We start from the raw sequence: 45,026 nt of genomic DNA, 5'->3' as shown, positions 1-45,026 counted from the left end.
ATTGAGCTAACCAGTACTAATGACCCGAGAGGCTTAACCTTACAACACCAAAGGTGTTTTTAGTCTGAGAGACTATRAAGTTTGATTTTCAGCGATGTTCCGAGATTGGTTCGTATGGCGTAATGGAGTGAGCGATCATGAAGTTGTGCGGTATGGATGAAACAGAATTTGCCTGGCGGCACTAGCGCGGTGGTCCCACCTGACCCCATGCCGAACTCAGAAGTGAAACGCCGTAGCGCCGATGGTAGTGTGGGGTCTCCCCATGCGAGAGTAGGGAACTGCCAGGCATCAAATAAGTAAAGCTTGCTTCTAATAGCAGGCAATTAGAAGAATAAGCGTGCTGATATGGCTCAGTTGGTAGAGCGCACCCTTGGTAAGGGTGAGGTCCCCAGTTCGACTCTGGGTATCAGCACCAGTAATAAGCGTAGAGTTCGGTAAATTAACAGAATTTGCCTGGCGGCACTAGCGCGGTGGTCCCACCTGACCCCATGCCGAACTCAGAAGTGAAACGCCGTAGCGCCGATGGTAGTGTGGGGTCTCCCCATGCGAGAGTAGGGAACTGCCAGGCATCAAATAAGTGAGAAACCTCAGTCGAAAGACTGGGGTTTTTTGCTATGGGGGTTTTGGTGATTTCTGCTCTGCTATCCGTTATCGCTAGAACAAAAGCTTCTAAATATATTCCTTAAAGCTGAAGATTTTTCACCTTGCTCATACTGTCTCGACTTTCGGTATGAAAAACGTTATCTTCAGGCATCTAGAAGTCTAAACGTATAAATGGATGCAGTGGGGAAGTTGCTATGCCTATTCGGGTTCCTGATGAGTTACCGGCCGTAAATTTTTTACGTAATGAGAATGTGTTTGTTATGACCTCATCACGTGCAAAAACGCAGGAAATTCGTCCTTTAAAGGTATTGGTACTGAACCTGATGCCAAAGAAGATCGAGACTGAAAATCAATTTTTGCGTCTTCTATCCAACTCTCCCCTGCAAATCGACGTGCAGCTATTACGTATAGACAGCCGTGAATCAAAGAATACGCCAACCGAACATCTGAATAACTTCTACTGCGATTTTGAAGACATACAGAATGATAATTTCGATGGACTGATAGTCACTGGCGCTCCACTCGGACTGGTTGATTTCTGTGATGTTGCCTACTGGCCGCAAATTGAACGTGTGGTCAATTGGGCGAAAGAACACGTCACCTCAACTTTATTTGTCTGTTGGGCAGTGCAGGCCGCTTTGAAGGTGCTTTACGGCACAGCAAAAATGACGCGAGAAATCAAACTATCCGGTGTTTATCAGCACCAGACATTGCAGCCATTAGCTCTATTGACCCGTGGGTTCGACGAAAGCTTTTTAGCGCCCCATTCTCGCTACGCCGATTTCCCAATAGAAGAACTGCGTAAATACCCCGATCTCGATATCTTTGCGGAGTCGGAAGAAGCCGGCGCCTACCTGTTTGCTACTAAAGACAAACGTATGGCTTTCGTCACTGGTCATCCTGAATATGATGCGGACACACTGGCGGGCGAATATCTGCGTGATCGCGACGCCGGGCTGTTACCGGACATGCCATTTAACTATTTTCCACAGGACAACCCACAGTTGTCACCGAAGGCGACCTGGCGCAGTCATGGGCATCTGTTGTTCACTAACTGGCTGAATTACTATGTTTATCAGATAACACCATTCGACTTACGTCAGATGAATCCAACCCTCGAGTAACGTCTGGGCCGAACCGGTGATCTTAGGGATCGCCGGTCACCGTATTCTCAGCAACCCCCTCCAAATATAACCTGCCAAATCGTTCTTCCTGTTTTTGAAAATGAAATCGCCTCTCGTTTTAATAAAAAAAATTACTCTTGTATCTCTATGTTTAGTATCGATAAAAAAATTATTTTTAAATAAAATGGAAATCGTTTTTGATTTTATCATTTTATTGATTACGCTTAGATCTTACGGAGCTTATAGTTAGGTTGAAGATCATTCGAGTAAAGCGGTCTTCAACCCCAGTCATCAGCTTCTTGAAATGGGCCAGCCGGAAGTTCACCATCTTGGCTGAAAAGAGAGAGATGTCAGGAGAAAGTACCGATGAATCAGCAGACAACACGCTCCGCGCTGGACTTTACGCGCCGCTTTACTGAGAAAGAGTCCCAGATATTAACTGATGAGGCCGTCGATTTTCTGGCTGAATTGATAAGTCACTTCACCGGTACTCGTAACAAGCTATTGCAAGAACGGACTGTCGCTCAGCAGCGAATTGATGATGGATGTTTGCCTGATTTTATTTCGGAAACGAATTCCATTAGATGTTCCTCGTGGAGTGTTCGCGGCATCCCCGTCGATCTTCAAGATCGCCGGGTTGAAATCACCGGGCCAGTAGAAAGGAAAATGGTGATCAATGCGCTCAATGCAAACGTAAAAGTATTCATGGCTGACTTTGAGGATTCACTCTCACCAGATTGGGACAAAGTCATCGAGGGCCAGCTCAATCTGCGTGATGCAGTCAATGGAACCATCAGTTACACCAACGATTCGGGCAAGATTTATCAGTTAAAACCGGATCCTGCGGTGTTGGTGTGCCGGGTTCGTGGTCTCCATTTGCCGGAAAAACATGTGCAATGGAAAGGGGAGGCCATACCCGGTGGCCTGTTTGATTTCGCGCTCTACTTTTTCCACAACTACCGTGCACTGCTGGAAAAGGGGAGTGGCCCTTATTTTTATCTACCTAAAACCCAGTCATATCAGGAAGCTGCCTGGTGGAGTCAGGTATTCAGCTTTGCGGAAGATTATGTCGAACTTCCCCGCGGAACCATCAAAGCTACAGTGCTGATTGAAACCCTGCCTGCAGTATTTCAAATGGATGAAATTCTCTACCATTTGCGCGATCACATCGTCGGTTTGAACTGCGGACGCTGGGATTACATCTTTAGCTATATCAAAACATTGAAAAATCACGCCGACCGCGTATTGCCTGACCGTCAGGCAGTTACGATGACGCAGCCATTCCTCAGCGCCTACTCCCGATTACTGATTAAAACCTGTCACCGTCGTGGGGCGCTGGCAATGGGCGGCATGGCGGCATTTATTCCCAGTAAAGAGACTGAGCGTAATCAATGGGTGCTCAATAAAGTTAAAGCCGACAAAGAGCTTGAGGCGACTAACGGTCACGACGGAACCTGGATCGCCCATCCTGGTCTGGCTGATACCGTCATGGCAGTGTTCGATAAGGCCCTGGGTGAACGTAAAAACCAGCTTGATGTATCCCGTCATGAAGATGCGCCCATTTCAGCGAGACAACTGCTCGAACCCTGCACAGGTGAGCGAACTGAAGAAGGAATGCGCGCCAATATTCGCGTGGCGGTGCAATACATTGAGGCATGGATCTCCGGTAATGGCTGCGTACCGATTTATGGCCTGATGGAGGATGCCGCCACCGCAGAGATCTCACGCACTTCAATCTGGCAGTGGATCCATCATGGCAAAACCCTCAGCGACGGTCAGCCTGTAACCAAGGCCCTTTTCCGCCAGATGTTGTGCGAAGAGATGCAGGTCATTCAACAGGAGTTGGGAGATCAGCGCTTTAGCGCAGGGCGCTTCGATGAAGCTGCCGGCCTGATGGAGCGCATCACTACGCAGGAAGAACTGATCGATTTTCTTACACTGCCAGGCTACGCCTTACTGGCCTGACCCCGTCCGACCCTACACAACTAACCCATAAAATTAAGAACAGGAAAACGCGCCATGAAAAACTCCCGTACACAACAAATTCAGCAGCTTGAAGAGACCTGGGCACAACTACGCTGGCAGGGTATCACCCGCCCGTACAGCGCCGCAGAAGTGGTAAGCTTGCGAGGTTCGGTCAATCCTGAATGCACTCTGGCTCAGAATGGTGCTAAGCGTCTGTGGAATTTATTGCACGGGTCATCGCGCAAAGGCTATGTGAACTGCCTTGGTGCCCTGACTGGCGGGCAGGCGTTGCAGCAGGCAAAAGCAGGTATTGAAGCTATTTATCTTTCGGGCTGGCAGGTGGCTGCAGATGCCAACACGGCGTCCAGCATGTACCCGGATCAATCCCTCTATCCGGTGAACTCGGTCCCGGAAGTCGTGGCCCGCATCAATAACACGTTCCGTCGTGCAGATCAGATCCAGTGGTCGAACAATATTGAGCCGGGTCAGGCCGGCTATACCGATTACTTTTTACCTATTGTCGCTGATGCTGAAGCGGGATTCGGCGGCGTTCTTAATGCATTTGAACTGATGAAAGCGATGATTGAAGCCGGTGCGGCGGCAGTACATTTCGAAGACCAGCTCGCTGCAGTTAAAAAATGCGGGCACATGGGCGGAAAAGTTCTGGTGCCGACCCAGGAAGCTGTCCATAAACTGGTTTCAGCCCGTCTGGCGGCGGATGTCCTTGGTGTTCCTACTTTGCTGGTCGCCCGTACAGATGCTGATGCAGCTGACTTACTGACTTCAGACTGTGACCCTTACGACAGCGCATTTATCACTGGCGAACGTACGCACGAAGGCTTTTATCGAACTCATGCAGGGATTGAACAAGCGATCAGTCGCGGGCTGGCGTATGCGCCTTATGCTGACATTGTATGGTGCGAAACCTCCACCCCGGATCTGGCATTAGCTCAACGTTTTGCAGACGCCATTCATGCCAAATTCCCGGGCAAACTGCTGGCTTATAACTGTTCACCGTCCTTTAACTGGAAAAAGAATCTGGATGATAAAACTATTGCCAGTTTCCAGGATCAATTGGCTGCAATGGGATATCAGTACCAGTTTATTACCCTGGCAGGCATTCACAGTATGTGGTTCAACATGTTCGACCTGGCGCATGCTTATGCTCAGGGCGAAGGCATGAAGCACTACGTAGAAAAAGTGCAGGAACCCGAATTTGCTGCCATCGGACGGGGATATACCTTCGCCTCACATCAGCAAGAAGTCGGTACCGGATATTTCGATAAAGTCACCAATATCATCCAGGGTGGCCGCTCATCAGTAACGGCGTTGACGGGGTCAACGGAAGAGCAGCAATTCGGCGTTTGATGCCTGCAGACCCGGTGTGCCCGGGTCTATTTTCTGATGTGGAGTGCCCCCCTATGCGTATTGAACTGTTAATTGCTCAGACAATTTTGCAAGGGTTTGATGCTCAGTATGGGCGCTTTCTGGAGGTCACTTCAGGCGCTCAGCATCGCTTTGAGCAGGCTGATTGGGTTGCCGTGCAGGCAGCAATGAAACAGCGGATCCACCTGTACGATCACCATGTTGGGTTGGTTGCCGCCCAGCTCAAATGTATCACTGGCCCCCATTTCTATGACGCGGCTTTTCTGGTGAGAGTGAAACAGTCTTACAGTGAGCTGCTACCTGATTACCCCCGGGCAGAAATTGCCGAGAGCTTCTTCAATTCAGTCTATTGCCGCATCTTTAAACACCGGGATTTAACGGCCGAAAAACTGTTTATTTTCAGCGAACAGCCGGATTGTCCACACTGCGCATTTCCCCGCCCATTGTTTCGTCGGTATGAAAATCGGGGTGATCTCTCAGGACTTATTAACACATTATTGGCAGACCTGCCGCTGCGGTTGGAATGGGAAGACAGTGACCGTGACGTTAGTTATATCACTCACGTCCTGCGCGCCGTCGTTACGTCTGAGCTGCTTACTACGGCTATTTTCGATGTTGCCACCGAACTGTTTTATCGCAATAAAGCAGCCTGGCTGGTGGGTAAAATTCGTATTGCCGGGCGAGTTTTTCCCTTCCTTTTGCCTATTCACCGCAGCCTTAAAGGTCAGCTATTTGTTGACGCTTGTCTGACTGACCGGGATGACGCCAGTATCGTATTCGGTTTTGCACGTTCCTACTTTATGGTTTATGCCCCTCAGCCTGGCGCATTGGTGGAGTGGTTGCGAGAGATCTTGCCCGGAAAAACTACGGCAGAACTTTACAGTGCCATCGGCTGCCAGAAGCACGCAAAAACTGAGTGCTACCGTGAACATCTGCATTTTATGGCACAAACTGACGAGTCATTTATTATCGCGCCGGGTGTGAAAGGAATGGTGATGCTGGTTTTCACCTTACCTGGCAGCGACCGTGTTTTCAAAGTCATTAAAGACCATTTCGCTCCGCAGAAAGAGGTCACGGAAGCACAAGTTATGGCCTGTTATCAGTTGGTTAAAGAGCATGACCGGGTGGGCCGTATGGCCGATACCCAAGAGTTTGAGCACTTTATTTTGCCGAAGAAGAATATTAGTGCAGAACTGATGGCAGAACTACTGCGCGAAGTTCCCAACAAAATAGAGCAGACTGGTGACAACATTATCCTGCGTCACTTATATATCGAGCGCCGTATGACTCCGCTTAATCTATTTATCGAGCAGGCCAGTGAAAATCAAATACGTGATGTTATTGAAGACTATGGCAATGCGATAAAGCAACTGGCTGCCGCCAATATATTCCCCGGTGACATGCTCTTTAAAAACTTCGGTGTCACCCGTCACGGGCGGGTGGTGTTTTATGACTATGACGAAATTTGCTATATGACCGAAGTGAATTTTCGTCATATTCCGGCGCCGCGTTATCCAGAAGACGAGCTTGCAAGTGAACCTTGGTACAGCATTTCCCCGCAAGATGTTTTTCCTGAGGAGTTTCGTCATTTTTTATGCGCCGACCCACGAATCCGCAGGGTGTTTGAAGAGATTCACAATGAGCTATTTAGCGCCGACTACTGGCTTGGGTTGCAACAGCGCATCCTGGCTGGGCATATTGAAGATGTGTATGCTTATCGACAAAGTCAGCGTCAATGTAATACAACGGGATGTATAAACATCCTGTCTAAAATATGTCATAAGCACTGAGATATACAGAACTACGAATCACCGAACTCATTAATACTTGGATCTCTGCTATTGTTGAAGCCGAACGAAGAGAAACTTGAAAAGTTCGAGCTGCTACATGAACTGTTGAAACGCCCAGAACCTGAAGGTGCAGAGCCAACGCTTAGGCGCTCAAAATCATATTCCTGAAAAAGGTTTTCAGGAAGAAGACGCTTAATATTAGGGTATAAATTTGTATGACGTAGTGCTGGCATGGGCTGATAGTGCCCGCTGGCATTTGTCCATGAGAGTAAAACCCCACAGCGAAAAAGCAGATCTCCGGCAAAAAGCACATCCTGGCATTTTGTTAGAGAAGTGTGTCCTTCAACCTCGAACCGACCATTTGACGAAAATACATTCCCCATGTTTATAGAATGACTTTCTGGTCGTTTAGCCCCAGAACTATCTCCTGAAATAAATCGATTGATAGGAGCATAAGCTTTGCCGCAATAAATACGTGCAGGATCGCTAAATAATATGACAAATAAGAAACGCCCATTGACTTCGGGCGTCGAATTCGCGTTACCATTAATTGATGATATCAAGTAATGGCCCGTCGCTGTGCGCTGTATAGTAAATATTTTATTTTGTGAGGCTGGAGTCTGCGGCGCTTCCAGTTTCAGCCCTAATGGAGTTAATGCCTGCTTCATCGAATTATGGTGTTTTAATATCTCCAGTTTTTCTCGAGTTAGCCCAGATGAAAAATAAGTTTCTAATAATTTTAACTCTTTCTGGTTTAGCAAGTTATATCCTTATAAAATAATGTATATAGCTGTAAAAGCATACCAGTATAGATTCATTCGTTTGCACATTTAATGCGAGAATCAACGATAAATAACTTAATTAATCATGATTCATCACTGTAATAATAAAATTTATATTTATGCCACAAATATTATCGCGTACCACCATACGCTTGAGTGATTTCTTTTGCTGCATGGATCACCAGTGCGCCCAATTCAGTGACGCGGTCATCGGTAATGCGTGAAACCGGGCCGGAAATTGAAATTGCCGCATAGGCATCGTTATGCTCGTCGTAGATGCAGGTCGCGACACAGCGCAGTCCCAGCGCATGTTCTTCATCATCAAAGGCATAACCCCGTTTACGGGTTTCGGCCAGTTCCTGCTTCAGGTTTACCGGCGAAGTTCGTGTCAGCGGCGTATAGCTGTGCAAACCAATTTTATGCAGCAATTTGACCAATCTCTCTTCCGGCAACGTGGAAAGAAACGCTTTACCAGCACCCGAAGCATGCATTGGTAACTTGCCCCCAATCGGGGCCGACATGCGCATCAACGCATTGCATTGTACCTGATCGATGATGATCGCTTGATAATCGCTGTGATCCAGCACCGCCAGATTAACTGTTTCACCTGACTCCTCCATTAAACGTCGCAGCATCGGGTGCACCATGGCCAGCAAGTTGCGGCTTTGTAGGAAGCTGCTGCCTACGACAAACGCGTGGGAACCGATAGTCCATAACCCCAAATCCCCCACCTGACGCACAAACCCCTGCTGCTGCATGGTGCTCAGTAAGCGATGTGTCGTCGAATTGGGCAGGCCCGCCTGCTGTGCCAGGTCCGTCAGTGCGACGCTACCCTGTGCTTCAGCGATGTACTCCAATAATTTCAGGCCACGGGTCAGGGATTGCACCTGCCCGGTGGCAGCACCGCCAGACGTGGCAGCGATTTTAGTTTTCTTAACGCGTTTGGCCGGGGTCGAAGCGGACGTTGCCATGGGCCTTTTCCTTATGAGATGCGCAAATTAGCGCCGAATAAACATTTTTTTGGAATTCATTTTCGTTTTTACAGTATGGATCGCAACTGGCCTTTTCGCTCATCCGATGTGTTGCATTCAGATTGCGGGATGTATTCCCGAATTGAAAAAGTCTCACGTTAGCCTGAGCTTTCGGCGAACCAAGGTATGCTAGGATGTTGACCATGATTTCCGGCTTGTGCTTTGGGTTTGCCGGTGGTGAGAGACAGGTGAAGAGGTGAGAGTGACGAATCAAGTTGAGGCGCTACGTAAGCAGTTAGCACAGCGCATTTTGGTACTGGACGGCGGCATGGGCACAATGATCCAAAGTTACCGTCTGGAAGAGGAAGACTACCGCGGCGAGCGTTTTGCCGATTGGGAAAGCGATCTCAAAGGTAACAACGATCTCCTGGTCCTGACCAAGCCTGAAGTGATCACCGAGATCCACAATGGCTATCTGGAAGCTGGCGCTGATATCCTTGAGACCAACACCTTTAACTCCACCACTATTGCCATGGCGGATTACCACATGGAGTCGCTGTCGGCCGAAATTAACTACGAAGCCGCGCGGCTGGCACGTATTTGTGCTGATGAATGGACCGCCCGTACGCCCGAAAAACCGCGCTATGTTGCTGGCGTACTTGGCCCGACTAACCGCACGGCTTCGATCTCCCCTGATGTCAACGATCCTGCCTTTCGTAATGTGTCTTTTGATCAACTTGTTGAAGCCTACCGTGAATCTACTCGTGCACTGATCGAAGGTGGCGCGGATCTCATCATGATCGAAACCGTTTTCGATACGCTCAACGCCAAAGCCGCGACATTTGCCGTGGAAACTGAATTCGAGGCCATGGGCATAGTCCTGCCTGTTATGGTCTCCGGGACGATCACCGATGCTTCAGGCCGTACACTTTCCGGGCAAACCACCGAAGCGTTCTATAACTCTCTGCGCCACGTTAAACCGCTTTCTTTCGGCCTGAACTGTGCGCTGGGGCCAGATGAACTTCGTCAATACGTGGCCGAGCTTTCACGTATCGCTGAGTGCTATGTCACGGCCCACCCGAATGCGGGCTTGCCGAATGCCTTTGGCGAATACGATCTTGGAGCCAAAGAGATGGCTGAACACATCGGCGAATGGGCGCGTTCCGGTTTTCTGAACATTGTGGGTGGCTGTTGTGGCACGACGCCTGCGCACATTGCTGCAATAGTCAAAGTGGTCGAGGGCGTGGCCCCGCGTGCGCTGCCGGACATTCCTGTTGCCTGCCGTCTGGCCGGGCTTGAGCCATTAACCATTGATGCCAAAACCCTGTTTGTAAACGTGGGTGAACGTACCAATGTCACCGGCTCGGCCCGTTTTAAACGCCTGATAAAAGAAGAAAAATATATAGAAGCCCTGGCTGTTGCACGTCAGCAGGTGGAAAGTGGCGCGCAAATCATCGATATCAACATGGATGAAGGCATGCTCGACGCTGAGGCAGCCATGGTGCGCTTCCTTCATCTGGTTGCTGGCGAGCCTGATATTGCCCGTGTGCCTATCATGATCGATTCCTCCAAATGGGACGTGATCGAAAAGGGCCTGAAGTGCATTCAGGGCAAAGGCATCGTTAACTCGATTTCAATGAAAGAGGGAGAGGAGGCTTTCCTCCGGCAGGCCCGAAAAGTTCGGCGCTATGGTGCCGCAATGGTCGTTATGGCTTTTGACGAACAGGGTCAGGCTGATACCCGGACGCGTAAAATTGAAATCTGTCGCCGTGCCTACAAATTGCTGACGGAAGAGGTGGGTTTCCCGCCTGAAGATATTATTTTTGACCCCAATATTTTCGCCGTGGCGACCGGTATTGAAGAACACAACAACTATGCTGTGGATTTCATTGAAGCCTGCGCTGATATTAAGTCCGAATTGCCGCATGCGTTGATTTCCGGTGGTGTCTCCAACGTGTCGTTCTCTTTCCGGGGTAACGATCCGGTACGTGAAGCTATCCACGCGGTATTCCTGTACCACGCAATTCGCAGCGGCATGGACATGGGTATCGTCAACGCGGGTCAGTTGGCTATCTACGATGACCTTTCGGCAGAACTCCGTGACGCCGTTGAAGACGTGATCCTCAACCGTCGGGATGACGGCACCGAACGTCTATTGGATATCGCGGAAAAATACCGCGGTAGCAAAGATGACGGCGAAGCCAATAAACAGCAGGCAGAATGGCGTGGCTGGGAAGTACGAAAGCGCCTGCAATATTCCCTGGTGAAAGGGATCACTGAATTTATTGAACTGGATACCGAAGAGGTTCGCCAGCTCTGCGCACGGCCTATAGAAGTGATTGAGGGCCCACTGATGGACGGCATGAACGTTGTCGGCGACCTGTTTGGCGAGGGTAAAATGTTCCTGCCGCAGGTGGTGAAATCGGCCCGTGTGATGAAACAGGCAGTGGCCTACCTGGAACCTTACATCGAAGCCAGCAAAGAGAAAGGAAAAACCAACGGTAAAATTCTGCTGGCGACCGTGAAGGGCGATGTGCATGACATCGGTAAAAATATTGTGGGCGTAGTGTTGCAGTGTAATAACTACGAAATTATCGATCTGGGTGTCATGGTACCCACTGATAAAATTCTTAAAACGGCGATTGAAGAAAAGGTCGATATTATCGGGCTTTCTGGGTTGATCACCCCGTCTCTCGACGAAATGGTTAACGTTGCCAAAGAGATGCAGCGCCGTGGGTTCACTATTCCGTTGCTGATTGGCGGAGCCACTACCTCCAAGGCGCATACGGCGGTGAAGATAGAGCAGAACTATAGCGGCTCCACCACCTATGTACAGAACGCCTCGCGGTCCGTGGGCGTGGTGTCCGCGTTGCTGTCGGATACCCAGCGGGATGCCTTCATCGAGCGTACCCGGAAAGAGTACGAAACTGTTCGCATTCAACATGCCCGTAAGAAACCCCGCACGCCGCCGGTCAGTCTGGAAGTCGCTCGTGACAATGCCACCAGCATCGACTGGGAGAGTTACACACCGCCTGTTGCCCATCGATTGGGCGTACAAAAGGTGGAAGCCAGTATCGAAACCCTGCGCAACTACATCGACTGGACGCCGTTCTTTATGACCTGGTCACTGGCCGGGAAATATCCGCGTATTTTGGAGGATGAAGTGGTCGGCGAAGAGGCCAAGCGTGTCTTCCAGGATGCCAATGAATTGCTCGACAAACTTTCAGATGAGAAATTACTGAACCCGCGTGGTGTGGTCGGTTTGTTCCCGGCGAACCGCGTGGGTGATGATATCGAAATCTATAGCGATGAGCGACGTGATGAGGTGCTGGTGGTCAGTCATCATCTGCGTCAGCAAACGGAAAAAACCGATTTTGCCAACTATTGTCTGGCTGATTTCGTGGCACCGAAATCCAGTGGTAAAAAGGATTACATGGGCGCGTTTGCGGTTACCGGAGGTCTGGAAGAGGACGCTTTGGCCGAGGCCTACGACAAGCAGCATGATGACTACAACAAAATCATGATTAAAGCCCTGTCGGATCGTCTCGCAGAAGCTTTTGCGGAATATCTGCATGAGCGTGTGCGCAAGGTGTACTGGGGTTTTGCTGCCAATGAGAATCTGAGTAATGATGAGCTGATCCGCGAAAATTATCAGGGTATCCGCCCTGCACCAGGCTACCCAGCCTGCCCGGAACACACGGAAAAAGGCGAGATCTGGAAACTACTGGATGTGGAAACCAACACCGGTATGCAACTGACTGAATCGTTCGCGATGTGGCCGGGTGCAGCCGTTTCAGGTTGGTACTTCAGTCACCCTGACAGCAAATACTTCGCTGTAGCGCAAATACAACGCGATCAGGTGGAAGACTATGCGGCACGTAAAAATATGCCGATCTCTGAAGTGGAACGCTGGCTGGCACCTAACCTTGGGTATGACGCCGACTAAAAATAACCATCATCCTTCGAACTGACTCGATGTGAGTTTTCACTTTAAGGCCTCTGCAAACAGAGGCCTTTTTAATCTTATTTACAGCATCTCCCCGCCATCAACTCACTTCCACATCAATATGTAACGCGTCATAGCGCCAATATTCCAGATCACAATCAATCACCCGGTCGTGCTGATCACGGTTAGTTCGGGTGATGAACAGCGCCGGGCTGCCTGGTGCGACTTTTAATGCACTGGAGGCTTGCTCAGGCAGGCGCGTCGGCAGCATATCGAAACGTACTCGTCCATAACTCACGCCGTACTGAGAGGAATAGAGGTCAGTCAGCGATTGCGTCAGGTCGGCACTGAGGATGTTCGGGAAGAAGTGTGGGTTGAGGTAGTGCTCAACATATAACACCGGTCGGCCGTCGATGTAACGTAAACGGCGGATGCGATAGACCTCACTTTTTGGCGGTAGCGCCAGCTTGCAGCATATGGCATCGCTGGCGGTCAGCGCCGAAGCATCAATCACTTGTGTTTGGGCACTGCGCCCCTGTTCCCGCGCCATGGCATGAAAGTGGCTGCGTTGCAGCGGGTTATAGACAATTCGGGGTGGCGACACAAACCAGCCGCGCCGCACTTCGCGATAAATCAAACCTTGTCCTTCAAGCTGACTCAGCGCTTCACGCAGCGTAATGCGCGTGGTGGAAAATTGCTCACTCAACTGACGTTCAGACGGTAGACGACCCTCGTTAGAGAAAGCGCCAGCGGCAATTTTTTCACTCAGTGTCAGGCAAATCACGGCCACGGTAGTCAGGGCTTCGCTCATAGGTCACAGGCCTCATTGCAGTGCGTTTTTGCACCACTACGGTGATCTTGTGCTGAATTAGTGTGCGCTTGTTAACAGCCTGATACTTAAAAATGCTGGTTTTTCGCACTGTAATATAATTATCACAATTGATCGTTAGATTGGCTTGGTTCTTGCTGGACTAGACCAGCACTCTCACACCCTACCATCTGGAGCATCCGTTATGAAACAGTTGTTCGCTTCTGTGTTAACCAGCGCGCTCGTTCTTTCAACCTCTGCGGCTTTTGCTGCTGAGCCTCCTGCTGAACTCATTAAGGCTGCACAAGCCGAAGGAACGGTTAACAGTGTGGGTATGCCTGATGACTGGGCGAACTGGAAAGGGACCTGGAGTGATCTGAGCACCAAATACGGCTTGAAACACAGCGATACCGATATGAGTTCGGCGCAGGAAATCGCTAAATTTTTGGCTGAAAAAGACAATGCCAGTGCGGATATCGGGGATGTCGGTGCTGCTTTCGGGCCGGTTGCTGTCCAGAAAGGCGTGACCCAGCCCTATAAACCAACGACCTGGGATCAGGTACCAGACTGGGCAAAAGACAAAGATGGTATGTGGGCGCTTGCTTACACGGGAACCATTGCGTTCATTATCGACAAGTCTCAGGTTAAAGATGAGCCGCACAGCTGGGCTGAATTGCTGAAAGGCAACTACAAAGTGACCATCGGTGACGTCAGCACCGCAGCGCAGGCGGCCAACGGCGTGCTGGCCGCGACGTATGCGATGGGCGGCAATGAAACCAACCTAAAACCGGGTCTGGAATATTTCGGTAAACTGGCGAAAGCCGGGCGTCTGAGTCTGACTAACCCAGTTATCGCCTCTCTTGAGAAAGGTGAAGTGCAGGTCGGTGTGGTCTGGGACTTCAACGGTCTGAGCTATCGCGACAAAATCGACAAAACACGTTTCGACGTCGTGATCCCTTCTGATGGCACCATCACGTCTGGCTATACCACCATCATCAATAAATTTGGTAAAAACCCGAACGCCGCCAAACTGGCGCGTGAATATATCTTCTCTGATGCGGGGCAGATCAACCTGGCGCGCGGCTATGCCCGCCCAATCCGTGCCGATCACATCACCTTACCTGATGACGTAAAAGCCAAACTGCTGCCATCGAGCGAGTATAAAAATGCCCATCCGATTGCCGACCCGGCCGCGTGGGATAAGAGCGCCAAAACGCTGCCGCGTCTGTGGCAGGAAAACGTCATGATCAACATGCAGCAATAACCGCTGAAATTAAGTCATAAAGGCAAAGCGTTGATGAAAAGCATTCTGGTGGTACTGGACGGCCTGAATTATCAGGTCGCCCGCGATGCAATGGGGTATTTACAGGCACAGTGCGCTGCTGGACGCGGCCGCTTGTATCAACTGGAATGCGAATTGCCTTCGCTGTCGCGACCTTTGTACGAATGCATTCTCACCGGCGTCACGCCGGTCGAGAGTGGCATTGTGCATAACAATGTTGACCGGCTGTCAACGCAGCGCAGCATCTTTCATTATGCCCGCGCTGCCGGGCTGACCACCGCTGCTGCGGCGTATCATTGGGTCAGCGAACTGTATAACCGCACGCCGTTTGACCCACCACGTGATCGACACACCAGCGATGAAACGCTGCCGATTCAGCACGGTCACTTCTATTACGACGACAGCTACCCCGACTCACACCTGTTTGATGACGCCGAAAGCCTGCGCCGTCGCCACGATCCGGATTTTCTGCTCATCCATCCGATGAACATCGACGATGCCGGCCACAAGTTTGGCCTCTCTACCTCGCAGTACCGCAACAAAGCCCGGGTGGCCGACGGTATTCTGTCGCACTTTTTGGGCGACTGGTTAGCGGCAGGTTATCAGGTGATTGTTACCGCCGATCACGGCATGAATGATGACCGCAGCCACGGCGGTATTTTGCCGGAAGAGCGGCAGGTGCCGCTGTTTGTGTTTGGTTCCGCGTTCAGCCTGCAACAGGCTGAACCGTTGCAAACTGAGCTGTGTGGCACAGTGTGCCAGTTGTTGAATATTGCCCACGATAAACCGCACTGCGCGGAATTGCTGGCCTGACCACGCCACTTTTTGAGGAGTGCCGATGAAAGCCAAGTGGATCGCCGCGCTATTCATGCTGCCGTTTGCGCTGTTTTTTATCGCTTTTCAGCTGGCCCCGCTGGTTTGGGTGGCGGTCAGCAGTTTTTACAGCGATACCTACGAAGCCTGGGGATGGGGAAATTACAGCGATATCCTCACTTCACCGTTCTATTTACAAGCCATGCGTTTCTCGCTCGATATCTCAGTCTGGTCGAGTTTATTCGGTTTATTGATTGCGTTAGTGAGCAGTTACTCACTACGCCAGCTAGGTCCAACTAAGCTGCATGATTTCGTCATGTCTTTCACCAATATGACCAGCAATTTCGCGGGGGTTCCACTGGCGTTTGCTTTTGTGATTTTACTCGGGCTCAACGGCTGCCTGACCTTACTGCTGAAGAAATATGGTCTGATGGAGAGTTTCAATCTCTATTCGAAGGACGGGCTGATTGTTCTCTACACCTATTTCCAGATCCCACTCGGCGTGTTGCTGCTCTACCCGGCCTTTGATGCACTGCGTGAAGATTGGCGCGAATCTGCCGCATTGCTGGGCGCAGGGCGCTGGCGTTACTGGCGACATATTGGTTTGCCGGTGTTGTTCCCTGCGCTGATGGGAACGTTTGTGATACTGCTCGCCAACGCGCTGGGGGCTTACGCCACCGTATATGCCCTGACGACGGGTAACTTTAACGTGGTGCCGGTACGTATTGCCGCGCTGGTGTCGGGGGATATCTCTCTTGACCCGAATATGGGCAGTGCGCTGGCAATGTTGCTGGTAGTACTGATGGCTTTTATTACCCTGATCCATCAGTGGTTTTTACGCAGGAGCTACCTCAATGTGCGCTGAAAATTGGGCCGACAGCCGGGAGAACCGCCATGTCACGCGCTGAAGAGGTTTATCACCGCCTGATCGTCTGGGTCTTAATGATTATCCTGTTATTACCACTGGCCGCGACGCTGGTTTATGCCCTGGTGAACGAGTGGGGCGCGACGATTTTACCCAGCGGATTCACTTTCAAATGGATGACGGCACTGTGGAGTGACCCGCGTTTTCTGGTCGCACTTGGGCACTCGCTACTGATCTGTTTTGGGACACTGTTGCTGTCTTTGGTACTGATCCTGCCGCTGATGTTTGTGATTGCTTACTACTTCCCTAAGCTCGATGTATTAATGAATGTGCTGATCCTGCTGCCGTTTGCTGTGCCTCCGGTGGTCTCCTCCGTGGGCCTGATGTCGCTCTATTCATCGGGGCCGCTGGTACTGACCGGTACGCCGTGGATCCTCATTGGCTGTTATTTCACCATCGCACTGCCGTTTATTTACCGGGCTATTTCCAACAACATGCAGGCCATTAACCTGCGCGACCTGATGGACGCTGCGCATCTGCTGGGGGCGAGTACCTGGCAAGCCGCACTGCTGGTGGTGTTGCCAAATTTGCGCAAGGGCGGAATGATCGCTGTGCTGCTGTCGTTCTCATTTTTAATCGGCGAGTTTGTGTTCGCTAACCTGCTGGTTGGCAGTCGCTACGAAACCTTGCAGGTTTACCTCTATAACATGCGCAACGGCAGCGGCCATTTCACCAGCGCCCTGGTTATCTCCTATTTCGTGGTTGTCCTGGCCTTTACCTGGGTGGCTAACGTACTGAGCAAAGGAAAGAGCTGATATGTCCTATTTACAGGTCACCCAACTCAACAAACATTACGGGCAGACACAGATTTTCAACAATATCGATTTCAGTGCCAGAGAGGGCGAGTTCGTCACCCTGCTGGGTCCGAGCGGCTGCGGTAAATCAACCCTTTTGCGCTGCCTGGCCGGGCTGACGTCGGTAGACAGCGGGCAGATCATTTTGCAGGGGCAGGATATCGTTCCGCTCAGCCCGCAGCAGCGCGGCATCGGCATGGTTTTTCAGAGCTACGCGCTGTTCCCCAATATGACCGTGGAAGGTAACGTGGCGTTCGGCCTGAAAATGCAGAAAGCCTCCTCCAGTGAGGTGCATCGTCGGGTTGGTGACGTGCTGGCAATGGTCGAAATGAATGATTACGCCAAACGTTACCCGCATCAGCTTTCCGGTGGTCAATGCCAGCGCGTGGCGCTGGCGCGATCGCTGGTCACCGAGCCACGCCTGTTGCTGCTGGATGAACCGCTGTCTGCGCTGGACGCGCGTATCCGCAAACATCTGCGTGAACAAATCCGCCGAATTCAGCGTGAAATGAATCTGACAGCGATTTTTGTCACTCATGATCAGGAAGAAGCCCTGACCATGTCGGATCGCATCGTGCTGATGAATAAAGGGAAAATCGTACAAAATGCTGATGCCGAAACCTTGTATACTCAACCGGTTGATGCGTTCGCTGCGGGGTTCATCGGCAGTTACAACCTGCTGAGTGCCGAAGATGCTCAGGCGCTGACGGGGCAGCAATACGGTGGTCAGGTGGCAATCCGCCCTGAATCGATTGTAATATGTCCGCCTGAACAGGGTATTTCCGCCCGAATCCTGCATCACAGCCTGCTCGGTAACGTCGTGCGCTATCGCGTATTGGCGAACAATGTTGAGCTGTCAGTGGATGTATTAAACCGGTCTGTAGCCTCCCTTCTCGCCGATGGTATTGAAATTGGTCTACAGTTAGATCTTGTTACGTTACGGGAAGTTGCATGAGTCTGGCGCTGTTTGATCTCGATGAAACCCTGATTAGTGGGGACTGCTCCAGCCTGTGGTCAGCCTATATGGTGGCGCAGGGTTGGGTAGCGGATGAGCAGGATTTTCTGCAACGCGATACCCAACTGATGCAGCAATATGCCGTGGGTCAGATGGATATGCAGGAGTACATGACCTGCACGCTGGCCCCGCTGAAAGGCCGCTGTGAATTTGACGTTGCGGCGATGGTCGGGCGTTATATTCAGGAAGTGATTGCCCCACGTGTCTATAATGATGCACGTGAATGTTTGGCAATGCACCGCGCCCGCGGAGATCGCACGGTAGTGATTTCCGCTTCCGGTGTGCATCTGGTTGCACCGATTGCGCATTTTCTCGGTGTGAACGAAACGTTGGCGATTGGTGTCGGCATTGAAAAGGGGATTTTCACCGGCACGACGCAAGGCGTGATGACCTACCGTGAGGGTAAAGTCACGCGGCTGATGGAACTGATTAATCAGGATATTTCACAGCTGCAGCACGCCAGTTTTTATTCGGATTCTCATAATGATCTGCCCTTGTTGACTCAGGTCGGCAAGCCGTATGCGGTCAATCCGGACGCTATCCTGCACCAACACGCCCGGCAGGCAGGATGGCCTGTTTATGCCTGGCGTTAACGGAGCTGTTCTTTAGTGTTAACTCTTCTTCATTTGCTGTCCGCCGTTTCACTTCTTGTCTGGGGTACGCACATCGTGCGTACCGGCATCATGCGTGTTTTCGGCGCTAATCTGCGCCGTGTGCTGAGCAGTAGCGTCGAGAAAAAACCGCTGGCGTTTGTCGCCGGTATTGGTGTCACCGCACTGGTGCAAAGCAGTAACGCTACCGCACTGCTGGTCACTTCATTCGTCTCTCAGGGGTTGGTCGCGCTGGCACCTGCGCTGGTCATTATTCTGGGTGCCGACGTCGGGACCGCGCTGATGGCGCGCGTGCTGACCTTTGATCTCTCGTGGCTTTCGCCGTTATTGATCTTCGTCGGCGTCTCCTTCTTCCTTAGCCGTAAACAGACCCGCGCAGGCCAGATGGGCCGCGTCGGTATTGGCCTCGGGCTGATTCTGCTGGCGCTGGAACTGATTGTCGCTGCCGCCACGCCAATCACTCAGGCCTCCGGTGTTAAAGTCCTTTTCTCCTCTCTGACCGGTGATGTCATTCTCGATGCGCTGACCGGTGCAGTGTTCGCTATCGTCAGCTACTCCAGCCTGGCCGCCGTATTGCTGACCGCCACGCTGGCGGCCACCGGGGTTATCTCCCTGAAAGTGTCGCTGTGTCTGGTGATCGGTGCCAACCTCGGCAGCGGTCTGTTGGCGATGATCAATGCCAGCAAACAGAATGCGGCGGGGCGGCGTGTCGCGCTCGGCAGTGTGCTGTTCAAACTGATTGGCTGTGTGATCGTGCTGCCGTTTATCGGGCCGCTGTCGGTCCAGCTGGCGCGGCTCGGCATCCCGGATGAAGAGTTGGTGATCTATTTCCACATGTTCTACAACCTGCTCCGCTGCCTGGCGATGATACCGCTGTCTGGCCCGATGGCCCGGGTGTGTGAACTGATGATTGTTGATGTGCCGGAAGAAGATCCCCGCCTGCGCCCACGTCATCTGGATGTCAGTGCCATTGACACGCCTACCCTGGCGCTGGCCAATGCTGCCCGTGAAACTCTGCGCATGGGAGACGTGGTTGAGCATATGTTGATCCTCAACCATGAAGTGATGCACGGCAAACTGACGCAGGACCGCGAAGTACGCCGTCTCGATGACGATGTGGATGTGCTTTATACCGCGATTAAACTGTATCTGGCGCAAATCAACAAAGAAGGGCTGGGTGAAGATGATTCCCGCCGCTGGGCTGAAATTATCGAAATGGCGCTGAACCTGGAACAGGCCGGCGATATCATTGAGCGTATGAGTGCCGATATTACCGCGAAATCCCATGCCGCACGCCGTGCGTTCTCGCCGGAAGGGCTGATGGAACTCGATTCGCTGCATGAAAAACTGGTGGATAACTTGCGCCTGAGCCTGTCAGTCTTCCTGTCAAATGACCTGACCAGCGCGCGGCGTCTGCGTCGTTCGAAACATCGTTTCCGTCTGCTTGACCGCCGCTATGCGCATGCGCATGTTGACCGTCTGCATCTGCATAACGTGCAGAGTATCGAAACCAGTTCACTGCATTTAGGTCTGTTGGGCGACATGAAACGTCTGAACTCGCTGTTCTGTGCCGTGGCCTACAACGTGCTGGATAAAGACGCGCAGGAAGACGATGAGCGTGATGACGATGACATAGTTAAACCGGTCTGATTGGCATAAAAGGCGCCGTGACGGCGCCTTCCTCTTTTTATCTGGCTGAATTACTTCTCTTTCTTCTGGACCGGCTTGCCAGACCAGTAACCGGCCAACAGCGAACCCGACAGGTTGTGCCACACCGAGAAGAGTGCGCCCGGCAGAGCCGCCAGCGGGCTGAAGTACATTTTACCCAATGTGGCCGCCAGGCCTGAGTTTTGCATTCCGACTTCCATCGCCAGCGTGCGGCAGGTGGTTTCGTCGAAGCCAAACAGTTTCCCGCCCCAGTACCCGCTCAGTAAGCCAATGCCGTTGTGCAGGATCACCGCCACAATGACCACCAGACCCACAGAACCGATAAAGCCCTGGCTGCCTGCGACAACGGCACTGATGATGGCCAAAATGCAGATCATTGAGAATGCCGGCAGCAGCGGTTCTAACCGTTTTACGGTTTTGGTAAACAGATGATGAATGACCAAACCGGCAAAAATAGGGATCACCACGATTTGCAGAATGCTTAACAGCATGCCAACGACGTCGACCTTAATGTGGGTGTCGACATAAAAACGGGTCAGCAGCGGGGTGGCGAAAACGCCCACCAGTGTGGAGACGGCCGAAATGGTCACCGACAGTGCGACATCACCTTTGGCAAGATAAATCATCACGTTAGATGCAGTGCCTGAGGCCACGCTGCCCACCAGAATCATCCCTGCCGACAAATCCGCCGGCATATGGAATAGCTTCGCAAGCACCCATGCTGCCAGTGGCATAATCAAATAATGCAGGAAGGTGGCGGCCGCCACGGGTGCAGGGCGAGACAGCACGCGCTTAAAATCACCGAACTCCAATGTAACGCCCATCGCGAACATGATCAGCATCAGTAGAGTAGCAACGTGTGGGGCAATAGGCGTAAACGTGCCCGGCGTGTAGTAAGCGGCCACTGACAGCAGCACGGCCCACAGCGGGAACAGGCGGGTTATTTTGGCTAGCATTGAGGATGATCCTTGTCTTTGTTGTTTTGCAGAAATACAGACAAAAAAAGACCGGGCACCAGGCCCGGTCTTCTCTGACACCGCGCCCGTTATTATTCGAATAGGTTGCGGTGTAGCGTTTTAATCACCTGATCGGCATCGCTGCCTGGTACCAGGAAACACAGATTGTAGCTGCTTGCGCCGTAACAAATCATGCGGATATTGAATGGGTCGAGCACGCCGAAGACTTCCTTGCCGACGCCACAGGCTTGCGACAATTTATTGCCAATCAGGGCAATCAGCGCCAGATTTTCTTCCACTTCCACGCGGCACAGCGACGAAAGCTCAGTCAGCAGCGATGTCGTTAACAGGCTGTCGCTGGAGGAGGTCGATCCGGTGGTATCGAGCGTCAGCGCGATGCTGACTTCGGAGGTAGTGATCAAATCCACTGAAATATTGTGGCGCGCCAAAATGCCAAACACCTCGGCGAGGAAACCGCGTGAATGCAACATACTCAGACTATGCAGTGTGACCAGCGTTTGTTTGCGGCGCAGCGCCAGCGCACGGAACAGTGGTGGGTTATCGGTGGTGCTGCACACCAGCGTCCCCCCCGCCGACGGGTCTTTACTCGAACCAACAAACACTGGAATACCGCGACGCACGGCCGGTAACAGAGTGGCCGGGTGTAAGACTTTCGCGCCAAAAGTGGCCATTTCAGCCGCTTCTTCAAAGGCGATGCGGTCGATGCGTTTAGCGCCAGGCACCAGGCGTGGGTCAGTGGTATAGATGCCAGGAACATCGGTCCAGATATCCACACGCGCGGCGCTCAGCGCTTCGGCCAGCAGGGCGGCGGTATAGTCGCTACCACCACGACCGAGTGTCGTGGTGCGGCCTTTACCTTCGCAGCCAATGAAACCCTGGGTTATCACCAGCGCCTCCTGAAGGCGGGGTTGTAACTGTTGGATTACCTGCTCAGACAGCAGATCGGTGTCCGGCTCGGCACGTCCAAAACGATCGTTGGTACGCATGACTTTACGCACGTCAAACCATTCCACGGGCACATTGCGCTGGCGGATAATTTCAACAAACAACAGGGTGGACATCAGCTCGCCGTGGCTCACCAATTCGTCAGTCAGTGCCGTGGACGTCGCGAGGCTTGCCGCGTCTGAGAGCATGCCAATATTTTCCAGCATGCGGTCAATTTCATCGCGGATCACATCCGGTTTGTTGAGTCTGTCGATAATGGCCGTCTGGATGCGGCGGATTTCGTCGAGCAGGTAGACGCGGCGTTCTGCGTCCTGACCTTCAGCCAGTTCAACCAACAAATTGGTAATGCCCGCCGAGGCAGAAAGGACCACCAGGCGTACATCGGAATTGGAGAGAACAATGTCGGCGCTGCGGTTCATAGCGTCGAAATCCGCAACGCTGGTGCCGCCAAATTTGGCAACAACGGGAGTGCCCAAAGGCATAAGATTGGCGTTGCGGGATACAGCGTAATTCATGGTAAACCTCGTGTCAGTGGCGCCGTGAAGCGACGACCATCCATTCCATAAGAATTAGCACAAGGGAAGAGCGGGAAACGGGAGCAGGCGTAGAGATGCTACGATACACCCAGAAGCGCCCCACCTTGCCAATACCCTCACGGGTATATTGGTGACAACCCAGGGGATTCAGCCCCTGTGGTCGATCGTCCGCCTGCCGTAAGCGTCTGACCTCGGCGCCGCTCCCCCTGATGTACTTTCGTAGGATTTCGGCTCCTCCGGTACACTGCCTGGGCGACGCGCCTCTTCTGGCTCACACAACAACATCAAGCGCGCATGAGTTTAGGTGCTTAGGAATAACGGGTTATCGCCCCCCTGTCAACGGTCTGTCTGCCTGCAACGATACTTTTTGACCAATTGTCATCTAATATTGTTTTCTGTCATTGCGATTTCACAGATCTAACCTATCGCAAGAAAAGGCATCTCATCTCCGGTATAACGGGATACAATCAAGTCAGTTACGTCACATTTATTCTCAGCCTAAGAGCATTGCTATGAAAAATATCAATCCAACTCAAACCGCTGCCTGGCAAGCCCTGCAGCAGCATTTCGATACGATGAAAGATGTGCAGATTAGTCATCTGTTTGCTGAAGATGGCGATCGTTTCTCCAAGTTCTCTGCGACCTTTGAAGACCAGATGCTGGTGGATTTCTCCAAAAACCGCATCACCAGCGAGACGCTGGACAAACTGCAGGCACTGGCGAAAGAAACCGAGCTTCAGAGCGCCATTAAATCGATGTTCTCTGGTGAGAAGATCAACCGCACTGAAGATCGCGCCGTTTTGCACGTTGCCCTGCGTAACCGTAGCAATACGCCAATCGTGGTAGACGGTAAAGATGTGATGCCGGAAGTGAACGCGGTACTGGCGAAGATTAAAGGCTTCACCGAGCGCGTGATCGGCGGCGACTGGAAAGGTTACACCGGTAAGCCAATCACCGACGTAGTGAACATCGGTATCGGCGGTTCAGACCTCGGCCCGTTCATGGTGACTGAGGCCTTGCGTCCGTATAAAAACCACCTGAATATGCATTTTGTCTCTAACGTGGATGGCACTCATATTGCCGAAACGCTAAAAGACCTGTCGCCGGAAACTACGCTGTTCCTGGTGGCTTCAAAAACCTTCACCACGCAAGAAACCATGACCAACGCTCACAGTGCGCGTGACTGGTTCCTGGAAACGGCGGGCGAAGATAAGCACGTTGCCAAACACTTCGCTGCGCTCTCTACCAACGGTAAAGCGGTCAGCGAATTTGGTATCGACACCGACAATATGTTCGAGTTCTGGGACTGGGTCGGCGGGCGTTACTCTCTGTGGTCTGCAATCGGTCTTTCTATCGCACTGTCCGTGGGCTTCGAACATTTCGAACAACTGCTGAGCGGCGCTCACGCGATGGACAAACACTTCGCTGAAACTCCGGCGGAGAAAAACCTGCCTATCCTGTTGGCGCTGATTGGTATCTGGTACAACGATTTCTACGGCACTGAAACCGAAGCTATCCTGCCATATGACCAGTACATGCATCGTTTTGCTGCTTACTTCCAGCAAGGGAACATGGAATCCAACGGTAAATTCGTTGACCGTAACGGGAATCCAGTGGATTACCAGACTGGCCCGATCATCTGGGGCGAACCTGGCACCAACGGCCAGCATGCGTTCTATCAACTGATCCACCAGGGTACCAAAATCATTCCTTGTGACTTCATCGCCCCGGCGGTCAGCCACAACCCCCTGAGCGATCATCACGCGAAACTGCTGTCGAACTTCTTCGCACAGACTGAAGCGTTGGCATTTGGTAAATCTCTGGAAGTGGTCGAAAAAGAATTCGCCGACCAGGGCAAAAAACCAGAAGACGTTAAACACGTTGCGCCGTTCAAAGTGTTTGAAGGTAACCGACCAACCAACTCCATCCTGCTGCGCGAAATCACTCCGTACAGCCTGGGTGCGTTGATCGCCATGTACGAGCACAAAATCTTCACGCAGGGCGTCATCCTCAATATCTTCACCTTTGACCAATGGGGCGTTGAGTTGGGTAAACAGCTCGCCAACCGCATTCTGCCGGAACTTGCTGGCAGCGAAGACGTGAAAGGCCACGATAGTTCGACAAATGGTCTGATTAATCGCTTCAAAAACTGGCGTGCCTGATAACGTAGTCATACGTTAAAGATTGCCAAAAATAAAAGGGCCAGCCGTCAGACGCTGGCCCTTTTTAATGCCGCTTTTCCTGTGCGGACTCTGTGGTATTCTGCGGGTATTAATAACAAAAATGGGACGTGGATCACATGGCTGGATCTAAACGCGCAACGATGATTTCCGTCGTCATGCAGCGAATTTTGAATGTATTTTTATTGGGGCTGGCGGCGATCCTAATGCTGTTTTTAGGCCGGGAAACCTACCATTTGGCTTTGGTGTTATTCGTCAATAATGACCAATCATCGTCCTACTTATTGATTGAAGGTATCGTGATTTACTTTTTATACTTTGAGTTTATCGCGCTGATTGTTAAATACTTTTCATCGGGTTATCACTTTCCGTTGCGCTACTTTATTTATATCGGTATCACGGCGATCATTCGCCTGATTATTGTCGACCACAAAAGCCCTTATGACACACTGGTTTACGCTTGTGCAATCCTGGTGCTGGTGGTCACGCTGTTTCTGGCAAACAGTGAACGCCTGCGCCGCGAGTAAATGCCTTCTGCAAGCCGGTTGCTGCTGGCGTATTCTGCGTTAGAATGCGAGGCTGATGATTAATAGGGGAGATCAATATCTCCCCGTCACGGAGTTCGTAATGTCTGAGTCTCATTCCCCCGCACAGCCACCGATTCACTGGTTTGACGATCCGCAAGATGTTCCTGCCGACGTTGCTGACTGGCTGATGGAAATGGGCTCTATGACCCGCCGTTTTGAAAAGCAGGGTGTGACCGTTACGGTTCAGCCCAAACGCGAATGCTTTGTCAGCCGTGAGGAGCTGGGCGAGAGCGAAGCCCAGCAACTACCAGAAAGCGCGCGCTACTGGGTGCGCGAAGTGGTGTTGTTTGGCGATGACGCGGCATGGTTGCTGGGCCGCACGGTGATCCCGGAAGAGACATTAACCGGGCCGGATCTGGCGCTGGTGGATCTCGGCACCGTGCCACTTGGCCGCTACCTTTTCAGCGGTAATACGCTGACCCGCGATTATATTCACCTCGGTCAGCTACAACATGAACAAGGTGATCTGTGGGCTCGGCGTTCGCGGCTGCGCCTTTCCGACAAGCCGCTGCTGCTGACCGAAATTTTCCTGCCTGAATCTCCGATCCACCGCCCCGAAAATAAGGTGCAGAACAGATGAGTCAGGCAAAGCAACAAGGGAAGCAAAAGGTGTCTGTGAGCTTTTCTCAGGGCCATTGGCGGGATTACTGTCGTCTGATGCGCATTGATAAACCCATTGGGTCTCTGCTGCTGCTGTGGCCCACGCTGTGGGCGTTATGGTTGTCCGGTGGCGGTATGCCATCGCTGAAAATTATGCTGGTCTTCGTGCTGGGCGTGTTCTTTATGCGTGCAGCTGGCTGCGTCGTTAACGATTACGCTGACCGTAAGTTCGATGGTCATGTGAAGCGCACGGCCAACCGCCCTCTGCCTAGCGGTGCTATCAGCAGTAAACAGGCCAAAATTCTGTTTGTCGGGCTGGTGCTGGCCTCTTTCCTGCTGGTATTGACCCTCAACCGCATGACTATTCTGCTGTCGCTGGCGGCGCTAGCACTGGCGTGGGTTTACCCCTTCGTTAAGCGCGTCAGCAATTTGCCACAGGTCGTGCTGGGTGCCGCTTTTGGCTGGGCAATCCCGATGGCCTACGCGGCAGTAAGTGAAGCGGTACCGCTCAGTTGCTGGCTGTTATTTGCTGCCAATATCTGCTGGACTGTGGCCTACGACACGCAATACGCCATGGTCGATCGAGACGATGATTTGAAAATAGGCATCAAGTCGACGGCGATCCTGTTTGGGCGTTTTGATAATCTGATCAACGGTATTCTGCAATTAATTATGCTGATGCTGATGGCTGCGGTTGGGTATTTGTCACATCTCGGCGCCCCGTTTTACTGGTCGTTGCTGTTGGCGGCTGCACTGTTTGCGCATCAACATAAGCTTACCGCCAAACGCGATCGGGATGCGTGTTTCCTCGCCTTCCGGCAGAATAATTATGTCGGGCTGGTACTGTTCCTTGGCATCTTGATGAGCCTGTCAAACTTCAGTTTCTGACATTCTTATCATTCCTCAATATCTAAAAAAACGCCCGGATCTCTGTAAAAGATCCGGGCGTTTTTATTCGTGTCATTAACGTATTCAGTTAACCCGCAGATGAGGACAATTAATGATCGGTATCCCGTACATCCACTTTGGGTTCTGCAGGCGGTACGGAAGGCTGTGGAAGTTCAGACGGCATGCCTGCGCTTTCGATCGTCAGCTTGATTTCCGGGGTCATTAAATCACTGAGGATGGTGTAGATTTCCCGGGTATGTTCAGGGATTGCATCACCGATGTCATTGATATAGCCCTCTGCGCGCAACGTGCCGACCAGCGTGGTAAACACCGCTTTGTCGAAGAACTCTGGCGCATTAATTCCGTGTAACACCGACAGACGCTGAGCCATGATGCGGCTCTCTTTCTCCAGCGCACCGCGGCTGATGCTTGGGTTATTGCTAAGTAAAGAGAGGGTGATGGCATAGCGTTGCAGGGTTTCACGCACACCGGCTGCCAGCAGTTGCAACGGACGGATACGCGCAGGATTAAGCGACAGCATTTCACCATCAAGCTTGATAAGTCCCTGACGCGCCAGCTCTGTACAAAGTACCTCAAGCACTGTCGGCAGCTCTTCTTTGCTGTAGTGCATGAACAGCTCGGCTTTCATCATCGGGAAGATCAGTGCGACCTGACGCAGTAATTCTGCGCTGGTCACTGAGCGGTGGTGCATGATGATGCTGCAAATCAGCGACGGCAACACCAGTAGATGATGAATATTGTTACGGTAATACGTCATCAATACAGCCTGTTCACGTGGCAGAATGATAATGTCACCAATATTGTCTTTCTCTACTTCGAACTTATTCATGTTCAGCGCGTGGTCGAGAAGCTGATCAGACGTCAGGCCCGGCACGGTGGAATCAGCGGTATAAGGCACATTGCGCAGTAACTGCAGATAGCAGTCGAGCTGTTCGGTCAGCTGTTCGCGGGTTAGTGACCGCTGACGCGAGGCTAAAAGCGCCGTGCAGCACAGGTTCATCGCATTGGCAGCAGCAGAATTATTGATGCGTACCATGATCTTGTCCGCCAGATCCTGCACTGTTGGTGTTAGCCAGCTTGGACGGTGCGCTTCGATAGGGTCGATAGCCTCACGCCATGTAGGCACATTCTGGTTGAGGTAAGTGGTCAGATGCAGCGGCTCACCAAAGTTAACATAGCCCTGACCAAGGTTGCGCAGCTTACGCAATCCGTTGATCATCTGCATAAAGCTCTCTTTCTCTTTTGTCGCGCCGCGTAGCTCTTTTGCGTAAGTACCGACTTCCATCACGTGCTCATAACCGATGTAAATCGGCACCAGCGTGATCGGTCGTGAACCGCCGCGCAGCATGGCCTGGATGGTCATCGCCAGCGTGCCTGTTTTTGGTTCAAGTAAACGTCCGGTACGTGAGCGGCCGCCTTCAACAAAGTATTCAACCGAATAGCCACGGGTAAACAGCTCGCCGAGATATTCACGAAATACCGTCGAATACAGCTTATTGCCCTTGAACGTTCGACGAATAAAGAACGCACCCAGGCGGCGGAAAATCGGACCGGCTGGCCAGAAATTCAGATTGATCCCGGCGGCGATATGCGGCGGCACCAGACCCTGGTGGTAAAGCACGTAAGAGAGCAGTAAATAGTCCATGTGGCTGCGGTGGCAGGGTACATAGACAATTTCCTGGCCATCCAGCGCGAGCTGACGCACGCGTTCGGCGTTATTGACGTTGATGCCTTTATACAGACGGTTCCACGTCCAGCTTAATACACGATCGGACAGGCGCACGGCCTCATAGGAGAAATCAGCAGCGATCTCTTCCATCAATGCAATGGCGTTTTGCTGGGCTTTTTCGTGGGAAATCTTCTTGCTACGCGCTTCGTCTTCAATGGCTTTCTCAATGGCTTTGGACGCCAGCAATTTATTGAACAGGTCCTGACGCACCGGCAGGCGTGGGCCAACCGCCGCTAAACGCTGGCGCGAGAAGTGCATACGCGCAACCCGTGCCAGTTTTTGAGCGATGGTCTTATCCGTGCCGTGTTCGGTAGCCATATAGCGCAGCGACACGGTATTGGAGAAGCGCACGAAACTGTCGCGGCCCAGCCACAAAACGGCAAAGAATTTTTGCACTCCGTTTAGTACACGCAGATGCGGTGTTTCTTGCCCTTCGCGGCCTGGCGCACGGCCAAACATTACCGAGACAGGTAACATTTGAATGTCCAGTTGCGGGTTGTTGCGATGTAAATCCAGATAGTCATGGAACAGCTTTATCGACTCAAGTTTCGGCGTGTAATACGTAAATACACGTGGTCCTTCAGCGATGAAAACGTGACTCGGCAGTTGAACGCCGTCAATTTCCAATGGAATAAGGGGATCAGGCAGATTCTGCGCCAGGCACTGGGTGCGAAGCGTCAGTAAATCTGTCTTCGAATGATAAGGCAAAACGTACAGGATCGGCCGCGTTGGATCTAAGCGCAACTCGGTAACCGGATCTGTCGGAATGACCTTGCTCTTTACCAGCAATTTCAGCGGTAAATTCAATAAGGTATAATAAAGTCTACGCCAACCTGACATAAAAACGTGAAGCCTCTTTGTTAGCAATTCGCCGCAAGGATACCAGAAAGTGGGTACGCGGTCTGTGGTGATACTCTGCGTCCTTGAGACTGCCGCTGTGCTTGCTGCAACCTGAGGGCTTTTAAGTATAAAATGCCGCAACTTTTCCGTTAAGACGAATAGCATATGAAAAATGAATCTACCGGGTTGATCCGCATCGTGAAGGCTGCAGGTTTTTCACTAAAAGGCCTGAGCGCAGCATGGAAAAACGAAGCCGCTTTTCGCCAGGAAGTGATCGGCGTGATTCCTTTCATTATATTGTCATTTTTTCTGGATGTGACCAGCATTGAACGCATTCTGCTCGTCGGTGTTCTGGTGCTGGTGATCATCGTCGAATTATTAAACAGCGCAGTGGAATGTGCTATCGATCGTATCGGGCCAGAATTCCACGTGCTGTCTGGACGCGCCAAAGACATCGGTTCTGCGGCGGTTCTGCTGACGATTATACTGGCGGTTTTCACTTGGGTCAGCGTGTTTTGGCCACGTTGGTTCTAAAGCGGAATACAGATTCCATAATTTACTTTAGCTTCTGTTTTTATTCACTCTTAGGTTTTCATTCCGGGGTTACCTGTATATACTCACAGCAATACTGTATAAACAATCAGGGGGCGGGATGAAAGCTTTAACAGTCAGACAACAAGAGGTTTATGACCTCATTCGCGATCACATCGCCACCACCGGTATGCCACCCACTCGTGCTGAAATCGCTACGCGGCTGGGTTTCCGCTCACCTAATGCGGCGGAAGAGCACCTTAAAGCACTGCAACGCAAAGGCGTCATAGAGATTGTTTCTGGTGCTTCTCGCGGCATTCGCTTGTTGATGGAAGAAGAAGAAGGTTTGCCACTGATTGGTCGCGTCGCGGCGGGTGAACCTCTGCTGGCTCAGCAGCACATTGAGGGGCATTACCAGGTCGATCCTGCGATGTTCAAACCAAGCGCTGACTTCCTGCTTCGCGTTAGTGGTATGTCAATGCGTGACATTGGTATTCTCGACGGTGATTTGCTGGCCGTGCATAAAACGCAGGATGTACGGAACGGTCAGGTGGTTGTTGCCCGTATTGATGATGAAGTGACGGTCAAGCGCCTGAAAAAACAGGGTAGCATTGTTCAGCTTTTGCCAGAGAACAGCGATTTCGAACCGATCGTTGTTGATCTGCGTGAACATAACTTCAGTATTGAAGGTCTGGCGGTTGGCGTTATCCGCAACGGTGACTGGATATAATTTTAACCGGCGGTGAAACTGCTTTTTGTTTTTGCCGCAGGTGAAACCTTTCGCTGTTAACGCTATTTACCACTCTAGATTAATCCTAATAATGGCGATCACACCTGTTATTTGAGGTGAAAACCAAATTCTCAACTACTCTTATTCATGTGGTAAGCACTTAGCGTGTTGCAAAAAACACGACAACCTAACCCAAGGTAATAGGAGAATTTGTTATGAATAAGGACCAAACCGAAGGTAACTGGAAGCAGTTTAAAGGTAAAGTGAAAGAAAAATGGGGCAAGCTGACTGACGATGACCTGACGGTGGTGGAAGGGAAACGTGATCAGCTGGTGGGTAAGATCCAGGAGCGTTACGGCTATAAGAAAGAAGAAGCCGAAAAAGAACTCAAGTCCTGGGAAACGGATAACAAATATCACTGGTAAGTCGCATCTCCCCCTTTGCGCATCAGTGATGCATCCTGAAATATGTGCGGCTCCTACCCGGGAATGCATTCGGGATGTACGGTACAAGGACGTACCGACCTTAATTCTACCTCGCCTGTCTTGTACTATGCTTTCACTTCAGTTCGAACTTTCTCATCAATATTTCGCAAAACCAAACACAACCCATCTCGGTTCCTAGCGCTTCTTAGTGACAATACTGTGGTCATGTTCGCAATGTTCGTGGCTGTCACACAGTTCAACCACTTTACATTCCCCACATAAACCATGGGCTTCAACCACGGAGTGCCGCAGTTCAAAACCAGAATCAAACGCCAGTTTTGCCAGTATCTCTTCGATACCGTTGGTGGTTTTCTCTGTCACCAGTCCGCATCGATCACAGATAAACAGGGCAGAAGTATGACTCGGTTCTTCAAAATGATGGCATAAGACGTAGCTGTTTGCTGACTCGACACGATGGATAAAACCCTGTTCAAGCAGGAAATCCAGTGCCCGGTAAACGGTCGGTGGCTTGGCCTGCGGCTCGCTGACTCGCAGTAAATCCAGCAGATCGTAGGCACTGATAGCACCGGGCTGTTGCGTCATCAGTCGCAGCACTTCAAGACGCTGCGGTGTCAGGCGCACATTGCGCTGCAGGCAGAGTTTTTCAGCCTGTACGAGTAATTGATCCGGGTTAGTCAGGGTCATAAAAAGGTTCTCTGAGTACACTGCTGGGTTAACGCGTTGAACAAGGCGATGACGGATTTTATCATGCTTCGGTTGAATCGACGAATTATGCGCCGACTCATTGACCACCGTTTGGCAAGCGCCTGTGATCCGTTGTTTCACCGGGCTCCAGGGAAGGCGGGATGCCGAATCTTTGTTCTGTGATATAATCAGCGATTACCTTCCTTGCGGTCAAAAGACTGGAAGGAGCGTCCCGCACACCTTCAGCGAATTTCAGGTCGATGTCAGAAACTCAAAACGCCAAAACTCATGCTACGCCATTTTCCGCCCAACGTTTTTCCGTTGCACCGATGTTGGACTGGACCGATCGTCATTGCCGCTATTTCCACCGGCTGATGACCGGTCAGACACTGCTGTATACCGAAATGGTTACTACGGGGGCGATCATCCATGGTAAAGGCGACTATCTGGGCTTTGGAGATGCCGAGCATCCGGTGGCATTACAGCTCGGCGGCAGTAATCCGGCCGATCTCGCGCAGTGTGCCAAACTGGCCGAAGCACGCGGTTATGATGAGATCAATCTCAATGTCGGCTGCCCGTCGGATCGCGTACAAAATGGGATGTTTGGCGCTTGCCTGATGGCGCAGGCTTCACTGGTAGGCGACTGCATTAAAGCCATGCGCGACGTAGTGTCGATTCCGGTCACTGTCAAAACCCGGATCGGCATTGACGAGCAGGACAGCTACGAATTCCTCTGTGATTTCGTCCGCCAGGTTTCTGAGCATGGTGGCTGCGATACCTTCATCATCCATGCACGTAAAGCCTGGCTGTCGGGCCTCAGCCCGAAAGAGAACCGTGAGATCCCGCCGCTGGATTACCCGCGTGTTTATCAGCTGAAAAAAGATTTCCCGCACCTCACCATGGCCATCAACGGCGGCATTAAAACGCTGGAAGAGGCCAAAACCCATCTGCAACATATGGATGGCGTGATGGTTGGGCGTGAAGCCTATCAGAATCCTGGCATGTTGCTGAATGTTGACCGTGAACTGTTTGGTATCGATGTGCCACAGCGCAGCGCACCGGACATTATTCGCGCCATGTATCCGTACATTGAAGCGGAACTGGCGAAAGGCACGTACCTTGGGCACATGACCCGCCACATTCTGGGCATTTTCCAGAGCGTGCAGGGTGCGCGTCAGTGGCGTCGTCATCTTAGCGAGAACGCCCATAAGCCTGGGGCCGGTGTTGATGTGGTTGAGCAGGCGCTGCAACGGGTGACTCAGCCGCAAAGGGCCATGAGCCAGGCTTGAAGTAGTGAATATCACCAATAGTTAGTCTGCATTACTATGTTGCCATCTGATAATTTTGCGGGTGGCAATAATTTTCTTTGTTTTTCATCGCATTACCTTTCCTGCCACTCTGGCACATTTCTTGTAATAGCTATGTATCTCAGATGGCATTCGTCAGGCTGATTCCGTTTTCTCGCTGTTTGTAAGGAGCACGCGATGTTGGAAATTCTCTTTGTGCTTGGTTTTTTCTTTATGCTAATGCTGACCGGAATTTCGTTGCTGGGGATGATCGCTGCACTGATGGTAGCGTTCGCTCTGATGATGTTCGGTGGATTTTTGGTGATTGTTATAAAAATGTTGCCATGGCTGATTTTAGCGGTGATCGCCGTCTGGATTTACCGGACATTTGTTAAACCTGATGAGCCGAAATACCGCCGCCGCCGTCTGCCATAATTATTGACTCAAATAACTCTTTTTCATAACTTGATGAAATCACGGCGATTACTAATGTACTTTTGAGCACATAAAAATGTAATTGTTACATCTATAACTTTTACTTATGTGCTAACGATCACATGCTGGCTCAGAATGTGCGGTGAAACCACATTAATCATATTTTTTAACATGGGTGACTGTTAGGATGAATTCAATACGTGGCCAACGAACCACACGCTGAATTCATCAAGTCCGATGAGGCATACAATAGTCGCTGAAGTGACACCGCCCTTCGGATGTACCTTGCAGTACCCTACAGCAGTACCCGTCTGAGATCAGAGGTCGTCTGAAACAGACAGCATAAAAGGGCTTCCATATAAATGGAGGCCCTTTTTGCATCTGTTACTTACCCGGGATCAGCAGACTTGAACCTTGGGTTGAGCGACTTTCAAGCATTTCATGCGCGCGTCTGGCTTCGGATAGCGGGAATTTCTGCGCTTCGCTGACGTCCACTTTGATAGCGCCACTGGCGATCATGGAGAACAGTTCATCACTGGCAGTCTTCAGCTCTTCGCGGGTGGTGACGTAACCGTTCAGCGACGGGCGGGTCACAAACAGAGAACCTTTCTTGTTGAGAATGGCCAGATCCACATCTTTCACCGGCCCCGACGCATTGCCGAAACTGACCAGTAAACCGCGTGGTTTTAAACTGTCCAGCGAGCGCTCAAAGGTATCTTTGCCGACGGAATCGTACACCAGCCCGACTTTCTCGCCACCGGTCAATTCTTTAAGGCGTGTGACGATATCCTCTTTCTGATAATTAATGGTGGCCCAGGCACCGGCCTGTTTGGCGCGTTCGGCTTTTTCATCCGAACCGACGGTACCGATGAGATTCGCACCCAGCGCTTTGGCCCACTGGCAGGCAATCAGCCCGACGCCACCGGCGGCGGCATGGAATAAGAAGGTTTCTCCCGCCTTCACTTTATGTGTCAAACGCAGCAGATAATAGACCGTAAGGCCCTTCAGGAAGGAGGCCGCAGCTTGTTCAAAACTGATGGCGTTGGGCAGCAGGGCGATCTTCTCCTGCGGCACGTTGTGAATTTCGCTGTATGCCCCGAGTGCTGATTGCGCATATACCACGCGATCCCCGACCTTAATCCCCGTCACCGTACTGCCTATTTTGCTCACTACACCTGCCGCCTCAGTCCCTAAACCTGACGGTAACGAAGCCGTTGGGTATAAACCGCTGCGCATATAGGTATCGATATAGTTGATCCCTATGGCTTTGTTTTCGACCTGTACTTCGCCTGCGGCAGGGTCTTGTGGCTGGAAATCGACATATTGCAAAACTTCAGGTCCGCCGGTGGCGGAAAATTGAATGCGCTTAGCCATGTTGCTTCCTCGTTATCGGGTCTGTTGGTAACCCTAGGCTATTTGATTGAGACAATCCAGCGCAGGTGGTGAACTGCTAAGACCAATTGGAAATGAGGCATCACAACGAAATATAATTGCGTATACTGACGCATCATTATGCTTCCTATTTTGACAACACATTTCCAAATCCTGTTTTGAAAACAGGCTCTTAGATCAGGAATTCAGCAACACATGGCCAAAAAACCGACCAATCAACAGAACGAACACCGCGATCGCCAGATGGAAGGCTTGAAGCTTCCCCCGCACTCGCTGGAAGCTGAGCAATCCGTTCTGGGCGGGCTGATGCTGGACAACGAACGCTGGGATAACGTCGCGGAACGCGTGGTCAGCAATGACTTCTTCAGTCGCCCGCATCGCCTGATTTTCACTGAAATGCAGCGCCTGCTGGAAATGAGCAAGCCTATCGACCTGATCACCTTGTCTGAATCCCTGGAGCAGAAGGGTGATTTAGACTCAGTGGGTGGGTTTGCCTATCTGGCTGAGTTGTCGAAAAATACCCCCAGTGCAGCGAACATCGGTGCTTATGCGGATATTGTGCGCGAACGTGCCGTCGTGCGCGAAATGATTTCGGTCGCCAATGAAATCGCCGATGCCGGTTATGACCCGCAGGGCCGCAGCAGCGAAGATCTGCTGGATTTGGCCGAATCACGCGTTTTCCAGATTGCCGAAAGCCGTGCCAGTAAAGACGAGGGCCCGAAAAGCATCGACCGCATTTTGGAAAGTACTGTTTCCCGCATCGAGGAGCTGTTCCAGCGTCCGCATGATGGTGTGACGGGTGTGGATACCGGCTACGCCGATCTCAACAAGAAGACTGCAGGCCTGCAAAAATCCGATTTAATCATTGTGGCAGCGCGTCCGTCGATGGGTAAAACCACCTTCGCAATGAACTTGTGTGAACACGCCGCGATGATGCAGGAAAAGCCGGTACTGATTTTCAGCCTCGAAATGCCCGGCGACCAGATCATGATGCGTATGCTGGCATCAATGTCGCGTGTGGATCAGACCAAAATCCGAACCGGCCAGCTCGATGATGAGGATTGGGCGCGTATCTCCAGCACCATGGGCATTTTGCTGGAAAAACGGAATATGTATATTGATGACTCCTCTGGCCTGACGCCAACGGAAGTGCGTTCACGCGCACGGCGTATTTTCCGCGAGCACGGTGGCCTGAGCCTGATTATGATCGACTATCTCCAACTGATGCGCGTGCCGGCGTTGTCCGACAACCGTACGTTGGAAATTGCCGAAATTTCTCGCTCGCTCAAAGCGCTGGCAAAAGAGTTGCAGGTGCCGGTTGTCGCGCTGTCGCAGCTCAACCGAAGCCTGGAGCAACGTGCAGACAAACGCCCGGTAAACTCCGACTTGCGTGAATCCGGCTCCATCGAGCAGGATGCTGATTTGATCATGTTCATCTATCGTGACGAGGTGTATCACGATAACAGTGAAGAGAAAGGTATTGCACAGATCATTCTGGGCAAACAGCGTAACGGCCCAATCGGCACGGTGCGGTTGACCTTCAACGGCCAATTTTCCCGCTTCGATAACTATGGCGGTCCGCAATATGATGAAGACTAAGGAATAAAAATGAAAGCGGCTACGGCGGTGATTGATTGCCGCGCTCTGCGACATAATCTGCAACGGGTGCGGCATTTGGCGCCGCAAAGTCGTGTGGTGGCGGTGGTGAAAGCCAATGCCTACGGACATGGCCTGCTTGATGCGGCGCACAGTTTGCAGGATGCGGATTGTTATGGTGTGGCCCGTCTGAGTGAAGCGTTGGCGCTGCGAGCAGGCGGCGTGGTGAAGCCAATTATATTGCTCGAAGGTTTCTTCAGTCCTGAGGATTTACCACAGGTCGTGGCACACGGGCTGGATACGGCTGTGCACAGCGTCGAACAGCTCATTGCCCTTGAGCAGGCAACGCTCTGCAAACCGCTGAACGTGTGGATGAAACTGGATACCGGCATGCACCGGTTAGGCGTGCATCCCGCTGAGGCCGAAGCGTTTTATCAGCGTCTGTGTGCTTGTCCTAATGTGCAGCAGCCGGTAAATATTATGAGTCACTTTGCCCGTGCAGATGAACCGGATTGCGAAGCGACGCCAAACCAGCTGCGGGCATTCCTGCAATTTTCGCAGGGAAAACCAGGACTGAAATCCATTGCGGCTTCAGGTGGCGTGCTTTTATGGCCCGACGCGCATCTGGATCTTGTCCGTCCCGGCATCGTCTTGTATGGCGTCTCGCCGCTGGACGTGGAAGACGCCGCGCATTTCGGGCTAAAACCTGCCATGACCCTGACCTCCAGCCTGATCGCCGTGCGTAGCCATGCTGCCGGAGAACCGGTCGGCTATGGGGGGACATGGCGCAGCGAACGTGAAACCCGGCTGGGTGTGATCGCGATGGGTTATGGCGACGGCTATCCGCGTAGCGCCCCCAGTGGTACGCCGGTTCTGATCAATGGCCGTATCGTGCCGATTGTTGGACGCGTATCGATGGACATGATCTCAGTTGATTTAGGCCCCGGCGCACACGACGTCGTGGGCGACGAGGTGATTTTCTGGGGGGAAGGGTTACCGGTTGAACAGGTTTCTGCCGCGACCGGCATCAGCCAGTATGAGCTGATCACCCAACTGACCTCACGGGTAGCCCGCGTATATGTCGGTGAATAGGCGCAGCATGCTGCGCCCGGTCGTCATTAAACACCATGGATACAACGACTATCTCTTCACTGCCAGCCAGTGGCTGACCAGATTCTGATAATCGCCGGTGGCTTTACTCAGGTGCAGCCACTGGTCGACATACATCTTCCAACTCACGTCATCACGCGGCAGCAGGTAGGCTTTCTCGCCATATTGCAGCGGCTTCTTCGGGTTCACTGCGCAAAGTTTCGGGTAATGTTTCTGCTGAAACAGCGCTTCGGACGCGTCGGTGATCATCACGTCCGCTTTCTTCTCCACCAGTTGCTGGAAAATCGTCACGTTGTCGTGCAGCGTCAGCTTAGCATTGGCAAGATGGCTGTGAACAAAGGCCTCGTTGGTGCCCCCCGCCGGTTCAATCAGCCGCACTGTGGGTGAATTCAGCTGTGCAATAGTCTGGTATTTCCGCACGTCTTCACAGCGCACCAACGGGATTTTACCGTCCTGATCAAGCGTATCGGCGAACCAGGCTTTCTGCTGACGTGCCAGGGTGACGGAGATCCCGCCCATGGCAATATCGCAATTGTTCGACGTCATATCTGACATCATGGTTTTCCACGTGGTTGGCACCCAGTTGACCTTCACGCCGAGGCTGGCGGCCAGTGACTGCGCCATGGCGATGTCGATGCCTTCGTACTGCCCCTCTTTATTCAGAAAGGTGTAGGGCTTGTAGTCGCCGGTAGTACAGACGTTGATCGACCCTTTTTGCTGTACGCGATCCAGATGCGAAGGCGTGCCATCTGCGTGGGCGGCCAGGGGGCTGGCAGCCAGCAGTGTCAGGGTCAATAGCGTTTTCTTCATGGGGCATGTCCTTGATAGCGGGCGGCAGGGCAGGCGTCGTACACCTCTGTTTATAATCCGCCCAGTATATACCCGTCATACTTCAAGTTGCAGGTGTGTTGGCTGCGATGACTCACCCGAATCACTTAATTAAGTAAGTGATTCGGGATTCGCTCGTTTGCCGCCTTCCTGCAACTTTAATTATTTAGGGTATAAAAATTTGCATAAGTCGATGCGATATTTGCCGGTCAACAGGATGAGTAAAATCACAACATTGTTGTCATCTTTTTTAACGAACTTTGATAGTCTGTGAAGTACTGTTGATCACCCGCCGAACAACATCCGCGCCAGTTTTTGTGCGGTATTTCAGAAAATAACCAGGAGATCTATACCGTGTTCCAACATGTCGATGCCTATGCCGGTGACCCGATCCTGTCGCTGATGGACAGTTTCAAAAATGACCCAAGAGAGAAGAAGGTTAACCTGAGCATCGGTCTGTACTACGACGAGCAAGGTATTATTCCGCAACTGGCTTCAGTGGAAACGGCTGAAAACCAGCTGAATGCGCTGCCACAAACCGCATCGGTCTATCTGCCTATGGACGGCCTGCCGGCTTACCGCAGCGCGATTCAGACGTTGTTATTCGGCGCAGAACATCCGGCTTTGCTGCAAAAGCGCATCGCTACGATTCAGACCGTCGGGGGGTCGGGTGCGCTGAAAGTCGGCGCTGATTTCCTGAAGTTTTATTTCCCAAATTCTGAGGTGTGGGTCAGCGATCCTACCTGGGAAAACCACGTGGCCATTTTTGGCGGTGCCGGTTTTAAGGTTCACACTTATCCGTATTTCGACCCCGAAAGTCTTGGCGTGAATTTCTCCGGCATGCTCGACAGCCTGAAAACTCTCCCTGCACAAAGCATCGTGTTGCTGCACCCTTGTTGTCATAACCCGACAGGTTCTGACCTGACGCCAGCCCAGTGGGATCAGGTGATTGACATCGCCAAACAGCGTAATTTGATTCCGTTCCTCGACATTGCCTATCAGGGTTTTGGTGCAGGCATTGATGACGATGCTTACGCCATTCGCGCGATGGCGGCGGCGGGCGTGACCTGCTTTGTCAGCAACTCTTTCTCGAAGATTTTCTCTCTGTACGGTGAGCGCGTCGGTGGTCTTTCTGTGGTGTGTGAAGACAGCGAAGCCGCAGGTCGCGTGCTCGGCCAGCTCAAAGCCACCGTACGGCGTAACTACTCCAGCCCACCGAATTTTGGTGCGCAGGTGGTGGCGAAAGTACTGGGGGATGCGCAACTGAAAGCCCAATGGCTGGATGAAGTAGAAAGCATGCGCATCCGTATTCTGGAAATGCGCCAGACGCTGGTCAACAGCCTGAAAGTGGCGCTGCCGGGCCGTAATTTTGACTACCTGCTGCAACAGCGTGGGATGTTCAGTTACACCGGTTTCAGCGTCGCGCAGGTTGATCGCCTGCGTGAAGAGTTCGGTGTCTACCTGATTGCCAGCGGTCGTGTCTGCATGGCGGGTCTGAATCACCACAACGTGAAACAGGTCGCCGACGCGTTCGCCGCCGTGCAGTAACATTCCAGTCTGATTCACTCTTCATCATGCAAATAAGGGCTGACAGCAATGTTGGCCTTTTTTTGAACTACGCTGAGTCATTAAACGTCTGTTTTTTGCTCACCTCCATGGAGAAAATGAAATATGACCAGTACGGAACTGCTTGAATACTGCCTGGCTAAACCCGGTGCCGAGCAAACGCAAAATAATCAGCGCGGCGCCAACCAGATCAAAGTGGCGGATGTGATGTTTGCCATGCTGTGCGAATGCAACGGGCGGGAAGCCATCTCACTGAAAACCAGCGCAGAACTTGCTGACGAGCTGCGCGCTAAACACAGTTGCATCATCCCCGGTGACCACCTGAACAAAGCGCACTGGAATACCATCTATCTCGACGGCGAATTGCCGAACTCGCAGCTCTACTATCTGGTCGACAGCTCGTATCAGCTGGTGGTGTCGTCCCTGCCGGAATCGGCGCGACATGGATTGAGTGGTTAACGGTTCACCAGGTTCCGGTGGCCAGCGTTGCGGGAGAATAGTTCACATTGCGACCGCGCCAGGGCAAAGCCTGACGAAAGCGCCACCCGCGGGTGAACTCCACGCACCAGTAACGTTCTGCACCGGCGGGACCTTTGAGTGCGTCGGGCTGCCAGAGGATCTCGGTGGTGCCTTGCAGATGTAAAATATCGCCACTGTCGAAATCGACAAACAGCAGGGCGGCACGCGGCTGCGCCAGTAAGTTCCCCAGCGTATTCATGAACTTATTTCCCGTGAAATCCGGTATGTATAACCGGTTGCCTTCAATGTGCACAAACCCCGGCTGACCGCCACGGTGTGAGACATCTGCACCCCCCTGCGGTGTACCCCGGTGGGCATGTGTGGCGACAAAAAACGTATCCGCGCCAACAATCAGCCTGCGGGCATCATCGTCGAGCGTCTCCAGGTCTTCCCTGGCAGGCGGCGGATTTAGCGTTGCGCTTGCCACCAGTTCGCGGATCTGAATGTACTTCGGGCAGTTACCGAAGCTTTGATCAACCTCGATCTCGATCCGGTTCTTATCCATACGGCCGATCTTGCCGTTGGCGCGGTTGCGTCGCCGGTTGGAAAAGTCGATCCCAAGAAGGCCAATTTCATTCCCGCTGCGCATCGCCGCCAGCGCCGGATCGTCCTGTCTGCGCGGCGCGTTAACGCGTAAATGGGTGGCATCCGGCGTGCTGATAAAACCGGGCGGGCCGGTCAGCAGCGTCGCCACTGGCCAGCCGTTTTCATCGAGGGTCGAGGCCAGCACGTAGGGCAAAGCGGCAAAAAATGCGCGGTGCTGCTCCGGCATAGCGGGGCGGATGGGCGCGCTGGCAATATCAAACCCTGCCAGCGCCTGCGCCCGCCGTTCGTCAGGGTGAAAAACAGTGTCGCTCATGGCGATCTCCTGCATGTAAAACGGCTATTGTACGGCGGTGGGTAACGGCAGCCCGGGCTGCGGTTGATAACCTGGCAGAGCCGCGATCCGCGCCAGCCATTGGCGAGTCGCCGGATAAGGTTCGAGAGAAATCCCGCCTTCCGGCGCGCTGCGCACATAGCTGCTACAGGCCAGATCGGCGATGGTCACCCGGTCGGTGGCCAGAAAATCATGCTGGCTCAGATGCTGCTCGAGGTGCGGTAAGAAGCGGCGGGCGATCACCAGCGACGCGGCGTAATCTTCCGGCGCTTTAAACTGCACCACCATCCGCGCCGACGCCACGCCATAGCGGATCTCCCCGGCCGCTTTTGACAGCCACTGCTGGACTTGCGCGGCCTGCATGGCCTCTTCCGGCAGCCAGTGGCTGTCCGGCGCGTAGCGTTTCACCAGATAGACCAGAATGGCGTTGCTGTCGGTCAGCACCAGATCGCCATCGACCAGCACCGGAATTTGTGCCATCGGGCTGAGCCGCTGGAATTCGGCGGTCTCGCGCACGCTGGCCGGTGCCTCTTTGGCTTCAAATGGCAGGTTCAGCATGTTGAGCAATAAAACGACGCGGTGGCAGTGGCCGGAAAGCGGGGTGCCATAGAGCTGGATAGGGGGCATGGTTTTTCTCCTGTGTGGTCTATAGCGACAGATTACTCTTGCAACAAACGAAGCGAATCCGTAAAGATTGAAATTGACTGTTTCATCTTGTGGAAGAATCTATGGATCGTCTGGATGAGTTAGAGATTTTCGTCGCCGTCCTGCAATACGGCAGTCTGGCGGAGGCGGCACGGCGCACCCGGCGTTCGGCCCCGGCCATCACCCGCGCCATTGCTTCACTCGAACAGCGCTTTGGCGCACGCCTGGTTGAACGCACCACGCGGCGACTGGCGGCGACAGAGGCTGGTGCGCGGCTGGCAGAGCGTGCGCAACTGCTGATTGGCCATTATCAGGAAGCGCTGTTCGACACCACCGAAACCCAGCTCAGTGGCCTGCTGCGCGTCACGGCGCCGGTGCAGTTTGGCCGCAAACACGTCGCGCCGCTGGTGATGGAATTCCTGCGGCTGCACCCGGACATGCAAATTGAAATGGTGCTCAATGACCGCAATCTGGAGCTGATCGACGAAGGGCTGGATCTCGCGGTACGCATCGGCCACCTGGAGGACTCCGGCAAAGTGGCGCGTAAAGTGGGCGACGTCACCCGCATGCTGGTCGCCAGCCCGGCCTATCTGCAACAGCATGGCAGCCCGCGGCAACCGGCGGAACTGGCGCAGCATCAGACTATCGTTGGCACCCTGAAATCCCCGCGCAACGAGTGGCGTTTCGGCCCTAATGAGGATGGCCTGCGGGTGAAACTGTCGCCGCGCTTGCTGTTTAATGAGGTGGAATCACAGCTGATGGCGGTGCGCGCTGGTCATGGTATTGCCAGGCTGCTGAGCTATCAGGTCGCTGACGATCTGGCCGCCGGAACGATGGTCAGACTGCTGCCCGAGGCCGAACCGTCACCGATGCCGGTTCAACTGGTGGTGCAACATATTCAGCGAATCCCGAGAAAAGTCAGAACCTTCTGGGACTTTGCATGGGAAAGATTGAGTCAGCTGTCGCAGATTAATGGCGCATAACACGTCACTATCAGGCAGGATCTGGGTTGATGCGCAACCCGTCTGACTGAGGAGAAAGGAATGAATTGTTCTGTGCTTAATCGGGCTACGTTATTGATCTTATCGCTCTCTGTTCCTCTGCCGCTGCTGGCCGCCACTGCACAAAGCCTGCCGGTACAACAGGACGCGGCGCAGATAGCCAACCAGTTTCTGACCGCCGTTAACCCTGATAAAACCATCACTTTCAGACTGTTTGCCCCGTCAGCGAAGCAGGTCGATGTGGTCACCGGCGCGACGCTGGAAAGCTACGTTCCTCATGCGATGACCAAAGACGACAAGGGCGTCTGGCATTTTACCTCGTCCGTGATGCAGCCCGACCTGTATGAATATTTCTTTAACATTGATGGTTTCCGCTCAATAGATACCGGCAGCGCCATGGCCAAGCCGCAGCGGCAGGTGAATACCAGCCAGATCCTGGTACCGGGCAGTGTGCTGGATGTCAAAGCCGTACCGCACGGCGAAGTGCGCGCCATCACCTATCACAGCAATGCGCTCAATACCGAACGGCAGATTTACGTCTGGACGCCGCCGGGCTACAGCGATGCGGCGCAGCCGTTACCGGTGCTCTATTTCTATCATGGTTTTGGTGATACCGGCCGCTCGGCGCTCGATCAGGGCCGCATTCCGCAAATCATGGATAACCTGCTGGCGGAGAGAAAAATCACGCCGATGCTGGTGGTGATCCCCGATACCGAAACCGACGCCAAAGGCGTGGTGCCGGAAGATTTCGTGCCGAAAAATCGCCGCAAAGAGTTCTACCCAGCCAATGCGGCGGCGGCTGACCGCGAGCTGACGCAGGATATTATCCCGCTGGTGTCGAAAACCTTCCGCGTACGTGACGATGCCGAAAGCCGTGCGCTGGCCGGTCTTTCGCAGGGCGGATATCAGACGTTGGTCAGCGGCATGACACATCTGGATAAATTCGGCTGGCTCGCCGCATTCAGCGGTGTCAGCACAACCAGTGTACCGAATGAGCAGGTGGCAAAACGCCTGGAAGATCCGGCCAAAATCAATGCGCAGCTGAAAAACTTCACCATCGCGGTGGGGGAAAATGATCAGGTTACCGGGAAAGACGTGGCGGGGTTGAAAACCTTGCTGGAGCAGAAAAAAGTTAAATTCGACTATCAGGCTTACCCGGGGCTGGGTCATGAGATGGACGTCTGGCGTCCGGCTTATATTGAGTTTGTGCAGAAACTCTTTAAGTAAGTGAGAAACAAAAACGCCACCCGAAGGTGTAATGCCGTTCACTTAAGCCTCACGTGACTTAAAACTGARCGGATATTTAGGTGGTATGTAAAGCACTGTACGATCGTATCGTCGGTGCTTTCTTTTTTCCGGAAGGATAAACGCTTTTACATTTTCCCTCATTCCTTTCAGATGCTTAGGGATGTTTCCCGCAGCRCCTTTACCGCTCACTCTGACCTGCGATACCAGGATATTTAATGCCGCAACAAAGCTAATTCGCGTCGGTATGACTCCAGCCTCCCCTGCTATATCAACCATTTCCTTTCTCAGCAGATTATAGGAGACCAGTATTCCCCATAACTCCTGTTTCACACCCTCAGGAAATCGG

Annotated in this window: 37 protein-coding genes, 1 tRNA gene, 2 rRNA genes, 2 pseudogenes and 1 riboswitch; of the genes and pseudogenes, 30 read left to right on the top strand and 12 right to left on the bottom strand. The window is 52.4% G+C overall.

Features of this window, described 5'->3' with window-relative positions; translation table 11 throughout:
• Positions 1–171 precede the first annotated feature (171 nt).
• The 7 genes from rrf (EAH77_RS24325) to aceK all read left to right on the top strand — a co-directional run bounded on the left by rrf (EAH77_RS24325) (position 172) and on the right by aceK (position 6,868).
• Positions 172–287, top strand: a 5S ribosomal RNA gene (gene rrf / locus EAH77_RS24325).
• Positions 288–339: 52 nt separating this feature from the next.
• A tRNA-Thr gene (locus EAH77_RS24320) sits at positions 340–415 on the top strand.
• A 37-nt stretch (positions 416–452) separates the two neighbouring features.
• Positions 453–568: ribosomal RNA gene (gene rrf / locus EAH77_RS24315) — 5S ribosomal RNA — on the top strand.
• A gap of 229 nt (positions 569–797) precedes the next feature.
• Positions 798–1,727, top strand: coding sequence for a homoserine O-acetyltransferase MetA (metA, locus tag EAH77_RS24310; protein ID WP_140475953.1), 930 nt, complete (start codon positions 798–800; stop codon positions 1,725–1,727).
• Between the two features lie 366 nt (positions 1,728–2,093).
• Positions 2,094–3,692, top strand: a complete 1,599-nt coding sequence (gene aceB, locus EAH77_RS24305) for a malate synthase A (protein WP_140475951.1) — start codon at positions 2,094–2,096, stop codon at positions 3,690–3,692.
• 54 nt (positions 3,693–3,746) lie between these two features.
• Positions 3,747–5,060, top strand: a complete 1,314-nt coding sequence (gene aceA, locus EAH77_RS24300; RefSeq protein WP_140475949.1) for an isocitrate lyase — start codon at positions 3,747–3,749, stop codon at positions 5,058–5,060.
• 53 nt (positions 5,061–5,113) lie between these two features.
• Positions 5,114–6,868 carry a bifunctional isocitrate dehydrogenase kinase/phosphatase gene (gene aceK / locus EAH77_RS24295; RefSeq protein ID WP_140475955.1) on the top strand — a complete coding sequence of 585 codons (1,755 nt, stop codon included), beginning with the start codon at positions 5,114–5,116 and terminating at the stop codon, positions 6,866–6,868.
• A gap of 11 nt (positions 6,869–6,879) precedes the next feature.
• On the opposite strand, the gene EAH77_RS24290 is transcribed toward aceK, so the two are convergent.
• Both EAH77_RS24290 and iclR read right to left on the bottom strand, forming a co-directional pair.
• Positions 6,880–7,629 carry a hypothetical protein gene (locus tag EAH77_RS24290; protein WP_140475947.1) on the bottom strand — a complete coding sequence of 250 codons (750 nt, stop codon included), beginning with the start codon at positions 7,627–7,629 and terminating at the stop codon, positions 6,880–6,882.
• A 152-nt stretch (positions 7,630–7,781) separates the two neighbouring features.
• Positions 7,782–8,621 carry a glyoxylate bypass operon transcriptional repressor IclR gene (gene iclR, locus EAH77_RS24285; protein ID WP_140475945.1) on the bottom strand — a complete coding sequence of 280 codons (840 nt, stop codon included), beginning with the start codon at positions 8,619–8,621 and terminating at the stop codon, positions 7,782–7,784.
• Positions 8,622–8,883: 262 nt separating this feature from the next.
• On the opposite strand from iclR, the gene metH reads away from it, so the two are divergent.
• On the top strand, positions 8,884–12,567 hold the full coding sequence (metH, locus tag EAH77_RS24280) for a methionine synthase (protein WP_140475943.1): 3,684 nt from the start codon (positions 8,884–8,886) through the stop codon (positions 12,565–12,567).
• 100 nt (positions 12,568–12,667) lie between these two features.
• Here metH and EAH77_RS24275 read toward each other — a convergent pair whose 3' ends face one another.
• Positions 12,668–13,378 carry a UTRA domain-containing protein gene (locus tag EAH77_RS24275; protein WP_140475941.1) on the bottom strand — a complete coding sequence of 237 codons (711 nt, stop codon included), beginning with the start codon at positions 13,376–13,378 and terminating at the stop codon, positions 12,668–12,670.
• Positions 13,379–13,580: 202 nt separating this feature from the next.
• Here EAH77_RS24275 and EAH77_RS24270 point away from each other — a divergent pair, with 202 nt between their 5' ends.
• From EAH77_RS24270 to EAH77_RS24240, 7 genes are read left to right on the top strand one after another with little or no spacing between them, the layout of a single operon-like run.
• Positions 13,581–14,639, top strand: a complete 1,059-nt coding sequence (locus tag EAH77_RS24270; protein WP_140475939.1) for an ABC transporter substrate-binding protein — start codon at positions 13,581–13,583, stop codon at positions 14,637–14,639.
• Between the two features lie 33 nt (positions 14,640–14,672).
• On the top strand, positions 14,673–15,470 hold the full coding sequence (locus EAH77_RS24265) for an alkaline phosphatase family protein (protein WP_140475937.1): 798 nt from the start codon (positions 14,673–14,675) through the stop codon (positions 15,468–15,470).
• 25 nt (positions 15,471–15,495) lie between these two features.
• Positions 15,496–16,335: an ABC transporter permease gene (locus EAH77_RS24260; protein ID WP_140475935.1), complete on the top strand. Its 840-nt coding sequence runs from the start codon at positions 15,496–15,498 to the stop codon at positions 16,333–16,335.
• Positions 16,336–16,364: 29 nt separating this feature from the next.
• Positions 16,365–17,150 (top strand): ABC transporter permease, encoded by a 786-nt coding sequence (locus EAH77_RS24255; protein ID WP_140475926.1) that lies wholly within the window; start codon positions 16,365–16,367, stop codon positions 17,148–17,150.
• 1 nt (position 17,151) lies between these two features.
• Entirely contained in the window at positions 17,152–18,144 is a 993-nt protein-coding gene (locus EAH77_RS24250) for an ABC transporter ATP-binding protein (protein ID WP_140475924.1), read from the top strand.
• Positions 18,141–18,797 carry an HAD family hydrolase gene (locus EAH77_RS24245; RefSeq protein WP_140475922.1) on the top strand — a complete coding sequence of 219 codons (657 nt, stop codon included), beginning with the start codon at positions 18,141–18,143 and terminating at the stop codon, positions 18,795–18,797. Before EAH77_RS24250 ends, EAH77_RS24245 begins: the two co-directional genes overlap by 4 nt.
• 15 nt (positions 18,798–18,812) lie before the next feature.
• The gene (locus EAH77_RS24240; RefSeq protein ID WP_140475920.1) at positions 18,813–20,465 is read left to right on the top strand and encodes a Na/Pi cotransporter family protein; all 1,653 of its coding nucleotides are present in this window, start codon (positions 18,813–18,815) and stop codon (positions 20,463–20,465) included.
• A gap of 50 nt (positions 20,466–20,515) precedes the next feature.
• On the opposite strand, the gene panS is transcribed toward EAH77_RS24240, so the two are convergent.
• Complete coding sequence (panS, locus tag EAH77_RS24235; protein WP_140475918.1) at positions 20,516–21,439, bottom strand: ketopantoate/pantoate/pantothenate transporter PanS; 924 nt, start codon at positions 21,437–21,439, stop codon at positions 20,516–20,518.
• Between the two features lie 92 nt (positions 21,440–21,531).
• Positions 21,532–22,920 (bottom strand): lysine-sensitive aspartokinase 3, encoded by a 1,389-nt coding sequence (gene lysC / locus EAH77_RS24230; RefSeq protein WP_140475916.1) that lies wholly within the window; start codon positions 22,918–22,920, stop codon positions 21,532–21,534.
• 105 nt (positions 22,921–23,025) lie between these two features.
• Positions 23,026–23,215: riboswitch (Lysine riboswitch) on the bottom strand.
• Positions 23,216–23,453: 238 nt separating this feature from the next.
• Between lysC and pgi the strand changes: the two genes are divergently transcribed.
• From pgi to ubiA, 4 genes are all read left to right on the top strand, one after another.
• On the top strand, positions 23,454–25,103 hold the full coding sequence (gene pgi, locus EAH77_RS24225) for a glucose-6-phosphate isomerase (protein ID WP_140475914.1): 1,650 nt from the start codon (positions 23,454–23,456) through the stop codon (positions 25,101–25,103).
• A gap of 137 nt (positions 25,104–25,240) precedes the next feature.
• Positions 25,241–25,648, top strand: coding sequence for a phosphate-starvation-inducible protein PsiE (gene psiE, locus EAH77_RS24220; RefSeq protein ID WP_140475912.1), 408 nt, complete (start codon positions 25,241–25,243; stop codon positions 25,646–25,648).
• A 100-nt stretch (positions 25,649–25,748) separates the two neighbouring features.
• Positions 25,749–26,288 carry a chorismate lyase gene (ubiC, locus tag EAH77_RS24215; protein WP_140475910.1) on the top strand — a complete coding sequence of 180 codons (540 nt, stop codon included), beginning with the start codon at positions 25,749–25,751 and terminating at the stop codon, positions 26,286–26,288.
• A complete protein-coding gene (gene ubiA / locus EAH77_RS24210; protein ID WP_140475908.1) occupies positions 26,285–27,196 on the top strand; it encodes a 4-hydroxybenzoate octaprenyltransferase in 912 nt (303 codons plus the stop codon). Before ubiC ends, ubiA begins: the two co-directional genes overlap by 4 nt.
• A gap of 109 nt (positions 27,197–27,305) precedes the next feature.
• On the opposite strand, the gene plsB is transcribed toward ubiA, so the two are convergent.
• Positions 27,306–29,786 carry a glycerol-3-phosphate 1-O-acyltransferase PlsB gene (gene plsB, locus EAH77_RS24205; protein ID WP_140475906.1) on the bottom strand — a complete coding sequence of 827 codons (2,481 nt, stop codon included), beginning with the start codon at positions 29,784–29,786 and terminating at the stop codon, positions 27,306–27,308.
• Positions 29,787–29,951: 165 nt separating this feature from the next.
• Between plsB and EAH77_RS24200 the strand changes: the two genes are divergently transcribed.
• The 3 genes from EAH77_RS24200 to EAH77_RS24190 all read left to right on the top strand — a co-directional run bounded on the left by EAH77_RS24200 (position 29,952) and on the right by EAH77_RS24190 (position 31,472).
• Positions 29,952–30,320 carry a diacylglycerol kinase gene (locus EAH77_RS24200; protein ID WP_140475904.1) on the top strand — a complete coding sequence of 123 codons (369 nt, stop codon included), beginning with the start codon at positions 29,952–29,954 and terminating at the stop codon, positions 30,318–30,320.
• Between the two features lie 118 nt (positions 30,321–30,438).
• The gene (gene lexA / locus EAH77_RS24195) at positions 30,439–31,047 is read left to right on the top strand and encodes a transcriptional repressor LexA (RefSeq protein WP_140475902.1); all 609 of its coding nucleotides are present in this window, start codon (positions 30,439–30,441) and stop codon (positions 31,045–31,047) included.
• A 215-nt stretch (positions 31,048–31,262) separates the two neighbouring features.
• Positions 31,263–31,472, top strand: coding sequence for a CsbD family protein (locus tag EAH77_RS24190; RefSeq protein ID WP_140475900.1), 210 nt, complete (start codon positions 31,263–31,265; stop codon positions 31,470–31,472).
• Positions 31,473–31,667: 195 nt separating this feature from the next.
• Here EAH77_RS24190 and zur read toward each other — a convergent pair whose 3' ends face one another.
• On the bottom strand, positions 31,668–32,177 hold the full coding sequence (gene zur, locus EAH77_RS24185; RefSeq protein WP_140475898.1) for a zinc uptake transcriptional repressor Zur: 510 nt from the start codon (positions 32,175–32,177) through the stop codon (positions 31,668–31,670).
• Positions 32,178–32,437: 260 nt separating this feature from the next.
• Between zur and dusA the strand changes: the two genes are divergently transcribed.
• Together dusA and pspG are read left to right on the top strand one after the other, a co-directional pair.
• Positions 32,438–33,466 carry a tRNA dihydrouridine(20/20a) synthase DusA gene (dusA, locus tag EAH77_RS24180; RefSeq protein WP_140475896.1) on the top strand — a complete coding sequence of 343 codons (1,029 nt, stop codon included), beginning with the start codon at positions 32,438–32,440 and terminating at the stop codon, positions 33,464–33,466.
• Between the two features lie 195 nt (positions 33,467–33,661).
• Positions 33,662–33,898 carry an envelope stress response protein PspG gene (gene pspG / locus EAH77_RS24175; protein ID WP_140475894.1) on the top strand — a complete coding sequence of 79 codons (237 nt, stop codon included), beginning with the start codon at positions 33,662–33,664 and terminating at the stop codon, positions 33,896–33,898.
• A 384-nt stretch (positions 33,899–34,282) separates the two neighbouring features.
• Here the strand turns inward: pspG and EAH77_RS24170 are convergent, their stop codons facing one another.
• Positions 34,283–35,272 (bottom strand): quinone oxidoreductase, encoded by a 990-nt coding sequence (locus tag EAH77_RS24170; RefSeq protein ID WP_140475892.1) that lies wholly within the window; start codon positions 35,270–35,272, stop codon positions 34,283–34,285.
• A gap of 213 nt (positions 35,273–35,485) precedes the next feature.
• On the opposite strand from EAH77_RS24170, the gene dnaB reads away from it, so the two are divergent.
• Together dnaB and alr are read left to right on the top strand one after the other, a co-directional pair.
• The gene (gene dnaB / locus EAH77_RS24165) at positions 35,486–36,889 is read left to right on the top strand and encodes a replicative DNA helicase (RefSeq protein ID WP_140475890.1); all 1,404 of its coding nucleotides are present in this window, start codon (positions 35,486–35,488) and stop codon (positions 36,887–36,889) included.
• Positions 36,890–36,898: 9 nt separating this feature from the next.
• Entirely contained in the window at positions 36,899–37,978 is a 1,080-nt protein-coding gene (alr, locus tag EAH77_RS24160) for an alanine racemase (protein WP_140475888.1), read from the top strand.
• A 48-nt stretch (positions 37,979–38,026) separates the two neighbouring features.
• Here the strand turns inward: alr and EAH77_RS24155 are convergent, their stop codons facing one another.
• Positions 38,027–38,806, bottom strand: a complete 780-nt coding sequence (locus EAH77_RS24155) for a transporter substrate-binding domain-containing protein (RefSeq protein ID WP_140475886.1) — start codon at positions 38,804–38,806, stop codon at positions 38,027–38,029.
• Between the two features lie 372 nt (positions 38,807–39,178).
• Between EAH77_RS24155 and EAH77_RS24150 the strand changes: the two genes are divergently transcribed.
• Both EAH77_RS24150 and EAH77_RS24145 read left to right on the top strand, forming a co-directional pair.
• Positions 39,179–40,372 carry an amino acid aminotransferase gene (locus tag EAH77_RS24150; RefSeq protein ID WP_140475884.1) on the top strand — a complete coding sequence of 398 codons (1,194 nt, stop codon included), beginning with the start codon at positions 39,179–39,181 and terminating at the stop codon, positions 40,370–40,372.
• A 123-nt stretch (positions 40,373–40,495) separates the two neighbouring features.
• On the top strand, positions 40,496–40,849 hold the full coding sequence (locus EAH77_RS24145; RefSeq protein ID WP_140475882.1) for an MmcQ/YjbR family DNA-binding protein: 354 nt from the start codon (positions 40,496–40,498) through the stop codon (positions 40,847–40,849).
• 4 nt (positions 40,850–40,853) lie between these two features.
• Here EAH77_RS24145 and EAH77_RS24140 read toward each other — a convergent pair whose 3' ends face one another.
• Together EAH77_RS24140 and EAH77_RS24135 are read right to left on the bottom strand one after the other, a co-directional pair.
• On the bottom strand, positions 40,854–41,768 hold the full coding sequence (locus tag EAH77_RS24140) for a pyridoxamine 5'-phosphate oxidase family protein (RefSeq protein WP_140475880.1): 915 nt from the start codon (positions 41,766–41,768) through the stop codon (positions 40,854–40,856).
• A gap of 24 nt (positions 41,769–41,792) precedes the next feature.
• Positions 41,793–42,413: a glutathione S-transferase gene (locus EAH77_RS24135; RefSeq protein WP_140475878.1), complete on the bottom strand. Its 621-nt coding sequence runs from the start codon at positions 42,411–42,413 to the stop codon at positions 41,793–41,795.
• Positions 42,414–42,514: 101 nt separating this feature from the next.
• Between EAH77_RS24135 and EAH77_RS24130 the strand changes: the two genes are divergently transcribed.
• On the top strand, positions 42,515–43,414 hold the full coding sequence (locus EAH77_RS24130) for a LysR family transcriptional regulator (RefSeq protein ID WP_140475876.1): 900 nt from the start codon (positions 42,515–42,517) through the stop codon (positions 43,412–43,414).
• 189 nt (positions 43,415–43,603) lie between these two features.
• A pseudogene (locus EAH77_RS24125) lies at positions 43,604–44,659 on the top strand (alpha/beta hydrolase-fold protein); the annotation flags it as partial.
• A 42-nt stretch (positions 44,660–44,701) separates the two neighbouring features.
• Here EAH77_RS24125 and EAH77_RS25415 read toward each other — a convergent pair.
• Positions 44,702–45,026 (bottom strand): annotated as a pseudogene (locus tag EAH77_RS25415) (IS4 family transposase); the annotation flags it as partial.

It is taken from the genome of Ewingella americana (assembly GCF_006438725.1).
GTDB lineage: Bacteria > Pseudomonadota > Gammaproteobacteria > Enterobacterales > Enterobacteriaceae > Ewingella > Ewingella americana_A.
This window is presented reverse-complemented; position numbering and strand designations above follow the sequence as displayed.

Bases quoted from the DNA above. Each gene is read 5' to 3' on its own strand.
- metA (WP_140475953.1), top strand. From the start codon at position 798: ATGCCTATTCGGGTTCCTGATGAGTTACCGGCCGTAAATTTTTTACGT.
- aceB (WP_140475951.1), top strand. From the start codon at position 2,094: ATGAATCAGCAGACAACACGCTCCGCGCTGGACTTTACGCGCCGCTTT.
- aceA (WP_140475949.1), top strand. From the start codon at position 3,747: ATGAAAAACTCCCGTACACAACAAATTCAGCAGCTTGAAGAGACCTGG.
- aceK (WP_140475955.1), top strand. From the start codon at position 5,114: ATGCGTATTGAACTGTTAATTGCTCAGACAATTTTGCAAGGGTTTGAT.
- iclR (WP_140475945.1), bottom strand. From the start codon at position 8,621: ATGGCAACGTCCGCTTCGACCCCGGCCAAACGCGTTAAGAAAACTAAA.
- EAH77_RS24275 (WP_140475941.1), bottom strand. From the start codon at position 13,378: ATGAGCGAAGCCCTGACTACCGTGGCCGTGATTTGCCTGACACTGAGT.
- EAH77_RS24270 (WP_140475939.1), top strand. From the start codon at position 13,581: ATGAAACAGTTGTTCGCTTCTGTGTTAACCAGCGCGCTCGTTCTTTCA.
- EAH77_RS24265 (WP_140475937.1), top strand. From the start codon at position 14,673: ATGAAAAGCATTCTGGTGGTACTGGACGGCCTGAATTATCAGGTCGCC.
- EAH77_RS24260 (WP_140475935.1), top strand. From the start codon at position 15,496: ATGAAAGCCAAGTGGATCGCCGCGCTATTCATGCTGCCGTTTGCGCTG.
- EAH77_RS24255 (WP_140475926.1), top strand. From the start codon at position 16,365: ATGTCACGCGCTGAAGAGGTTTATCACCGCCTGATCGTCTGGGTCTTA.
- EAH77_RS24250 (WP_140475924.1), top strand. From the start codon at position 17,152: ATGTCCTATTTACAGGTCACCCAACTCAACAAACATTACGGGCAGACA.
- EAH77_RS24245 (WP_140475922.1), top strand. From the start codon at position 18,141: ATGAGTCTGGCGCTGTTTGATCTCGATGAAACCCTGATTAGTGGGGAC.
- panS (WP_140475918.1), bottom strand. From the start codon at position 21,439: ATGCTAGCCAAAATAACCCGCCTGTTCCCGCTGTGGGCCGTGCTGCTG.
- lysC (WP_140475916.1), bottom strand. From the start codon at position 22,920: ATGAATTACGCTGTATCCCGCAACGCCAATCTTATGCCTTTGGGCACT.
- pgi (WP_140475914.1), top strand. From the start codon at position 23,454: ATGAAAAATATCAATCCAACTCAAACCGCTGCCTGGCAAGCCCTGCAG.
- psiE (WP_140475912.1), top strand. From the start codon at position 25,241: ATGGCTGGATCTAAACGCGCAACGATGATTTCCGTCGTCATGCAGCGA.
- ubiC (WP_140475910.1), top strand. From the start codon at position 25,749: ATGTCTGAGTCTCATTCCCCCGCACAGCCACCGATTCACTGGTTTGAC.
- ubiA (WP_140475908.1), top strand. From the start codon at position 26,285: ATGAGTCAGGCAAAGCAACAAGGGAAGCAAAAGGTGTCTGTGAGCTTT.
- plsB (WP_140475906.1), bottom strand. From the start codon at position 29,786: ATGTCAGGTTGGCGTAGACTTTATTATACCTTATTGAATTTACCGCTG.
- EAH77_RS24200 (WP_140475904.1), top strand. From the start codon at position 29,952: ATGAAAAATGAATCTACCGGGTTGATCCGCATCGTGAAGGCTGCAGGT.
- lexA (WP_140475902.1), top strand. From the start codon at position 30,439: ATGAAAGCTTTAACAGTCAGACAACAAGAGGTTTATGACCTCATTCGC.
- EAH77_RS24190 (WP_140475900.1), top strand. From the start codon at position 31,263: ATGAATAAGGACCAAACCGAAGGTAACTGGAAGCAGTTTAAAGGTAAA.
- zur (WP_140475898.1), bottom strand. From the start codon at position 32,177: ATGACCCTGACTAACCCGGATCAATTACTCGTACAGGCTGAAAAACTC.
- dusA (WP_140475896.1), top strand. From the start codon at position 32,438: ATGTCAGAAACTCAAAACGCCAAAACTCATGCTACGCCATTTTCCGCC.
- pspG (WP_140475894.1), top strand. From the start codon at position 33,662: ATGTTGGAAATTCTCTTTGTGCTTGGTTTTTTCTTTATGCTAATGCTG.
- EAH77_RS24170 (WP_140475892.1), bottom strand. From the start codon at position 35,272: ATGGCTAAGCGCATTCAATTTTCCGCCACCGGCGGACCTGAAGTTTTG.
- dnaB (WP_140475890.1), top strand. From the start codon at position 35,486: ATGGCCAAAAAACCGACCAATCAACAGAACGAACACCGCGATCGCCAG.
- alr (WP_140475888.1), top strand. From the start codon at position 36,899: ATGAAAGCGGCTACGGCGGTGATTGATTGCCGCGCTCTGCGACATAAT.
- EAH77_RS24155 (WP_140475886.1), bottom strand. From the start codon at position 38,806: ATGAAGAAAACGCTATTGACCCTGACACTGCTGGCTGCCAGCCCCCTG.
- EAH77_RS24145 (WP_140475882.1), top strand. From the start codon at position 40,496: ATGACCAGTACGGAACTGCTTGAATACTGCCTGGCTAAACCCGGTGCC.
- EAH77_RS24140 (WP_140475880.1), bottom strand. From the start codon at position 41,768: ATGAGCGACACTGTTTTTCACCCTGACGAACGGCGGGCGCAGGCGCTG.
- EAH77_RS24135 (WP_140475878.1), bottom strand. From the start codon at position 42,413: ATGCCCCCTATCCAGCTCTATGGCACCCCGCTTTCCGGCCACTGCCAC.
- EAH77_RS24130 (WP_140475876.1), top strand. From the start codon at position 42,515: ATGGATCGTCTGGATGAGTTAGAGATTTTCGTCGCCGTCCTGCAATAC.